Origin of the sequence: Methylomonas stagni, from assembly GCF_050154735.1 — a bacterium.
Lineage (GTDB): Bacteria > Pseudomonadota > Gammaproteobacteria > Methylococcales > Methylomonadaceae > Methylomonas > Methylomonas koyamae_A.
The window spans coordinates 1,432,577-1,488,792 of the sequence record NZ_CP189557.1 but is presented as its reverse complement, the minus strand read 5'-3'; the positions used below and the strand labels follow the sequence as shown (position 1 = coordinate 1,488,792).

Below are 56,216 nucleotides of genomic sequence, written 5' to 3'. Positions count from 1 at the left end.
TTCAGGTTTTGAATATTAAAGGGCGCGTAACCGTTCGGCAAATTGGGGTCGGTAAATTGACCGCTTAAGTCGTCCGCCGCCGGCGTGCCTTTGAAAACGTCGATACGACCGGATTTAAAATTGGCGGCATACAGGTAGCTGTTTCCGGACAAGGCCGCTTCCGCCACGCCTTTGTAAAGATTTTGCGAAGAGCCGGTGACCAGCGTTTCGGCCGAGGTGCCCAATGCGCCTCGCCAGCCCGATACCGTACCGTCTTCGTTAACGAAAATAAATCGGTTGCCGTTGAACGCGGCAAGGTTATCGTTGAATACCTGGCCGGTGACATTGCCCGCGCCTGGAATCGACACGGTTAAGCCGATTTTGGCGGTGGCGTTGGTATCCGGATTCACACTGTATAGCGTGGATAGTCCGGTACCGTTATCGGAAATCCAAAACGGGCCGGTAGGGGCATAAGAAATGCCCCACGCATTGACTAAGCCGGCGTCGGTCAGTTGCGCGGGATTCGCCGCTTGATCGTCAGTGACTAAATCGACGCGCGAGAATGAGGTTGCCGCCGCCGTTGACAGCGGACCGAAGCTCAGCGCGGCGGATAACGGTAAAGTCCAAAGTGTTCTGCGAGAAAAATAAGAAAGCTTGGATAAGGTACTCATAGCGATTTTCTCCAAAAATAACGTTAAAGACCTGCGATTGGATGACGGTATAGACGTGCGCGCAGCCGTTGCCCGGTCATTGATGCGATGGCAACACCGAAGGCCTAGGGGAGTTACATTGCTAGGGTAGACGCGAACGAACGGGTGGCAACCGTTAATACGATTAGTCGGCCAAAAGTTCAATTGCTCCCAAAAATCTTTCTTGATAGGGCGTACGAGCAGTTGTAAACGGTCGGCGACGACATGCGTCAACCCGCATACACCTCGTCCTGCTCGATCAAAAACAGTACCCAGGAAAACTGGCCGGTGCTGATCTTGCTGCCGCAATAACCGCATTCGCCGCTTTGGCCCATGTTGTCGGCCGGGGCCCCGCAACTGGGGCATTGGTTTAGCGCGTAGGGCTGGTCGCGGCGTTCGGCGGCGGTACGGCGGACGAAGGTCCAGTATTCGGAATAGCGCCGCAACTTGGATTTGGAGCCTCCGACCAGTTTGCCGTTGCCGTCTTCGGTGTAATCGTTGCAGGCGGCGAAGATGCGTACGGTGACGGCTTCGTAAAACAGGTCGCTATCGATTTTCGCCAAAACGACTTGCTCGATCCGCAGATTGTCCAACCGGTTGAACCAGCCGCGCGCGACGTACATTTTTTGCCAAAAGGCGTTGGTTTCGTAGAGTCGGTCCGACAGCAAATGCCGGGCCGCTTGCCAGTCGCGCCGGCTCCAGCAAGCATAAATAGTCAAGAAATACGGGCGCACCACGTCGTTCTGAAACGGCGTCCAGAACGGCGTCCAATCGGCGAGGCCGTATCGTTGCTGCCAAGCATTGATCTGTTCGATCAGATCGCTTTGTTTGATCGTGACGGCTTGCGTGCCTTGCTCATCGGCGTAGGCCGCCAAGCCTTCGTCCGCCGGCACCGCGTGGGTACCGACCACGACGCGCTTGCCCAGACACCATTGCTCGCCGCCTTTTTGTACGGTCGCGCCGCAATAGCCGCACACGCCGGTATCGGTAAAATGCGCGGGTCCGCCGCATTGTGGGCAGCTCAGGGTCTGCATTTTTTCAGGTTCCGCCGACAGCAAGCCCTTGCGGCGGTATAGCCGCCAACGCTCGACGACGGCGTAGCGCGAATGCGCGTCTTGCAGGTCCAAGCTGTAGTTGGCGTCGATCTCGATGTCGATACTGTCGCCGTCGGCGCCGGTCGTGTCGACGGCGAGCCAGCGCATGCCGTTGACGACGATTTCGCTGACGGTCCAGGGCTGGGCTTTGCTGAAATGGCCTTGTAGCTCGGCGCTCAAAAATGGCGACAAGTACTCGAATTCCGGCTTGGTCGAGTATTCGTAAAATTTGCAATACAGGGAATGCACGAATTCCAGAAACACGATCGCCGAAAAGTGGCGGTCCAGCCGCTTCAGCGCGGCGATTTGCTCGGCAATGCCGTTTTGTCGGCGGACGCGGACTTCCGGCGGCGGAGTGGCGGGGATGGCGCGGGTTTGCGATTGTTGGTGGATGATGTAAATGACGATCGCGGCGATAATTAAAAATAGGACCAACGCTTCCAGCGTCGACATCGGATGAGCGGCCGACGATCCGCCGCTGTGGGTGCTCCAACCGGAACTCGAATGCGAGCCGCCGCTAAAACTGTGCGAACTCGATGAGCTGTGCGAACTGCTGGAATGCCCGCCGCCCGGCCGGGCCGGCAGCGCTTGGGAAACGGTCAAGCCGACCAACGCCAGTATCGCGAGCCACTTTTTCATAAATCGACGTCCAGCCGGTCCGGCAATTCGTTGAGGTCGCCGGCGCGCACCGGCAGGTAGCGGGCGCAGGCGTCGGCGGCGTTAGCCAAGGCCGCCAGCAAAGCCTGCTCGGGCCGGCCGGTGGCGAAGACCGCATCGAACTCGGCTTGCAGCGTCCGCCAAACCGGTTGCGGAATCGCCTGCTCCAGTCCCCGATCCGCCAACAGAAACACTCGCCGCTCCAACAGCGAGCAATACGCTAGCAAGCCGGTCTTGCCGCTCGTATGCTGAATGCCGGCTTTTTGAAAGATCGCCCGAGCCAGGATTTCCACCGCCTTGTCCAGACGGGCCCGGCGTACGCTAAAGCGCTTGATGATCGGCAACGTGGCGACGGCGTAAGCAAAAGCGAAAGCCAGCAGCGGGGCGTAGTAGATTAGCCAGTTTTCGAACTCGACCGGCGCGTACATCAGCAGCGTAAAACACAGCCAGGCCGCAGCCAATCCCCAGACCAACGGCACCGAGCCGTATTCGGCCGAGCGCGCCCGGAACACCACCACGACTTCGGCTTGCGAACCGCGTTCGATATGCTTGATCGCCTCCCATAACCGGGCCTGATAGTCTGCCGCCAAATATCGTTTCATCGCTTTTTCACCGCCGTGCTCTATAGTTGGTTTCCAAGTTTTATTCTCAGGGGACAATCATGGGACTTTTCGACGGTTTGCAACGCCAACTGCGCTCGGTTATCGAATGGCAACAGCCGGCGCCGAACGCCTTGTTCGAACAATGGACCGACAACGGCGACGAAATCAAAAACGCTTCGACCTTGATCGTCGGCCCCGGCCAGGGTTGCATCTTCGTCTATCGCGGCAAAGTGCAGGCGGTGTTCGACACCGAAGGCTCCTACAACCTGCAGACCGACAACATCCCGTTTTGGACCACGATTGCCAGCTTCATGCAGTTTTTCGAAAGCCAGTACAAGGTCGGCATTTATTTCTACCGCAAGACCGTGATTTTAGATCAGAAGTGGGGTACCACTTCGATGATCAAATATCTGGACCCAACCTATAAATTTCCGGTCGGTCTGCGCGCCTACGGCAATTATAGTTACCGTCTCGCCGAGCCCGCCGAGTTTTTCGTCAACGTGGTCGGAGAGCAAAAGGCCTTTACCACCGATCAATTGCGTACCGTGATCGTCGCGCGGCTCGGCCAGCCGCTGGCCGATTTTCTGGCCACCAGCCGCTTCGGTTATCTGGATATCGATACCAATCGCGAAGAAATCGCCGCCGGCGTGCTGCAAAAGTTGCTGCCGATGTTCGCGGAACTGGGCTTCGCGATCACCGACTTCAGAATCGAAGGCACCGACTTCGACGAAGACACCCTGAAACGCATCAACCGCATCGCCGACATGACCGCCGAAGCCCAGGCCGCCAAGGAAGTCGGTCTGGATTATGCCCGTATCCAGCAATTGGAGGCGATGCGCGAAGCCGCCCGCAACGAAGGCGGCGGTGCCGGGATGGGCATGGGCTTGGGCGCCGGCATCAGTTTCGGTCAGAACATCGCGCAAGCGATGAACAATCCCGCGGCCGGCGGAGCCGCGCCCGCGCCGGTCGCCGCCGATCCGATGGAAAAACTCGCGCAACTGAAAAAAATGTTCGAAGCCGAGTTAATCACCGCCGAGGAGTACGCGGAAAAGAAGAAGAGTATTTTGGACGGGATGTAACGGCGCGTTGTTTAAGCTCGAGTAGATGATTGCGGGGCGGGCAGTCGGGACGGAACCGAGCGCGATACTGCACGAATTGCACGCAAGAAGCCGTAAATCACGCTAACACGGCCGCTCGAGTGCCGGCGTTTACGCCAATGCCAGGTAGATATCCGTGATCTGTTCATGCTCCGGCGTTTCCGGCACGCGCTTGATATAGTGAAAAAACAGCGGGAAGTCCCGCAACTCCTCGCCGCTGTCGGGCAGCCAGTCGCGGAACAGGTAATACACGCTATCGCTGATTCGGTCGGTCGAACCGGTATGGCGCACCACGGCATAGCGGCCCGCCGCGATGCGTTTATTGACCACGCCTTGCGGGTTTTCCGGCACGGCTTGCTCGACCTCGCCGCAGACATCGAAGCGAAACTCGTCCGGCGGTGTCACGGCCGGGTCGTCGTAGGCGATACCGAAGGTCCGACTCGTCGCAATCGGCGACAGGCCGCTCCGCTTGCGCCAATCGATGAAGGTTCGAACCGTGTCCATTACCAAGCCGGGCGCACCGCGGTGTTCCAGCACGGCGATCAAAGTTTCGGAAAATTCGATGATGTTGACTTGCATAAAGCGACTCCTGATACGTTGGGGTAAGCGCATGCGCTGGTTCCACGGCTGCCATGCGGGTTGGGTTCTGAATTGAGTCGGCGTTTGTCCGAAGCATTTTTTGAAGGCGCGAGAGAACGATTCCGCGTTACCGAATCCGGTTTCCAACGCAATATCGGTAATCGGCCGCCGTTCCTGAAACACCAGTTGATACGAGGCCTTGCGCAAGCGTAATAGCTGCACGTAGCGGGTCGTGCTCAGCCCGGTATAGGCGGAAAACTGCCGTTGAAAATGGAAGCGGGAAAAATGTGCCTGCCGGCTCAGTTCGTCAACCGACAGCGGCTCGAACAAGTGCCGGTCGATATACTCGAAAACCCGATCGAAGCGCGCCGCATAGGCCGCGTTCGCTACTGTGTCTGTCACGGTCATACCTCCTGATTCGGGGCTTACTGTAACAAGCGCCGAAACTCGCCGCCTGACCGAACGTGCTCAGATCGCGGCGTGTTGGGCCGGTACTAATATCGTTGATGTTTCCGATGGACCCGGGATTGACGGATCGCGCATTCAAAGGCCGTATCGCCGAGAGCGGAAAAGCATGGCGCTGTCCTCCAATGGATATTACGCGGGTTCTCAAGCCGAGTTTGGAGATAAGTAATGGCTAGAATAATAAGCCCGATGTATAAACGAGTTTTTTAAAATGGTATAGGGTAGGCTTAAGTTAATCTTAAAGGCCGATCAAATTATTTGTTAGACTTTTCTTCGGTGGCTGTTATAGACTGCGCTCGCCCGGCCCGGAATTCAATGTTAATTGGCCGGCCTGAAAATATGTTTTATTCTGGTCGCGGGCATCTTCTATTAACCGTGTTGAAAAGGAGTTTTTATGTCACACCGTCAAAATCCGATTAAACTGCTATCAATCGGAGTTTGCATTGCAAACTTTGCTGGTTTTAATACCGCCGAAGCAGCATTATTTACCGAAACCGGTTCAATTGCGTCGGTTGGAGGTATTAATGAAATTATTTATGCTCCAAATTATAATTTTCTGATTACTCGCAACTCAGGCAGCGCTGTTAAAGCTTTTGATTTATCCGATAACAGCCGGAAAACTTGGTTAAGCCAATCCTCGATTACCGATTTGGATTTGAGTCCTAGCGGCCGATTCGTATATGCGGCGGATTACGGCGGCGAAAATATCGGCTACGGTACGCCGGCATCTCAACACTATGTTTATCGCTTCGATTTAGGGACCAAAACCGTACAAGCCAAAACGACCGATCAAGTGGCCGGCCATATCGAAGCCATATCCGACAATCAATTTGTATTAAGTTCTCTCGATCAGTGGATTACGCTAACAGCCAATACTTGGGGCAGCGCTAGCAATACTCAAACGAATGCGGTCTCCGGTTGGACGTTTTATCGTGGAGATATCGAATATGACGCCAATAGCCATAGAATCTTGTATGGAGACTCAGGCTCAAGCTCGCAAGAGGTTGGAGCAGTGACATTGACCAGCGCCGGTTTTAAAGTGGTGGATAGCTCTGGTCTATACGGCTCCGCGCAAAATCACGGCGGTAGCGTTGTATTATCGACGGACGGTAGTTCGCTGTATTATGGGGATTTGCAAGTCGATGCGCTTGATGTGTCGCATAACCAACGGGTGTTTCCGGAAATTATTTATGCGGCGACCAGCCATTTCGCTTTCGGCGCCAATCATTTTTACGATGCGGTGACTGGGGCGGAATTAGGTTCGCTGGGCTTTTCGACGTCGGTTTTCGGTTTGAATCCGAATGGCGACGACTTTTGGGCTTTCGACAGTTCAAGTAATGCCTTGCGGCATTTCGATATAGCGGCAGTTCCGCTGCCGGGCGGGTTTGTGTTGTTCAATTCCGCCCTATTAGGGCTGGCTTGGCTCAATCGTCGAAATAGTCGAGCAAGTCTGTAGTCTAAAACTATCGTTTTCCTGTCAGCGGAACAGGGCGATTTTCTTGTTCCGCGCTTTGGAATAGATTGAATCCTCGTTAAAGGCTTGAGAAAAATTAGAACAAACGAGGTGCCGTCTAAATCGCAGGCGCTTTTTTGAAAAAATAATCCAGTATGCCAGGCAGCGACCGGTTTTATTGTCGGTAGAAAGAGTTGACTGGACTAATTCATATTGAGCAAGAGCTGGGTATCGCTTAGCTTTACCCAGCCTCTGTTTCGTTAGCGGTTAACGGTTACCGCCTGTGTTACTGGTTACATTTTTGACGATTCCGTTATCATCAAACTGGATGCCCAAGGTCGTCATTTTTACGCCGACCGCGGATTCTCCGGTTAAGTTGGCAAACGGTACAAAAGCTTTTGCGCCAATATCGGTTTGGCTATAATTGTAATTCCAGGTTTCGGTGCCATGCATTCTCATAATATTGGTTGTTTCGCCAAACAACGCTTTGACTTCCGCCTTGGTGGTTTTTCCAATTTTTATCTGATCCACTAGGTTTTGATCCGTTGCTTTAACATTGCCAGAGTGTTTAGAGCAGGCAGTTAGGGTTGTTGCGATGATGATTGCGGAAAAAATGACTGGTAATTTGCTTTTCATTGGAATCCATATCCTGATTTAATATTAAAATTTTCATAAAAATACCGGTTTCATTGCCGCTATATTGAAACGGATTAGGGTTAAAGCCTATCAGCCTGATAGTCATGATCCGCCGGCGGCAATTGAATTCACAATCAACCATAACTGACTAAGTTGATTGAATAGCGCTAGGAGCCTGTCGGACTTAACTTACCAGCACTTCTGTTGTCATCCAACTCAGCGAAGACGGCGGTCGAAGGAAGGATTTGCCACTGGTTAGGCGAGCGTTTTGGCGTTGGATTCCGATAACGCCAATCGAGCCTTTTGCTGACCAATCGTTTCGACCATTAGACGACCCTCGCCAAGATATGCATCCGTTTCAAGTTGAAGGCCATGGTCACCAGTTTCCACTCACCGGTGACCGCATCCAGACCGCGTAAGGAGAATTGGCGAAAGCCGAGTACCTGTTTGATGATCCCGAACACGGGTTCCACCGTGCATTTGCGCTTGGCATAACGGGCTTTGCCTTCGCGGGTTTTCAAGTACCAAGCCATCTTTTCCAGCGGATCGTCGCCAGTCGGTTCCGGCGCATCCGGGGCTAAACGTTCCGCCAACGGCCGATGATGACTGTCACGGCCCATGGCGATTAAAGGTTCGATCCGGTTTCGTTCGCAAGCCTGGACGTTGGCGGCACTGAAGTAGCCGGTGTCCGCCAGTAGGGCTTCGGCTTGGCCCAAGGCGTCGGGCAGTTTTTTCAGTTCGGCCAGCATCGGCTCAACTTGTTGTTTGTCGTTGGTCTGCTGCGTGACCGTGGTGGCCACGATCAGCATCGTATCGACATCGACGGCGGCCTGACTGTTGTAGCCTTGCACAAAGCCTTCGTGACTCGGCAGGATGCGCGATTCCTCGTCGGTCAGGTTGATTTGATCGTCGGGCTTGGGGCCGGCTACCGGCGCCTTGGGTTCCGGGCCTCGCGGCTTTTGGCCAGCTTGCCGCTGGGCTTCCCGGCGGGACACCTTGTCCTCGTATGCCTGTTCGGCTTGCGCGTCGCGCGGTTTGGCCCGCTCGGCGATCTTGGCTTTCGCTTCACGCAAGGCTTTCAGCCGGTCTTCCCGCCGCGCCAATTCGTCCGGCAGATCAAGGCCGTCCCGGTCGTCCACCGCGTCGGTTTCGTCGGCCTTTTGCAGTAAGGCCTGAACTTCGTCTCGTAGCTGTGCTTCGAGCTTTTCGATATGGCTGTGGGACAAGGCCTTGTGCTTGGAGGCATTCGCTTTGAGCTTGGTGCCGTCCAACGCGATTTGCCCCAGCTTCACCAACTTCATCGCTTGCGCCAGACTCAGCACTTGGACGAACAGGTCTTCCAACTCGACCAGGAACGTCTTGCGGAAGTGAGCCAGGGTATCGTGATCGGGATGGGTATCACCAGACAAGAAACGAAACGCCACCGAATCGTAGGTGGCCCGTTCGATCTTCCGGCTGGAAAACACGCCGGTGGCGTACCCATAGACCAGCAGTGCCAATAATATCGCCGGATGGTGCGCCGCCGAACCCCGACCTTGATAGCGGCTCGTCAACCGGCTTAAATCCAACTGCTCGATGACTTCGACGACAAAACGCGCCAAGTGATCCTCCGGCAACCATTCGTCCACCGAGGGGGTAATAGATAGACTTGATGGCGGTTGACAGGAATGAATCGACTCATCAAGGGCTCTCCCGGTTGCTGGTTCTTTCTATACCACCTATTTTATCTAACCAAGTTACCGAATGGACTATTGGCTTTTAAGTCCGACAGGCTCCTAGATAGAAATTAACAAGGACAATTCAGGTTAACTCTCAGCCTAAGTCATCCTCTATGCGGTGCGATTGAGCGAGATTTTTGATCTCGCGGGTACGCGAGGCGAATTATCCCATAAGTTATCCTGGACAGACAGGGTACGCCAAAAAACCAACTTATCGCGCGGCCCGATTGCCAATCGACAGCCGAATTTGCGCTTGTCTACGCCCGGCGTTCGTGTTTGGGAACTCGCTTATCGAAAGCGGCGGAATCGAAAGTCAGGAACCGCCGCTATCAAACATCCCGGCGGCATGATTTCCAGGGTCGGCATTTAAATCCACTGGGTGGCTGTTTACCGGATTCCGGTGGCGGCAATCCAGCTTTTACCGCATCACCGCTTCGCGTTCGCCCAACTACGGATGACTGTCTGGTCCGGTTTTTAGGAATCGGGCCGGTTCCGGTCGGAACCCGATAGGTCAAGGGCGGGAAGGGGCTATTCGACCGCTCGCCGTTGAACCGCTGCCTAAATGAAAAAGCCCCGAACGCCGGGTGGCGCTCGGGGCTCCTCTTAACGGTTCGTGGCCGGTTACCCGGCCGATCGGGCCGCTTATTTCAGGATTTCAGCGGCCGCCGTTTTCAACTTGGCGGTGTCGGCCTGCATCGGCTTCATCATGTCGTTTTTCGAGGCTTTCGCCCCGGCGACCAACTCGTCGGCCGTTTTGAACTTGCCTTTCAAGGTTTCGAAGCTGGGCGCTACCGAACCGTTGTGGCAACCCTTGCAAGTATCGGCGTCGCCGGCGTGCGACAACGACGGCAGCCAAGCGAGAAACAGCGATGCGATAGTGGTGAATAGAGCTTTCTTCATAACTCGGACTCCTCGGTTTTATAGTAATTATTGAGTTGAGAATCGGCGTTCGTTCCGATCGAATTTTCTCGACGGTCGGACACCGAGCGCAGTCGGATTTTCTCCGATTGCCAAAAAATTTCTATCACACGACCCATCGCAATGCAAATCGCGGCGGCATAAAAGCGCGAGCGGACCGGAACCAGACCGGTGCGGCGCTTTGTTTAACGATGCGGATTCCAGCCTTTGGCCAAGCGTCGAGCTTGGATTTCCAGGGCAATGGCGGTAACAGACCTGAACCACGAGGGTATTAAACCATCGGCCCGATCAGCCAGCCGGCGAACCCGGCCCTTCAATGCCGTTCGCTGTCGAAGGGCGCGTCAGCCTGGGTTTAGGCGAGCCCAGTCCGAACGAAATGCCGGCGATACACGGGGCCGGGTTAACCACTCGATCCTATTCTACCGGCGCGCCCGGTAGAGAGAGTCGCCAACCCCAGCGCCGCTAATCCTGTACAGAATGCCGCTGAAACGCTCGGCTTGAACGGGCGTCCGCCGGAGCGCGCCGCGTGGACGCGAATGCCATCGGCAAATCCGGCCTGAGCACCGGCGATACTCGACGCAGAGTCTTTTTTTCCGACGGCGAGCCGGCGATATGCGACGCCGAGTCTTTTTTGCCCGGTGTCGAGCTGGCGATATGCGACGCCGAGTATTTTTTGCCCGGCGGCGAGCCGACGATATGCGACGCCGAGTCTTTTTTGCCCGGCGTCGAGCCGGCGATATGCGACGCCGAGTATTTTTTGCTCGGCGTCGAGCCGGCGATACTCGACGTCGAGTCTATTTTGCCCGACGTCGACCCGGCGATATGCGACGCCGAGTCTTTTTGCCCGGCGCAGAGCCGGCTATATGCGGCGTCGAGTCTTTTTTGCCCGGCGTCGAGCCGGCGATATGCGACGCCGAGTCTTTTTGCTCGGCGCCGAGCCGGCGATATGCGGCGTCGAGTATTTTTCGCTCGGCCGAACCCCAGCTATACCCGATGCTGAGGCTTTCGTCGGAATTCGGCGTAGGTTTCATTCAACGTTGTTAGATGACTCAACAAGCATCGTGTTTCGGGATGGATGGCCGGACCCGTTAGAGCTAGGAGCGAATCCGGACGCCGGACGGACTTAAGCCATACCGCCATGGCACTGGGTGCTCGCTTTCCGGCGGGCATGGCGGTCTTGAAACAAATCCGGGACGATGGCGCCGGATCGCGCTTTCGCTAAATCGATGTAGGCCGCCTTTCGAACCCCGCCTCGGAAGCGCCAGCTTCCCAAATTCTCGCCAGTCTTTGATCGCGTCGACCAATCCCTCCGCGCCCGTATAATGCCGCGAACCGGAATAACGCCAATGCTCCGGCAAATCCACATAGCCGCGTTTGACCGGGTCAAGGTGGATGTAAACCGGCTTCCGCCGCATCGCCGCCTCGGATTCGATCCGCCGCATCGCCGCCTCGGATTCGATCCGCCGCGGATGACTACCTTCCTCCCAAACCCGATATTCGCTCTCGATCTTATGCGGCCGCTTCAACAACGCCAAGAATTCCAGCACCCGCGCCGAACCGCTTTATTGCAAATGACCGACGATTTGCTTGGCGGTATAAGCCTTAAACCGCCGCATGTCCCGGCTCAAATCCGCCGATGCGGCAATCAAATGTACGTGATTTTCCAGGATCACGTAACCGTAAAGATGAAACCCGCTGCCGCGCCGTAAAAACCGTCGGGAATCCAGCATGATATGCAAGCTTTTCCGAGGACGAATAGGTTTGCTCAGGCTTCCTCGAGACCGAAAGTCTGAACCAAAATTTGCCGTTCTTCTTGGTTCAGGTCCAGCAAAACGCTACGGTCCTGAGCGCCGGATTTCAGAAAGTCGATGCCGGTGCGCAACAGGCGTAGCGGCAATTTCAGAGCTTCGCTGTTTGTGCCGGAGGCTTCCCAAGCCGAATACCATTGTTCCAGATTCTCGGAGCTAGGTGTTTCGTCGGGATCGCGGTGGATACTACCCAAATGGCGTATTAGGGCTTCGCCGAGGTAATTCGAGGCGTGGTGTTGTTCGAAAACTTGCGCCAATTCGGCGATGTGTTGTTTGCGGGCTGCTGTTGAGAAGCTGCTTGTATAGACAAAAGCGACCATGGCTGTAAATTGCGCTTCTTCCGGTTGAATGTCTGCTGTTAATTTACCTAAACCGTCGGCAAGTCTCACTATCCCTTTCATCCAACGGCCTGACATGAAATGCATTAATGCCAGCGTGAATTGAGTATCTACTGTTAATTCTTCAGGTAGATTTTGGATAGATAAAACCATATTAAAATCGCGGACAGCGCCTTCAAGCTTATTCTCCACGGAATAGAGTAGGCCTCGGCCAAAAAAACCATTCGCCATTGCCACTGGCGATTGCTCAGGAGTTTCGATCCCTAATGTGTAAGCAGAAATCGCCCCACTAAAGTCGCCCAGTTGCCATAGCGTAAAACCTCGGTTGTAATACGCACTTGCTATCAAATCAGGCGAAATGTCATGCAATTCGACAACACTATCGAAATCTCTCAAGGCCTCTTCGATTTCGCCCAATTCACCTCTTATTCTGCCGCGCTGAATAAGCGCTTTTGCAGTTTGTTCCGGCGCCACATCGAAGAATTCGATTACCCTACTATAGTCATCAAGCGCTTTTGTAGTCTCACCTGATTCTTTGTAAACCGTTCCTCGAAGGTTAACAATTGTTAAAAATAGCTTATTTGGCGTTTTTGACCATTCAAGCATACTATCTACCATTCGAATGCCCGCTTCGATTTGGCCGAATTTAAAATTTTCTCTGGCTGCGATGGCAAATGCTATTTCAACGAGCCGCTGAGGATATTTGTCGGTTTCCCGGCATATTTCTTCTAAGATGTTCATTCCTAGCTCGTGATTTCCCTTGGCTAACTCTCCGCAAGCAAGCGCCAACTCTTCTGAAACATCTACTGAATCCTCAATTAATGACATCCATTCTTCGCGTTGCTCGTCGTTTAATTCGTTCCGGAAATCCTCCACTAACAATTGAGCCCGCAAATTCCCCAAAACCGAATTTCTATCGATTGCCGCCTGCAAATAATTACGCGCCAAACTGCCTTCGCCACAGGCCGACAAACGTTCGTCGAGTTGCACGCCGTCGTACCAAACTCGTAAAAAATCCACCAGTAGCCGCAACGGACCAGGTGACTGGTTTTCCTTGATTTCCACGCATATCCGCATCAAAGGCTCGGCGATTTCGTACAGCGACTCGCGGCCGCGCTGGGCCGATTGCACGTAGCCCTTTGCACGCAAATCCTTAAGCTGGCTGGAGATGGTTTGCTGGCTGGCGAACAGGTGGCGGGCCATGTCCTTGACCGGCGTTGGCCGCTCCCGGCTGCATAATAATTCGACGATCTTGCGTTGTTGCGGCGGCAGCCAGCGGATGCGTTCCTGATAATAGGGCGTCATTTCATCGACCATTTTCGCGAAGGGTTCGACCAAAGCATTGATGTTATCGCCGGTAATGAACTGCGACAGCACCAGATAAACCCGGTGGTTGCCGCCGGACAAATGATGCAGAGCTCGAACCCGCGAACGGCCGGTGGGGCTGCGTAAAAAGGCGGCGGCTTTGTCCAGGCGGTTGAGTGCGGCGATTTTGCTCAGCAATTCGGCGGCTTCTTCCACCGACAACATCGCCAACATTTCGGTCTGAAAAAAGCCGAAGAAGGTGCTGTTACGCTTGGACACATCGTCTACCAAACGTTGGGCGGTGGCGACGATAGTCATCACGGGATGTTCCTGAATGAAGGCGCGCAAGCGTTGTTGGCCGGCTTTGCCCAGGCCTTCGAACAAGGCGTCCAGATTTTCCAATGCAACCAGCAGCGTTTTGCCTCTCAGTTTTTCCAACAATAACCCGGCCAGCAAGCGTTCGGCGGCCTCGGCCTCCAAATCGTAAATGGGTTCCAAATCGTTTGCGCGGTAGTCGTCGGGGTAGCGCTTAGTCAGCGCCAAATAAATGCGGCGCAACAGTTCGAGCAGCGTGGTACTGGTTTCGTCCTCGTTCAACCAAGCAATCCGCAGCGACTCTTGCAAGCTGTCGTCCAGGCCGACGCGGTGAACCAGTAACGTCAAAAAATGGCTTTTTCCGGTGCCGCGCGGGCCAACGAACAGCAAATGATGTTTATGGCCGCTGTCGGCGCTTTCCCTAACCCGTTCCACCGCGTCAGCCAGCAGCGCATGGCGCTGGACGAAGATGGCTTCCAAATCTTCCGGCGCGGTCCGGCTCGGCGTGAATACCGACAAAAAGGCTGATTCGCTCATCTTTCGCCTCCTAAAGTCCGCGCGACAAGCGCCACCAGCGTTTCAACAACGGGAAACGAAACTGGTAGCCTTGTTCGTCTTTGGCGAGGTAGTGGTCTTGTTCGACCGCTTTCAGCAGTTTCAGCAATGCTTCCCTGTCCACGGCCAAGCCTTGGCTTTTCAGCTCATGGAGTATGGTGTTGACCGCCGTTGTGTCGTCGCGCACCGCGATGCTATCCAACAGTGCTAAAACGGCTGCTTCGAAACCGGCCCCGTAATAAGTCGAGATTCGGTCGCGGTAATGCGTCAGCTCCCAGGGATCGTTGCTATCCAACATTTGTTTGCTGACTTGCTTGTCGATTACCTCGGCGGTCGCTTCTTGTCCGGATAATTTCACCGCCTTGACGATGTGGTGGATGTAAAACGGAAACCCGTCGGCTCGTTCAGCGACGGTTTGGGCGGACATGGCCGCATCGGACGTGGCGATGTTTTCGCCCGCGATCAATTTTTCTGCCAATTCCCGCGCGAAATTGGGTTCCAAAACCGGCAATTCGAAGGCATATAAATCGTTCAACGGCGAATTGGCATAGCCTTGTTGTCTCAGGCTGTCGATGACGTGGTGAAAGCCGATCGATCCGGTCAAGATCATGCGCAAGCCCTGGCCGCCTAATTCCTGGCGTAGTGCCCTCAAGGTATCCAATACTTCCATCGCGGCGGCTTGGCCCTCGCGAGCGGCGATGCTTTGCAACATCAGCGGCACTTCGTCCCAAAGCAACAAAGGCCGCTCGTTTTGCTGGTGTTGGGATTCGACCAAATCTTCGATCGATTTGCTCAGCAACGTCTTCCAAGGCGTTTGGTCGTTAAAAGCGGGCAACTTGAGCACACCTTTGATTTCCGTGCCGCCGATGGCTTTTAAAAAATCCTTTGCCCGACGCGCGGTTTGTTGCCGTGCAGATAGGTAAGCATCGACTTCCCGATAAACGGCTTGGGCGAAATCCATGGCGCTATGGCATTGCTCCAAATCCTGGAAAATCGGTACCCAACCGGCATTAGGCGATGCGCAAAGTTTTTTGATGACGGTGGTTTTACCGATGCGGCGTTCGGCGTTGATGCGTATCGATTGCTGCTCCAAGGTTTCCCACAGCTGTTCGATGACGCGATCGCGGCCTATGATTTCGTTTAAATCGATCTGGCCGCCGGGATTGGCTTTCATAAGCGCCTCGTTGATAGATGTATTTGATACGTTAAAAATAACGTGCGTTAATTTTAACGTATTTTTAGCGCTATAGCCAAACACATAGACTGGGCAAAACAAAGAGACCCCTATCCATCCAAACTCCCAAGCGGAGATTGGAGAAATCCGTTCGTTTGCGATATCGGCACAGGGAGAGTTTGGGATGACTCCACTCTAACCTTAACAATCCAGAGGGATCACCCCCGAACCCATCTGAATAATCCGATTCAAGCGCTCGCAAACCTGAGCGAACAAATCGCCGGGCAAGGATTTGAGCGGATGCGGTTTGACCTGGCACAAGCGCCAGTTGAACGATTTGGGTTGGTGGCACGGTACATAGCTGGTTTGTTCGGCTTTGCGGCCAACGGCTTTATCGACTGCCACCGCAAACGGATTGTCGGCGTTGTAGGCAGCGGTGGTCATCGGCAGGCCGATCACCAGCTAGGTTTTTTCGTTGAAGATGCGCGGAGAGAGCACCAAAAACGGATGGATGTCGCGCATTTCCTGGCCGACCTGCGGATTGCAATCGATCCAGATGATGTCTTGCCGTTCCGGCACCCAGGCCGTTGTTTGCTGTCGGCTTACCAACGTTCGGCACCGATTTCTTCCGCGACCGCCATCGCTTCGCCACCGTGCCGCTCGGGATCGAAGCGAGCCAAGCGCTGCTCCAACGTCAAGGCTTCATTGGCTATCGGCGTGATAATCACCCTGTCGTCTTCAACGGAAATTCGCACTCGTTGATGGTTATGCAAATGGGCGGCTTTGGCAATGGCCGCGGGTAGGCGCACGCCCAGGTTATTACCCCATTGTTTGATATCGAGTATGGCTTCGGTCATGATGCTTCCCTTGAATGTTTAAACGTGAGTATAAACATCGTTTTATATTTGGGTCAGTTTTGTGAATTTCTCTGGTTCCCAAGCCGGAGCTTGGGAGCCAGACCGACCGGCTGGTCGTTAGCTCAATCCAACTCATCATCCATCCCCAACGCCCGCATCTCCAAGCCTTCGATTTCTTGTAACGATTTACCGGCGATGCCTTGCAAGTCGCCGTACATGCCGACCGTGGCGTTCATCACCCGCTCGATTTGCGCCTCGCGTTTGGCCCATTGTTTGGTGATGGCTTTGCGTTCCTTGTCCAGGTCTTCCTGCATGGTGGAGAAGGCTTCGACGATGGCTTCCACCCGGTGACGGAAGCGCGGGCCGGTCAGGTATTGGTAGACCATCTCGGTTTTTCCGTGTTGGCCTTCGGCGGCGAGGCGGGCCATGCCCACTTCCAGCAGGGTGTGGCGTAGCACGGTGGCGACCGGCAGGGCGGCGCGTGGGGCGGTGACCCAGATGCCGTCGATCACTTCGAAGCTGTCCACACCTTTGGGCAGAGCCTGGCTGACCAGCACGGCGATGTCGGCCTTGGCGTTGCGCTGGTCTTCGCGCAGTTTCACCAACCAGCCGTCGCTCCAGTTTTTGGTACGCTTGGCTTCCCAGAGGATGCTGCCTGCTGACTGACCGGAGCCACCGACCACGCGTTGCAGCAGGTCGCCGCCGAATTCGCCCTTGGCGACCGGTTCGATGTTGTCGAACGGAAACTTGGCGCGCAACAGGTTTTCCAGCTCCAGTTCCTGTACTTCACCTTGCAATTGCTGTGAGCCTTGTTCGGCTTTTTGTTTCAGCTCTTCGATTTTTTGCTGCATGGAAGCGATGGTCTGGTCTTTTTCCATTACCCGCAGTTTCAGGCCTTCCTCGGCTTCGCGTTTGGCCTGGTTGCGCACTTCGGCCAGATTGGTTTGTACGCGTTTTTCGATGGTCAGTTCCAGCTCGCGCTTGGCGTCGTCCAGTTCGCGTTGTTTCTTGATCAGCTCGGCTTGGGCTTGTTGGGCTTCGGCGAGTTTGGCGTCGCGGACTTTCAATACTTCGTTCAGTTCGGCCAGCTCCCGGCTTTTGTGCTCCAGTTCGGCGGCGGCAGCCTGTTTGGCTTTGCGGGTTTCCTCCTCGATTACGCGCTGACGCTCGGCTTGCAATTGTTTGGCGACTTGCTGCGCGACTTGATCGTCCAGGCCGCGCTTGGCTTCGGCCAGTTGTTTCTCCTGGTCCTTGATGCCTTGTTCGCGCAGGGCGATGGCTTGGTCTTTTTGCTGTAACTGCTGCTCGAACTGTTTGCGGGTGGCGGCGAGCAGCGGCGCGGCCAGCGATTCGGTCAACGGTACTTGCGTGCTGCAATTGGGGCAGGTGATGGTGGCTTCGGTCATGTGGGTTGGAAAGTCGGCGGATTTGGGAGCGGCATGATACCGGCACGGATTGGTTTCGTCTAACGGGAACACTACTTAGGTGTGCCGGTCCAGCTCGGCCAGGTCCAGTGCGGTATTCACGTTGGCGAAGATGCCAGGCCGATCCGAGAAATCTACTAGGACTGGGTTGTGCTCGGCAAACCACAGTTGCAATTTGCGTTCGCCGCGGTCCAGATAGGCTTGCAGATCGGCGGCAAGGTGGGTGCGCAACGCGGCGACGGTCGGATGCCAGCGTTCGCCGTCGTGGGCGGCGGCAATCGCTGGCTCGTCGCTTAACGCGGTTAGCAGTCGCTGTAAATCGGCGGTTTCGATCAACGGCGTATCGCAGGGTAAGATCAGCAGAATCTCGCTATCGCAGGCTCGCATGCCGGCCAGAATACCGGCCAGCGGGCCGTCGAAGTCGGTGTTGGCGTCGGCAATTACCGGATAGCCGAGTTGACGGTAGGCGTCGCGATTGCGGTTGGCGCTGATCCAGGTAGCGCCCACCAAGGGTTGCAACGCGGCTAAACCGTAAGCGGCCAGCGGCAAGCCTCGGAAGGGCAGCAAGCCTTTGTCGCGGCCGTCCATGCGTCTGGCGCGGCCGCCCGCCAGGACCAAGCCGGCGACTGTGTTTTGCCCGTTCATGATGATAAACTTTGCCGATGTTGAAGAGAGCCGTCATTGTCGCAAGCCTGCCGCTGTTTGCAAGCTGCGCGGGGCTGCCGCCGAATACCGAGTTGGTGCCGTATTACCAAGTCGAAACCGTCAAGCCCTACGATGAGGTGCTGGCCGAACTGGAGGTGGCGATAGCCGAACACAATTTCCGCATCACAGGTCACAGCCGGGTCGGCAAGGTGATTCGCGATCGCGGCGCGATCGGCTTTCCCGAGTACGACACGGTCCAGTTTTGCAATCTGACGCTGGCGAAGGTGGTGTTGGAGATTACGCCGCACGCGATTGGTTTCATGCCGTGCAACGTGGTGACCTACCAGTTCGAAGGCAAGACCCGGATCAAAACCCATTTACTGCCCGAGGACACCGATAATTCGGCCTTGAACGCGTTTGCCAAGGAAATGAATCCGCAATTGCGGCAAATCGTCGATTTCGCCGCCCAACCCTGATTTCACTTAACCCCATCCGAAATACACCATGAAAAAAACCTTGTTTTCGACCGTTGTCATGTTCGCGTTGCTAACCGGCTGCGCCGCTCAGCAGGAAAATACCCAGGCCGAGGCGCCGGCCGCCGAAACACAACTGACCAGGGTCAACGACTTTCCGACCCGCGACCGGGTGGAGTACGTGTTGGAATGCATGGCCAAGCGCGGCGGCAGCGGTAGTTACATCACCCAATACGCCTGCGGCTGCAAGGTGGATAAGATCGCCGAGAAACTGACTTTTGCCGAATACGAGGCGGCGCGCACCTATACGCAAATGCAGAAAGCTCCCGGCGAATCCGGCGCGGCCTTCCGCGATGCCAAACAGAGCAAGGACTTGCGCGCCAAATTGAAGGAAGCCGATGCCGAGGCCGAAAAAGCCTGCTTCGTGAAATAAGCTGTTGTCGCCAACCGATACGTGGACGGGCTTGCGTTCAGCGGCGGTTCCGCGTTCCGCTCGGTGGTCGCGTCGCCGGCAAAAGGGCTATCGGCCGGTTTGCCGGCGTCGCTGAATTGAATACCGGAAACCCGGACAGTCCGCCCTCATCACTTATTGACCTGGCCCCTTGAATATCGTTCGCCCGACCGTCGAAGCACCCACCAGCCTAGGCTTCGACGAGCTCAGCCCAAATGAAATACCTGTGATCAATAGGGCCGGGTTAATAGTTCCGTCTTGTTCCGATGATGCGGTGTTTGATCGCCGGTCACCGCTGACGGCGCGCTATTGCGGATCGCTTTTTGTCGTGGATGGTGTCGATTTCTCCGTCTCAAACGCCGTTGAAGGCCAAAATGCTTAAATTACTGGGCTGGCTGTTGTTGGCCGCGCCGCTGGCATTGAAAGGGCTGTACGTCGATCGCTTTATTTACGACTACACCGGCACCCGCTGGCTGGGTCTGGGGCAGGTGATTGCCAACGACGCGGTACTGTTTTTCGCGATCTTGTTATTGGGATATGTGTCGCTGTCGCCACGCTTGCCGCGTCCGGCGGTAGCGCTGTTACGCCTGACGGCCTTGGCGATATGGGCGGTGTATTGGATCGATTACGCGATCATCGTTAATTTCAATACCCATCTAGCGCTCGGCGATGCTATTAAATACACCGATTATTCGCTGAAATACATTCGGCAAATTTACGGCTTGAGCGATGCCGGGCTGGCCTTGCTGGGCGCGGCGCTGGCGATATTGCCGGCTTACTGGGTTCTGGCGCGGTTTCCGGCCGTCGCGACCCGCCGGAAGTGGCCGCTGGCACTGATTTGCAGTCTGCCGCTGGCTACCGCCTTCGCGGAAAACGAGCGCTACGCCCACGCCTGGATTTACAAAAACGTCATTGACTACAACCTGACGATCCTGTCGGAAGCCTCGCCTTACAGTCCGGCTTTCCGGCATGCGCTGCGGTATCGCGAAACCTTGAGTTGTCAAACGGCGGTGCCGGTCGCGCCCAACGTCATTGTCCTGATGGTCGAGTCGCTGTCGGCCTACCAGAGTCGATTCTTTTCCGGTATCGAGGACTGGACGCCGAATTTGGACGCGATTGCCGCCGAACAACGGGCCTACACCCAGTTTTACGCCAACGGCTTTATTACCGAGGACGGCGAAATTGCGTTATTGACCGGGATTTTGCCGCTGTATCCGCCGTCCAGCTACAGCGACGACGGCGGCACGTCATTCCATAGTTTTTACGATTTGCCGGCCTTGCCGCGTGTGTTAAAACCGCTCGGTTACCGTAGCGAGTTCCTGACCACCGCCGATCTGGAGTTCGGCAATACCGGCGATTGGGCGCGGCGCGCCGGTTTCGATGGTGTCGAAGGCCACGATCATCCGGAATACGACCGCTGGGAGCGCTTTCATTTTCAGGCCGCGCCGGACGAAGCCTTGTATCGGCGCCTGCTGGAGCGCGTTGGCGCGCAACGCGGACCGTATTTACTGTTCGCCAAGACCGTCAGCAGTCACCATCCCTACATCAATCCCGAGACCAAGGAAAAATCCGAGTCGGCGGCGATTCGTTATACCGACCAACAATTGGGCCGGTTTTACCGGCAATTGCGGGCCTCGGGATTTTTCGACAACGGGGTGTTGGTCATTGTCGGCGATCATCATTCGATGACGCCGCTGAAAAAAGCCGAGGGCGAGCGCTTCGGGCCGTTCAAGGCCTCGGCCAGAGTGCCGTTGGTACTGGCCGGCCGCGGCATCCCGCCCGGTGTGGAAGCTCGGCCGTTTCAGCAAATCGACGTGTATCACAGCCTGCGCGGCCTGATCGAAGGCCGGCAATGCCACGGCGATTGGATCGGCGATTTGCTGGCCGGCGCCCCGCCGCGTTTCATTTTGCATCGGCGCGGCGACAATCGCGATATGGTCAGTTTGTTTAGCGAGGACGCCGATTATCTGATCAAGCTGGATGGCGATGCGACCCGCTTAGCCGGCAAGGCGCCGGCCGATCCGAATTTGGCGCGCGAGTGGCTGGACAAGGTCAATTCGGCACGGATTGCCCGAGCGGACTGGGCGGCGCGGCAATCCGCCGAAAGGTCAAATTGATGCGCGCTTGCTTGGCTAGACGGGTTTTCGGCAATTCGTGACGCCAATGGTGTTGTAGGCTGCCGGCCATGATCAGCAAGTCGCCGTGCGCCAAATCGATGTCCAGGGTTTCGCGGCCGCGCTTGTGCCTAAAACGTAGTAGCCGGCTGTCGCCGAAACTCAGCGAAGCGATCAGCGGATTGCGGCCCAATTCGGGTTCGTCGTCGGCGTGGAGGCCCATCGAGTCGCGGCCGTCGCGGTACAGATTGGCCAACACGCTATTGAAGGGATGGTCGCAAGCCGTCTCCAGCTCGCCGCGCAGGGCTTGCAAGTGGGCGGTCCACGGCAGAGGAGGGTGATCGACGCCGGAATAGCGGTAATGGGCGTCGGCGTCGCCGTACCAGGCCATCAAGCGCGGCACGGTCACCCAGCGGCCGAACAGGTGGATTTGTTCGGATTGCCAGGCCAGTTCGGTTAACAAGCGCGCGAAATGATCGTCGGCCACCGACGGCTGATAAAAACCGCGTAGCCAATACAGTTCGCCGTCGAACGGCGCCAGGTTGTCGGCGGTATGGGTCAATGGACCAGCAGGACCAACATTTGCGCCGCGACGATGCGCAGGATCATGACGAGCGGATACACGCTGGCGTAGGCCACCGACACAGCCGGCGACGGGCTGAAGCTGTTGGCGAAGGCCAGCGCCGGCGGATCGGTCATGCTGCCGGCCAGCAAACCGCATAGCGACAGAAAGTTCATCCTGTAAACCAGCCGGGCAATGCCGGCGACGATTAACAGCGGCAATAAGGTAATCGCCGCCGCGCAGGCCATCCAGTAAACGCCGTCGCCGTGCACCAGCGTGGCGACGAATTGGTCGCCGGAGTTCAGGCCGACGCAGGCCAGGAACAGTACGATGCCGATGTCCTTCAAAATGATGTTCGAGCTTTTCGGCAAGTGCCAGGTGACCGTGCCCCAATTGCCGATGCGGCTCAACACGATGGCGACCAACAGCGGGCCGCCGGCCATGCCGAGTTTGATCGCCGACGGTACGCCGGGCACGTACAACGGAATGCTGCCCAGCAAAATACCCAGAGTCAGGCCGATAAAGATTGGGATGATTTGCGGGTGGTCCAGCGTCTCCAGCGAGTTGCCCAAGGCCGCCGCGATGTTCGTCAGCGCCTGTTTACTGCCAACCACGTGCAACTCGTCGCCGTATTGCACCTGCACGTTGCTGGCCGGCGAGAATTCCACGTCTGGGCGATGTACCCTGGAGATCGTCACGCCGTAGAGCAGGCAAAGCTCGCCTATGGTAACGCCGATCGCCGAGCGGTCGGTCACGACCATGCGCTTGCTGTCCAGATGGCTGGGGATTTGTTTCAGGTCGACGTCGGATTCCGGTCCGATTAGCATTTTGAGCTGTTCCAACGGCTCGCGCGGACCGACCAGGCGCAGGATGTCGCCGACCGCCAGTTGGCTTTGGCGCTTGGCCAACTGGACTTGGCCTTCGTGCAGAATCCGGGTGGTCACCACGTTATGCTCGTGAATAAACGGAATCTCTTCCAGCGTCTTGCCGTGCAAGTTCAGGTTTTCGACGCGCAAGTCCTTCCAGATCGGCACATCGTTTTTTTGTTGGCTTTCGGCGTACTGTTGGGTTTCGGCGTCGATGTCCACCTGGCAGAGTTTTCGATAGATCAGCATGGTCAGGATGATGCCGATGATGCCGAACGGGTAGGCCACCGCGTAACCCAGGCCGGGCATTTTCAAGGTTTCCGGGTTGATGCCCGGCGTGCCGCCGAGCACTTGCTGAGCCGCCGCCAGCGACGGCGTATTGGTGGTGGCGCCGGAAAACAGGCCGACCGCGACCGGCATCGGAATCTCGCCGAAGTGCGCGATCGCCACCACCAACAGCGCGCCCAAGCCGACGATGGCGGCGGCCAGCCCGTTCAACCGCAAGCCGTAACGCATGAACGAGTTGGCAAAGCCGGGCCCGACTTGCAGGCCGATCGCATACACGAACAAAACCAGGCCGAAATCGCGTAAAAAGTGCATCACTTCCGGATTGATCGTTAATCGGTAATGACCGAACAGCAAGCCGGAGAACAGCACGCCGGCGATACCGAGCTGAATGCCCGCCAACGACAGCCGGCCGAGTATCAACCCGCTGGCGACGACCAGCGCGATGATCAGCAGCGTATGCGGCACCGAATCTTGTTCGATCAGAGTCAGCAGCCAGTTCATCGGCGCTCTGCTCCAATCTGGATTCGGCCGGTTTGTCGGGCAAATCGATACCTGTTACCTAAGCGGCGCGGCCGCGCCATGCGGGCGGGTTTGCCTAGCCGGCCGAGGCTGACTATGATGGTCGCGCGCAGGGTAGCGGCAACGTCAAAAACCAATCGGGATGCCATCATTTAATTCGCGAGTCCATTATCCAAACCGGGAGAAGTCTATGAAGCGATCTTACAATATCAAAATTCAATGGCTGGCGTTATTCGCCTTGTTCGCGGGCGCCGCGCAGGCCGCCGATGTCGGGGCAGGCAAGGCAAAGTCGGCCGCCTGCCAAGCCTGTCACGGTCCGGTTGGCGTGAGTAGCGGGCCGCTGTGGCCGAGCTTGGCCGGTCTGAATGCCGGTTACATTGAAGGTCAGCTGGTCAAGTTTCGCTCCGGCATGCGCGATGACCCGGTCATGCGGCCGATTGCCGAGGAACTTAGCGATGCCGATATGCAAAATTTGGCCGCCTATTTTTCCAGCTTGCAAGGCAAATCGGCCGGCGGCGATCCGGCATTGGCCAAACTTGGCAAGGATAAGGCCGGCATGTGCCTGGGTTGTCACGGCAATAACGCTCAAGGCGTCGGCATGGCGCCGAAACTGGCCGGCCAGCTACCCAAATACCTAGTCAAACAATTGACCGATTTCAAGAAAGGCGCCCGTAAAGCACCGCAAATGAATGCGATGGCTCAGTCGCTTTCAGACGACGACATCAAAGCGCTGGCGGCCTATTTGGCGTCCTTGTAAGCTAGGTCCGCGCGGGGTGGCAAAGACTTGCCGGCCGGCGGCAAACCGACTTGCCACCGGCCGGTTTTTTGTTGCAAATCGGCGAATTCATTCGATTTCGAGGCTTCTTCCTCGACATTTCTTAACCAGCTTTTACTCATCTTTACCAAAACTGTCGTCCAGAACGGCGGATTTAGGCCGATAGTTTGCACTAGCTCTAGTGCGGCGCGGCCAGACAGGCCGATTTCCGCGTTAATCGGCGGCAACCTTGGCAGGTTGCCCGGTCACTACCTAGTAAAGATGAGGATACAGCGATGAGTAGCATCAGCAGCATTAACGGTTCCGGCGCGGGAGCGATGTACGGCGGCATGAAAGCCTTGCAAAAACCCGATACCGCCAAAATGGCCGAGGACTTGTTTTCCAAGCTGGACACCAAGGGCCAGGGCTATATCGAAAAGAGCGATTTACAAGCAGCGTTGAGCAATGTGTCCGGTTCGGATTCGAGCTCGAATAGCAGCGCCGACGACCTGTTTGCTAAGTTGGATGGCGATGGCGACGGCAAGGTAACCCAATCGGAAATGCAGGCAACCCTGGAAAAATTGGCATCGGAGTTAGACGGCCCGTTTCCGAGGATGCGGATGCAAGGGCAGGGCGACATGCCGCCGCCACCGCCGGGCGGCGAGGACGATTCAGGTTTGACCAAGGATCAATTATCCAGTATGTCGGAGAAATTGAGTGCCACCGACAGCGAAGGTTCGCAAACGCTAAGCGATATCGCCGCCAACTTTGACGCCGCCGACAGCAACGGCGACGGCAAGGTCAGCGCCAGCGAGGCCAAAGCTTACGAAGACGCCAAAAACACATCGGGGTCGGATAGCGCTTCGGCCGATTCGGCCACGACAACAGCGTCCGCCGGCACTTCCAGCCTCGACCAACAATTCATGAAACAAATGATGCAACTGATTCATGCCTATGGCGGCGGAGGCGATAGAGACCGCAATGGCGCCGGGATTTCGACGACCGCTTGAGGCATCCGCCCATGCAGGCGGCAAGCGGCTTGGTCGGCACGCGCCGGTCTTTACGCCGCGTTGCCGCCAATCGCACGGTTGATGGGCACGCAGACTGTTCGGTCGTGCTCCCGACCGAGGCCGGTTTGGTCGGTGGGTCAAGTGTGGGGGCTTGCCGGGCTTGGGGCGCCGAGCGGAAATTCCAGGATGATTTTCAAGCCGCCGCGTGGCCGGTTGACCGCATGGATGCTGCCGCGGTGGGCCGCCACGGCCCGTAATGCAATCGTCAAACCCAGGCCGGTACTGCCTGCCTTGTTGTGATTGCGGCTACGGAAAAATGGCTGAAATATCATTTCCAGTTCGGCTTCCGGCACGCCGGGGCCGTCGTCTTCGACCGAGACGGTGGCGAGCTTGCCGTCCGAGTTGAGCGCGATCGCGACCGCGCCGTCGGTACGACAATGCTGAACCGCGTTGCGGATGACGTTCTCGAAGGCGCGGTGCAGCAACTCGGCGTCGCCGCGCAACAGGATTTCGCCGCCCGCCCGGTAGACTAGGCGGATGCGGCCGGCCGCTTCCAGTTCGGCGTCGGCGACGATGTCGCCTAGCAATTCGTCGAGGTCGACGGTTTCGGTCGGTTTCGCCGACACGCCGCTTTCCAAGCGCGATAGCATCAATAGTTCGCCGATCAAATCGCTCATGCGCTGCGATTCGCGTTCGATGCGCTCCAATGTGGCCGGCAATTTGGCGGGCATTTGCTGTACCAGACCGATCGCGGCCTGGATGCGGGCCAGCGGCGAGCGTAGCTCATGGGAGACGTCGTGCAACAAGCGCTGTTGAGCGTGGACCAAGTCGCCGATTTGTCCGGCCATGTGATCGAAGTCGCGGCCCAGATCGGATAATTCGTCGTGGCGATGTCCCATGCGATCGGCGATGCGGGTGTCCAGCTTGCCTTGGGCCAGCGCGGCGAACGCCGCGCGCAGGGTGCGGATCGGTTTGGCGAAGTACCAAGCCAACAGGCTGCTGAACAGCAGACCGGCCAGGGTGCCGGCGGCGATAGGCAACACCGGGGGCGGGGGCTCGCGAGACGGCGGTCCGCCGTCGCCGAATTCCGGCGGCGGACCGCCTCGATGTAGTAGACCGTCGCGCGGCGGCGGGCCTGAATCGGCGAAGTCGGGTTTTGGTCCGCGACCGTTATGACGATCGAAGTCGGGAGGGCGCGGCGGCGGATCGTCGAAAAAATGCGGTTCGCCGGCGCGTAGCAACGGTTTCAGGACGTCTGCCAGACCGAATTCGCGCGCCGGAATAAACAGCAGATATTGCCGACCATCCCCGGCGGAAATTTCTCGCAACGCGTCGGGATAAGTGCCTTTGTCGTGCAATTCGCGCGCTTGCTTCAAGACCTCCGGTGACAGCTCGCGATTCAACACGTCGCGGCCGTCGTTATCCACCGCGAAAATTGCCGGAAATCGGGTTTGGCTCAAGGCGCCGAGAAACTCGCGTAACGCGTCGGAGCCGCCGTGAGTCAGAATCCGCGCGGCGACTTCGATCAACGCCGCGCGGCGGACGTCGATCGTTTGGTTGCGCGCTTGATTCTCGGCCGCGTGTTGGGCGTTATGGCGCAACCAGACCACGCTGCCGACACCGAAGCCGGCGGTCAGCAAGGCCAGCCAGAAGGCGAAAAAAACTTCCAGAACAAACGGTCCATCGGGTCAGGCTTTAATCATTTGATAGCCCTGGCCGCGCACGGTCTGGATATAGGAGCGGCCGTCCTGTTGGGTGCCGAGTTTCTGGCGAATACTGCTCATGTGTACGTCGATGCTGCGGTCGAAGCGCGCCAGCGGCCGGCCCAGGGCTTTCTCCGACAACTCGTTTTTACTGACGATATGGCCGACGTGGCTGGCCAGGGTTTCCAGCAAATTGAACTCAGTGCTGGTCAGTTCCAAGTCGCGCTCGAACCACAGCGCTTTGCGTTTCTCGCTCCAGATCTTCAGCGGTCCGGCAACGATAGGGCCGGATGAGGTCGCGATATCGCGCTGAACCCGCCGCAAAATCGCACGTATCCGCGCCACCAATTCGCGGGGCGTACACGGTTTGGGGACGTAGTCGTCGGCACCGGACTCCAGGCCGATGATTCGGTCGACGTCGTCGCCCTTGGCGGTAAACATCAGAATCGGCAAACGGCTTTCGGCGCGAATTTTTGCGAGGACTTCGGTGCCTTTGATGTCGGGGAGCATGATGTCCAAGATCGCTAGTTGATACCCGCCGGACAGGGCTTTTGCCAGGCCGGTGGCGCCGTCGTTGGCAATGTCCACGCCAAACCCTTCCTGTTGCAGGTATTCGCCGAACAGCGCGGCCAGTTCGGTGTCGTCGTCGATAATCAGTACAGTGTTCATAACGGGGAATCTCTAAGCTAGACCGGTTCATGATAACGGCCGGCGTCGGCGCGCGCCAGCGTCGGATCGCCGCATTTACCTGAATTTACATCGCTCTAACGCCACTTAACTTAGCGATTGGCATACTGGATTCCGACGCCGCCCGCTAGGCGATGTCGAATTCTTAATCGACTTCGAGGAAACTCTATGAACAAACCATTTTCTTATTTAGCACTGATGTTGGCGCTACCGATCGCCGCCCAGGCTCAACCGACGTTCGGCTCCGCGCCGCGCGACTGGGCGGTCATGTACGCCAATAACGATGTTGATCCTGAATTGGAGGGGCCCGCGCACGGTGGGCGGCCGCCGCATCATCAGGCTAAACATCCCGGTGGTGAGTTGCCGCCTTATTTGGCCAAGTTGGAGCTGTCCGAGCAGCAGAAAACCGCGATTAAGGCGCTGATCAAGACTACGCTCGGCGAACCCGGCGCCAAGCGCGACGAATTTCGGGACGCGGTGCGCGAACAGCATAAACTGTCGTTTTCCAGCGAATTTTCCGAGGACGCCGCCGCGAAGTTAATCGACAATCAATTGGCCGAACAACGTCGTGCCATGCTGCAAAAAGCCAAATTGGATAACGGTATTTTCAAGCTGTTGACCAGCGAACAACAGCAAGCGATGTTGGCCGACATGGCCAAGCGCGATCATTGAACAGATCTGCTGATCGCTCATAGCCCAACCCTCTGGATTGGCGCTACGGCGATCGAATTCGATTGACCGTCCGCCGCATCGGGATTTTCCTCAATGCACCAAAATAGAAAATTATTAATGACCAAACTGGCATAATTTCGTAAAATTGGCCTGTTTTTATCTCTCTGGAACGGGATGAGTCGCAAGACTTATCCCGTTTTCTACATCTAAGGTGGCCAATCTTGAATAAACCTGCATTACTGGTATTGGAAGACGGGACGGTGTTTCACGGGGCGTCGATCGGCGCCGACGGTTGTTCCGTGGGGGAAGTGGTATTTAACACGGCACTGACCGGTTATCAGGAAATACTCAGCGATCCGTCCTACGCCAAACAGATCGTCACTTTGACCTATCCGCATATCGGTAACGTCGGCACCAACGCCGAAGACGACGAATCGGCCAAGGTCTACGCCAGCGGTCTGGTCGTGCGTGATTTGCCGCAATTGGCCAGCAACTGGCGTATCGAAAAAACCTTGCCGCAATACTTGCGCGAACAAAACGTTGTCGCGATCGCCGACATCGATACCCGGCAATTGACCCGTCTGCTGCGCGATAAAGGCGCGCAACGCGGCTGCATCATGGCCGGCGATGCCGTCGACGTCGAGGTTGCCAAGGCCGCCATCGACGGTTTTCCAGGCTTGCAGGGTATGGATCTGGCTAAGGAAGTCACGACCGCGCGAGCCTACGAATGGACCGAGACGGTCTGGAAATTGGGCGAAGGCCACGCGCAAGCGTCGAATTTAACCAAGCACGTGGTGGCTTACGATTTCGGCGTCAAACGCAACATTCTCCGCTTGTTGGCCAGTCGCGGATGCCGGGTCACCGTCGTTCCGGCCCAAACGCCGGCCGAGCAGGTGTTGGCGATGAATCCCGACGGCGTGTTCTTGTCGAACGGCCCTGGCGATCCGGAGCCGTGCGATTACGCAATCGCCGCGATCCGAGCCATCATCGAGAAAAAATTGCCGGTGTTCGGCATCTGCCTGGGACACCAATTGCTGGCTTTGGCCAGCGGCGCTAAAACCGAGAAGATGAAATTTGGTCATCACGGCGCCAACCATCCGGTGCAGGAGTTGGCGAGCGGTCGGGTCATGATCAGCAGTCAAAACCACGGTTTCGCGGTCAGCGCCGACAGCCTGCCGGCTAACTTAAAGCCTACCTATGTGTCGTTGTTCGACGGCAGTTTGCAAGGCATTGCCCGTACCGACGTGCCGGCCTTCAGTTTTCAAGGTCATCCGGAAGCCAGCCCCGGCCCGCACGATGTCGAGTCCTTGTTCGACGTTTTTCTGGAAATGATGAACCAGCCTCGTTCCGCTTAAAGATTTCCCTAGAGTGATATGCCAAAAAGAACCGACATAAAATCGATTTTGTTACTGGGCGCCGGACCGATCGTGATCGGTCAGGCTTGCGAGTTCGACTACTCCGGCACCCAGGCCTGCAAAGCCTTGCGCGAAGAAGGCTACCGGGTAATCCTGGTCAACTCCAATCCGGCGACGATCATGACCGATCCGGACATGGCCGACGCGATTTACATCGAGCCTATCGACTGGCAAACCGTCGAGAAAATCATCGAAAAAGAGCGTCCCGACGCGGTGCTGCCGACGATGGGCGGCCAAACCGCGCTGAATTGCGCGTTGGCCTTGGATAAGCATGGCGTTCTGGCCAAATACGGCGTCGAAATGATCGGCGCCACCAAGGAAGCCATCAACAAGGCCGAGGATCGCGATCTGTTCAACCAGGCGATGCGCAAGATCGGCCTGGAAGTAGCGCGCTCGCAAGTCGCTCATAGCATGGAGGAAGCTTTCGCGGCTCAGGAAAAAGTCGGCTATCCGACCATCATCCGGCCGTCGTTTACGATGGGCGGTAGCGGTGGCGGTATTGCCTACAATCGCGAGGAATTCATTGAGATTTGCGAGCGCGGCTTGTATTTGTCGCCGACCAATGAACTATTGATCGAAGAATCGGTTTTGGGCTGGAAAGAGTTCGAGATGGAGGTGGTCCGCGATTCCAAGGATAACTGCATCATCATTTGCTCTATCGAGAATTTCGACCCGATGGGCGTGCATACCGGCGATTCGATTACCGTCGCGCCTGCGCAAACCCTGACCGACAAGGAATATCAGATTCTGCGTAACGCTTCGCTGGCGGTATTGCGGGAGATCGGGGTCGATACCGGCGGTTCCAACGTGCAGTTCGCGATCAACCCCGACAATGGTCGTTTGATTGTCATCGAGATGAATCCGCGCGTGTCGCGCTCGTCGGCATTGGCTTCCAAAGCCACCGGCTTTCCGATTGCCAAGGTTGCCGCCAAATTGGCGGTCGGTTTTACGTTGGACGAACTCAAAAACGAGATCACCGGCGGTAAGACGCCGGCGTCGTTCGAGCCGACTATCGACTACGTCGTCACGAAAGTACCGCGCTTTGCGTTCGAAAAGTTTCCGCAAGCCAACGATCGGTTGACCACTCAGATGAAATCGGTCGGCGAGGTGATGGCGATAGGCCGCACCTTTCAGGAATCGCTGCAAAAAGCCTTGCGCGGCTTGGAAGTCGGAGTTGACGGTCTCGACGAAATTGCCGATCTTGGCGACGCTAACAGCGAAGACATCATCCTGCGGGAATTGCGCTATCCCGGCCCGCAACGCTTATGGTATTTGGCCGACGCTTTTCGGAGCGGTTTGAGCTTCCAAGAAATTCATCAAGCATCGAAAATCGACCCTTGGTTCCTGGCGCAAGTCGAGGATTTGATCAATACCGAAAAAACCTTGGCCACCAAAACCCTGGCGACTTTGGAGCCCGGCGAATTGCTACGGCTCAAACGCAAGGGGTTTTCCGACAAACGATTGGCGAAGCTGCTGGAAACCAAGGAATCGGAAGTGCGCAACGTGCGTCACAAGAAAGGGGTGCGTCCGGTCTACAAGCGCATCGATTCCTGCGCGGCTGAATTTGCATCGGATACCGCCTACCTGTATTCGACTTACGAACAAGAGTGCGAGGCGAATCCATCCTCTCGGGAAAAAATCGTTATTTTGGGCGGCGGTCCTAACCGGATCGGGCAGGGTATTGAATTCGACTATTGTTGTGTACATGCGGCGCTGGCCCTGCGGGAAGACGGTTACGAAACCATCATGATCAACTGCAATCCGGAGACGGTATCCACCGACTTCGATACGTCGGATCGCTTGTATTTCGAGCCGCTAACGCTGGAGGACGTGCTGGAAATCATCGATCTGGAAAAGCCCAAGGGCGTCATCGTCCAGTACGGCGGACAAACGCCGCTGAAACTGGCGCGAGCGTTGGAAGCGGCCGGCGCGCCGATTATCGGTACTTCGCCTGATTCAATTGACTTGGCCGAAGATCGCGAACGCTTCCAGAAGTTGCTGGAACGCTTGAATTTGCTGCAGCCGCCCAATGCTACCGCCCGTTCGGTCGAACAGGCCGTCGCGTCGGCGAAGGAAATCGGCTACCCGTTGGTGGTAAGGCCGTCCTACGTATTGGGCGGTCGGGCGATGGAAATCGTGTTCAACGAGGAAGGCCTGCGCCGTTACATGAAGGAAGCGGTTAGCGTTTCCAACGATTCGCCAGTGTTGCTGGATAGATTTTTGGACGATGCCGTGGAAATGGATGTCGACGCGATTTACGACGGCGAAACCGTTCTGATCGGCGGCTTGATGGAGCATATCGAGCAAGCGGGCGTGCATTCCGGCGATTCGGCCTGTTCTTTGCCGCCTTACGATTTGCCGCTGCATATCCAGGATCAGTTGCGGGCGCAGGTTGCGAAAATGGCCGAAGCGTTAGGCGTTCGCGGCTTGATGAATACCCAGTTTGCGATTCAAGGCGAGACAATCTTTGTGCTGGAGGTCAATCCGCGAGCTTCGCGGACCGCGCCGTTCGTGTCCAAGGCGACCGGCTATCCATTGGCGAAAATCGCCGCGCGCTGCATGGCCGGTAAATCCTTGAAAGAGCAAGGGGTTACCGAAGAGCGTATTCCCGAATATTTCTCGGTCAAGGAAGCCGTGTTTCCTTTCATTAAATTCCCCGGCGTCGACCCGTTGTTGGGGCCGGAGATGAAATCTACCGGCGAGGTAATGGGCGTCGGCAAGACCTTTGGAGAAGCCTTCGCCAAGTCGCAAAGGGCTTCAGGCGTGGATTTGAGCCATAGTGGTAAGGTGCTGATCAGTATCCGCGACGCCGACAAGGCAAAATTGCCGGAATTGGCGCGCATGTTGATCGCCAAGAACTACGAGATCGTCGCGACGCGCGGTACCGCGCGGGTTCTGAGGGAAGCCGGCATCGCCTGCCAGGAAGTGTTCAAGGTGAACGAAGGCCGGCCGCATACCGTGGATATGATTAAAAACGGAGAAATCCAATTAGTCGTCAATACCACCGAAGGGGTCAAGGCGGTGGCGGATTCGTTCACGATGCGGCGTGAGGCCTTGCAGCGCAGGGTCACCTATTACACGACGATGGCCGGCGCTCGCGCCGCGTGCTACGCCTTGGGCGAACTCGAAGCCGGCGATGTTAATTGCCTGCGGGATTTACATCAAACCTTTAACGGATGAATTGAAGAGGGGAAGAGGAAATGCAGAAATTTCCGTTGACCGTGGTCGGCGCCAATAAATTGCGCGCCGAACTGGAAGAGTTGAAAACCGTGGTTCGACCGCGCATTATTCAGGCGATCGCCGAAGCGCGCGAGCACGGCGATTTGAAGGAGAACGCCGAATATCATGCCGCGCGCGAACAGCAAAGTTTTGCCGAGGGTCGAATCGCCGAGATCGAAGGCAAGTTGTCGAATGCCAATATTATCGATGTGACCAAAACCGATGCCAACGGTAAGGTGGTGTTCGGCGCTACCGTCGAAATCGAGGATACCGGTTCCGGTAAGGTGGTTGTCTATCAAATCGTTGGCGAGGACGAAGCCAATATTAAGGAAGGGAGAATTTCGGTCGGCTCGCCGATAGCCAGAGCTTTGATCGGCAAGGAAGTCGAGGATGTAGTAGTCGTCAAGGCGCCGGGCGGCGATATCGAGTACGAAATTATTTCAGTAAAATATATTTAGCCGGCGTTCGCCGTTGAGAGGGGGCTGGCTTTCTCAACGGCTGCTAGGCCGGGGTTACTTCTTAGGATTGGGCCTGAACAACACCGCGATTTGGCCTATCGATTGCACCAGTTCGGCACCGGTTTCCCCACAGATTTGTTCGCTGATCGCGGCGCGATCGTGTCTTTCGGCGCGGATTTTGACTTTAATCAGTTCGTGGGCGAGTAGCGCTTGATCGACTTCTTTCACTACGGCGGGCGTCAAGCCGGCTTGTCCGACCATCACTACCGGGTTGAGGGCGTGCGCCTGGGCTTTCAGTTGTTTTTTTGGATCGGATTCACTCTGTTTCCTTCTGTGGTATTTCCGCAAATTTTACATGAATCGGGCATATGGCACGCAGCAAAAGTAGTCAACAATGGATGCAGGAACATTTTCAAGACGAGTATGTCAAGAAGGCCCAAGCTTTGGGATATCGTTCCCGTGCCGTCTTCAAACTGGTTGAAATTCAAGAAAAGGACAAGATTTTACGGCCGGGAATGAATGTCGTCGATTTGGGCGCCGCTCCCGGCGGCTGGTCGGAGTACGCTCGCAAGATGCTCGCGAAAAGCGACAAGGTGGTCGCGCTGGATTTACTGGCCATCGAGCCGATTGCCGGCGTTGACTTTATCGAAGGCGATTTTCGCGAGGACGAGGTGTTGCAACAACTTTATCAAGTGCTCGATGGTCGACCGGTACACTTGTTATTGTCGGACATGGCCCCCAATATGAGTGGTAGCCGGGAGACCGACCAACCGCGGGCCATCTACTTAGGCGAGCTGGCATTGGATGCCGCCGAGCAGTTTCTAATCCAAGGCGGGACCTTTTTAATAAAAATGTTTCAAGGCGCTGGTTTCGACGAGTACTATAATCAGGTGCGGCTACGCTTCAACAGCGTGGCAATCCGTAAGCCGAAAGCGTCGCGACCCAGGAGTAACGAGGTCTATATCCTGGCGAAAGGATTTAAAAAATAAGGAAAGTCCCCGCTGATCGAGCTATGATGGGCGGCGAGCTACGAGTATACCTGATACAATTACTCGGTTTATAAACGTTTGGAGCCATTCCTGGCCGGAGCGCGTACTTTGAGCGATATGATTAAAAATTTGGTTTTGTGGGTGGTTATCGCCGTTGTATTGATGGCCGTATTCAACAATTTCGGCGCGCGCTCGGCGCGTAGCGATTCGAACTTGTCGTATTCGCAGCTGATTGATGCGGTAAAAGCCGGACAAGTCCAGCAAGTAGTGATAGCCGACAACACGGTTAAGGGACGGATGCAGACCGGCGATAAGTTCAAGACTTATATGCCCAACGATCCGCATTTGATCGATGATCTGTTGGGCAACGGCGTCGAAATCAATGTGCAGCCCCCCGAAGAACCTTCGATGCTAATGCAGGTGTTCGTGTCTTTTGGACCCATCCTGCTGTTGATTGCGGTTTGGGTGTTCTTCATGCGTCAAATGCAAGGCGGCGGAGTCGGTGGTCGCGGCGGTGCTATGGGCTTTGGTAAGAGCAAGGCCCGCATGCTGGATCAAGACCAGAACAAAGTGACCTTCGCCGACGTTGCCGGGTGCGACGAGGCCAAGGAAGAAGTTCAGGAAATGGTCGACTTCTTGAAAGATCCCGCCAAATATCAACGTCTCGGCGGTAAAGTACCGCGCGGCGCATTGATGGTCGGACCTCCGGGTACCGGTAAGACCTTGCTGGCTCGTGCGATTGCCGGCGAAGCCAAAGTGCCGTTCTTCACGATTTCCGGTTCGGATTTCGTTGAGATGTTTGTCGGTGTCGGTGCTTCTCGGGTCAGGGATATGTTCGATCAAGCCAAGAAACATGCGCCTTGCATCATTTTCATTGATGAGATCGATGCGGTTGGTCGTTCCCGCGGTGCCGGTTTGGGTGGCGGTAACGACGAGCGCGAACAAACCTTGAACCAGTTGCTGGTCGAAATGGACGGTTTCGAGGGGCACGAGGGTATTATTGTCATCGCGGCCACCAACCGTGCAGACGTCCTCGATAAAGCATTGTTGCGTCCCGGTCGTTTCGACCGTCAAGTGGTCGTCGGTTTGCCCGATGTCAAAGGCCGCGAACAGATACTGAACGTGCATTTGAAGAAAGTGCCGGCCGCCGAAGATGTCAAGATCAAATACATCGCGCAAGGCACGCCAGGGTTTTCCGGGGCTGATTTGGCTAACTTGGTCAACGAAGCGGCTTTGTTCGCGGCGCGTTTGAACAAGCGTCTGGTCAGCATGATGGACTTGGAAAAAGCCAAGGACAAATTGATCATGGGCGCCGAGCGGCGCTCGATGGTAATGGACGAGAAAGAAAAGAAAATGACTGCCTACCACGAAGCCGGTCATGCGATTGTCGGCCGCTTGGTTCCGGAGCACGACCCGGTGTACAAAGTCAGTATCATGCCGCGCGGACGCGCATTGGGCGTGACGATGTTCTTGCCGGAGCGCGACCAATACAGCGCCAGCAAATGCAAGTTGGACAGCATGATCTCCAGTTTATATGGCGGTCGGATTGCCGAAGAACTGATTTTTGGCTGGGAACAGGTGTCGACCGGTGCGTCCAACGACATCGAGAGAGCGACCGAGTTGGCCCGCAATATGGTTACCAAATGGGGCTTGTCGCAGCGCTTGGGGCCGTTAGCATACAGTGAGGAAGAAGGCGAGATTTTTCTGGGTCGTTCGGTGACTCAACATAAGTCCGTCGCGGAAGAAACCTCCCATACGATAGACGAGGAAATTCGCTCCATCATCGACCGCAATTACGAGCGTGCCGAGAAGATCTTGAAGGATAATATGGATATCCTGCACGCGATGGCCGACGCGTTGATGAAATACGAAACGATCGACAAATATCAAATCGACGACTTGATGGAAAGACGGCCGGTACGGGAGCCAAAGGGTTGGGATGATACTCCGTCCTCCAACACCGACGCGCAAACCGGCCCTTGGGATCAAAAAACGCCCGATTCTTCGATCGGCGGCGCCGCAGAACAAGGCTAAGTAATTTTCGGCAAAACCAAGAGAGGCTTCGGCCTCTCTTTTTTTGGTCATATCAAGGTAGAACTAGCACTATGGCAAAAAAATATTTCGGAACCGATGGCATCAGGGGCAAGGTGGGCGAGCCGCCGATTACCGCGGATTTTTTACTCAAGTTAGGTTGGGCCGCCGGTAAGGTGTTTGCCAAGGAGAGCAACGGATTCGTATTGGTAGGTAAAGATACCCGGATCTCGGGTTATATGTTCGAATCGGCGCTGGAAGCCGGTTTGTCCGCCGCAGGCGTCGATACTCGCTTATTAGGGCCCATGCCGACGCCGGGAATCGCTTACCTGACTCGAACCTTTCGTGCCAGCGCCGGCATCGTTATTAGCGCCTCACACAATCCCTACTACGATAATGGCATTAAGTTCTTCTCGGTTGACGGTACCAAGTTGCCGGACGATGTAGAACAGCAGATTGAGCAATATCTCGACATGCCGATGACAACCGTGGAGTCGTCTAGATTAGGTAAGGCCAAGCGGGTTAACGACGCGGCCGGCCGGTATATCGAGTTTTGCAAGGCCTCGGTGCCGGCTCATCTGGACTTCAAGGGCATTCGTATTGTGATCGACTGCGCGAACGGCGCCACCTATCACATCGCGCCGCATGTTTTCAGCGAGTTGGGTGCGGAAGTCGTAACGATCGCCGCCGAGCCGGACGGCTTGAACATCAACGACGAATGCGGCGCCACCAAGCCGGAACTTTTGGCAGCCAAAGTCATGGAGTTTCGCGCCGATGTCGGAATTGCCTTGGACGGCGACGGCGATCGCATCATCATGGTCGACCACAAGGGCGAAATCGTCGATGGCGACGAATTAATTTATATCATCGCCCGTTCCCGTCAGGCTGAAGGTAAATTGGTCGGTCCAGTGGTAGGTACCCTGATGTCCAATCTTGGCATGGAGCACGCGCTAAAATCCGTGGGCGTGCCGCTGCTCCGCGCCAAAGTCGGCGACCGCTACGTCATGGAAATGCTGACCGAAAATAAGGGTATGCTGGGGGAGAAGGTTCCGGCCACATCATTTGTCTGGATAAGACCACGACCGGCGACGGTATCGTCTCGGCGTTGCAAGTACTGGCGGAAATGCAGAAGTCGGGCCAGAACTTGCATGAACTCAAATCCGGCATGAAAAAGTACCCGCAGGTTTTGATTAACGTCAAAACCGATAAAAAAGTCAAGATCGATGAAATTGCCAGCCTGAAACAGGCCGTCGAAAACGTGGAAAAGAAGCTCGGGGAAAAAGGCCGGGTATTGCTGCGATCTTCGGGAACGGAGCCGCTAATTCGTGTGATGGTCGAAGGCGTGGATGAAGACGACGTCAATAAATATGCCAATCAACTGGCGAACGATGTCAAGAAAGCTATCCCGGCTTGAACAAAAACACGTTAGCCGATATGATATGCGGTCTTATTTAGCTCGGAGGAAGTAATGCGTCGGTCTTTGATTATGGGAAATTGGAAAATGAACGGCACTAGGGAAGACGGCCAAAAACTCGCGAAAGCCTTGGCCGACGGTTTGGGCGATGTCGCGCAGGAAGTCGCGGTCTGCGTCCCGTTCGTTTACTTATCCGATATCCGCGCAACTTTGGCAGGTTCACCCATCGCTCTGGGTGCCCAAAACGTTGCCGACCAAGCCTCCGGCGCCTACACCGGCGAAGTATCGGCGGCGATGCTGGCCGAATGCGGCGTTAAATACGCGCTGGTTGGCCACTCCGAACGGCGTAGTTATTACGGCGACAGCAACGAGTCGGTTGCCAAGCGTTTTTGTCAGGCGCTGAGCCAAAACGTTCTACCGGTACTCTGCGTTGGCGAAACGCTGGAAGAGCGCGAGCAAGACAGAACCTTCCAAGTCGTCGACGAGCAGCTTGATGCCGTCATCGCCGCCGCCGGCATCGAAGCATTCGAGCGAGCCGTTATCGCATATGAGCCGGTTTGGGCCATCGGTACCGGTAAAGTCGCTAGCGACGAGCAAGCGCAGGAAGTTCACCAATATATTCGGAAACGGATTGCCGATAGAAGCCCGGCCATTGCCGAGAAAGTGCAAATTCTGTACGGCGGCAGTGTTAAGCCGGACAACGCGAAAGGCTTATTTGCAATGCCCGACATCGACGGCGGTTTGGTGGGCGGCGCATCGCTGGATGCCAAAGGCTTCCTGCAAATCTGCCATTCGGTCTAGTCCAACCCTTTAAAGGTTTTTATGTTGTACCAAATTATAATAATTATTCATATATTTCTGGGAATAGGCATCGTCGGTTTGGTGCTGATGCAGCACGGTAAAGGTGCCGATGCCGGTGCCGCCTTCGGTAGCGGTGCATCGGGCTCTGTCTTCGGTGCTCAAGGCTCCGCATCGTTTTTATCCAGGACCACCGCGATATTCGCGACCTTGTTTTTCATGACCAGTTTGGGTTTGGCCGCGTTAAGCGGTTATCAAGGCAAAAAAACCGACGTGATGGACGTAGCGCCTGTCGTAGCGCCGGTTAAATCGGACGTGCCTCTGTCGCAAGTCGCCCCTGGCTCCGATAGTGCTCCTGTCGTCGATGGCAAATTGCCGGAAGCGCCGGCAATCAAAGAGGTTGAGAAGCCGGCCGGAGCCGCTCAATAAAAGGCTTGGCACTTAAAGTTATGCCGACGTGGTGAAATTGGTAGACACGCCATCTTGAGGGGGTGGTGACGCAAGTCGTGCCGGTTCAAGTCCGGCCGTCGGTACCATTTGAGAATGCACGGAAGTGCAAAGAAGTACAAAAACCCGCGAATCTTCTGGGCTCGCGGGTTTTTTATTGTGCAAAGAAGTGCAACGAAATGCAGGGACATGCGCTTAAAAGTGTGTCCTTCATTGTGTCCTTTCATATAATGCCGTTCAGAAGGACACACTCGAGGACACAATATGGCCTTAAACCTCAATAAAGATACGGTCTACAGAACGGCCAAGCCGAAAGATAAGGAGTACTTCATCAACGATGGCGGTGGCCTCAATCTCGTGGTTGGAAAAAACGGTACAAAGATATGGAAGTTCATTTTCACCTTCGACGGAAAACGGAAAAAACTGTCGTTTGGTGTTTATCCGGACACGACCCTAGAGGCAGCTAGGCGTAAAGCGGAAGATGCCAGACAAAGCATTGCCAACAGGGTCGATCCCAGCGAAGCCAGGAAGGAAATACAAGCGGCAAGGCGGGCCACAAAACTTAACGACGAACGGATTAGCGCCGGCCTTCCGATAATTGATAGCTTCGCCGATATTACCCGGCAATGGCTTCTGTCTACCGCCCATTTGACCAGCGAGACCACGCACACAAAAAAACCAGTCGAATCGAACGCTTGGCGTTTCCAATCTTGGGCGACATTCCGCTAAAGGAAGTCAAATCCGGCGATATTCTGGCGGTTTTAAAGCCGCTAATAGACAAACACCAACTTGAAACAGCCCACCGGTTACACGCGGAAATTGGCTCGATATTCGCTTATGGAATCGTTCACGGATTTACCGACTACGACCCATCGCAACCGGTTGCCAAGCAGATACCGGCGCAAAAAGTTAAGCATCGAGCGGCGATAATAGAGCCAAAATCGGTGGGGCAATTGCTTAGAGACATTTATAACTACCAAGGCACATTCGTTGTGCAGTCGGCCTTCAGATTGTCGCCGTTGCTGTTCCAGCGCCCAGGGGAAATCAGGCAAATGCTTTGGGAAGACGTAGACCTCGAATCACGCGAATGGCGCCCGTACATCTCCAAAACCGACTTTGACCATATCGTGCCGCTATCCAGGCAGGCCATTAATCTCTTGGAAGGAATCAGACCCTTAACGGGAAGCGGAAAATACGTGTTTCCGTCTAGTCGCGGCGACGGCCGGCCAATGTCAGATAACACTATTCGAACCGCGCTCAAGTCTCTCGGCTACGATTCAGAGGTGATGACCGCTCACGGATTCAGAACTACGGCGTCGACATTGCTGAACGAGCAAGGCTGGAGTCCGGATGCGATCGAGCGACAGTTGGCACACTCACCGCGCGATCAAGTCCGTGCCGCCTACAACCGCGCGCAATATCTGGACGAACGTCGGCGGATGATGCAGGCCTGGGCCGATTACCTGGACGCCCTAAAAAACGGCGCGCAGGTGATTCAGTTCCCGCGCCAGGCTTAAAGCCAGATTGGCGATCAGCCGGGCGGCATGCCTTGCAACAGCGCAGCGCGTTCGGCCTTGGTGAGAGTATTCAACAAGTTGGCCGCCAATTGCAGCGTGGACTGAGCCGGCGGGTTGAGGTAGTGCTTAAAGCCTAATGTGGCGACGAACGTCGCGCCACATTCCTTGACATTGAGGCACTGGCAATACAAATCGGCGACGGTTTTTTCGTCGTTCAGATTATTGCGGGACGTGATGCGGGCTTTTGATTGGCAGTTTGGGCAATAAACAGTCATGGCGGCCTGGATTCCTGGAACGATGCCGACATTATGCCGCGCCGGCGCAATAGTTTTGCGGTTGTCGAAAATTTGATTATCATCCAATCAACCGGATAGCCCGACGGGGCGAAAAGCGGGTGTCGCTAGCCTGTTTCCGGTCATCCTTTCTTAGCGGCTTTCACTTTTAGCGGAGTGGGCAAATGAAACCCAATAAACTAGATACAAGCTGGTTTGATCTAAATAATTACGACGCCCTTAAAACCATGCAAATCGGTGGTTGGATTGAAGTCATAGAAACCAGAATAATGGCGAGCAATCCACATTATGACTTTTTCACTAAAGACTTTGTTAAACAGGTCAAATCTGGTAATCCGATAATTGATAGTTCAAATTATCAGGCATATTTACAAGAGGAGCTTGCGAAAAGCCGGGCCTTTCAAAAACCGTATTCAACCGCTTCAGTAAACAGTATTTCGACTTACAATTTATGGCATTTAACCAGGGAATTACATCACCCAAACCCAAACGAAGAACATATCTCACAACTTAGCTATCTGTGTCAGCTAAAGTCCAAGATGGGCCGTACACACGACAAGATGAACCTTACGCTGAATCCTTATGAAATCAACATCCATGAGGCCTATTATCCAGATCAGCCAGTCGGTGAGGCATATGTAAAGATAAACCTTATGGCAACTGACGATCAGATAAAGAAGGACTTTAGTCATTGGCTAAAATACTATCGTTCTCGAGCTGGTTCGTCAGTCATTCAGTCAAAGAACCAGAAGGCAAAGAAAGTTGAAAAAGTATTTGATAGCGTAGATTTCAAGAAATGGATTGAATATCAAGTTATTCCATATGCCGACTTAATTATTGTTTCACAATTTGAAGAAAATGAGTTAACAGTTCAAGATATTGGAGACTTATTATTTCCTTATTCGCATTTTGACAGGTCTGGAAAAATAAAAGGTAAAAGCGGAACTAAGAAAAAATTTGAAGAAATGAAAAAAGAAAAATGGCATGAAACGCTTAAATCTCAACTTTTAAAAGAAAAAATAGTCGAAAGGCGAATTACTGATAATTGTTGAAAACACAAGATTTTCGACTTGTCAAGATGTAACCTTTAGATGAATTTTGCTTCTAGCCGGTGCGTCCCTCAGTGCATAGCATTTATATGCACTATTCAGCAATTGAGGGCATCACATGGCAGAAACAGAACCGCTTTTAAATTCTCAGAACCAGGCTTTTTACCGCATAGACCATATCTGTGGTAATCCAAAAAAGTCCCCGCCAGTAGCGCCCATCATTCCCATTGGCAAACGTACATTTCTAAAGCGCGTTGCTGAAGGCAAGTATCCAAAACCCGTAAAGGCCGGCCGCTGTTCACTCTGGCGCAAAAGCGACATCGACAAACTGATCGACGAAATCAGCGGTGAGGTGACGGCATGACCGACCTAAACCTGAAACTCAAAATCGCTGGCGATTCCGCCCAGGCCGAACAAAGCGCCGGACGGGTCGATAAAGCCTTGCGCGGCTTGGAATCGACCGGGTCCAGAATCAACAACGTGCTGAGCGGGCTGGGCGTGGGGATTTCCGTCGCCGGCCTGGCCTCGTTCGTCAAGGAAGGCATCAACGCTGCCGACGCGCTGAATGACATGGCCGATCGTTCGGGCATCGCGGTCGAGAAATTGGCTGGGTTGGAATACGCGGTCAAGATCGGCGATACCACGCTGGAAGCGTTTGTTGCGTCTTCTAACAAGCTGTCGATCAACATCGCCAAGAACGCCGACGACTTCGCTAAGCTGGGCGTGACGGCAAAAGACCCGGTCGAGGCGTTTAAGCAGTTTTCCGACGTTTTCAGCAAAATCGAGGACCCGCAACAACGCGCCGCCCTCGGCGCGGCGGCGCTAGGCAAATCCTACGCTGAAATGGCACCGTTGCTGATGATGGGCGCTAACGGTGTGCAAGCATTGATCGACAAGGGACGACAGCATAACCCGATTACCGCCGAACAAGCGCAAAATGCCGGCCGGCTTAACGATAGGCTCACGGAACTTGGCAGCCGATCGCAGTATGCGGCACTGGTTTTATCGGGGCCCGTGGTAAATTCGTTGAATGAGTTCGGTGATGCACTGGATTTCGCGATAGAAAAATCCAGTGGCTTCCATCCATTGGACTTCCTCACAGACTATGCGAACGGGGATAGCGCCGCCGCGAAGCTGGGTCGGCTAAATCTACAGATCGGCGAAATCACCCAAAGCATTATCGACTTGAAAGCCGCCGGCGTGCGCGGTGGACGTGGGTTCGTGGCCAGCAACCTCGGCGAGATGGAAGCCGAACTGGACAAGCTGCAAAAAATGCGCGAGGCGCTGCAACCGAAGCCCGAGCCCAGTTCGGCTGTCGTGGCATTCGACGCGGCGTTGGCTCAGAGGTTTATCGACAACTTTCACGATGAAGAGACGGCAGCCAGTTCAGCGGAATCCGCCGTCAAAGCCTTGGACAACGCCTACCAATCCGCCGCGCAAACCTTGCGCCAGCAGATCGCCCTGCACGGCGACACCAGCGCCGCCGCGCAAATGGAGTTCGAGGTGCAATACGGTGCGCTGTCCAAACTTGACGACGCCCGCAAACTGATTTTGCTGAATCTGGCCGCCGAAAAAGACGCGGTGATGGCCAACATCGAGGCTTACAAAGAATACGATGGCATCATCGAACAAGGCCTGGCGCTGGCCGGCAAGCAGCGCGCCGCGCAGTCCGATCAATACGCCCGCTTGTTCGACCGCTTCAACCCCGGTTACAGCACGCTGACCCAAGGCATCGCCGACGTGGACCAGGCCAAGGCCCTGGGCCTGATAGACGCCGGCCGGGCTAAGGCGGAATACGACAAGTTGGGCAAGGCTTACAACGACGGCTTTATCGATCCGGCGCTGTCCGGTACCGACCAACTCAGCCAGTTCGGCGTGCAGGCCGCGCATAACATCGAGTCGTCTTTTGCGTTATTCATCCGAAATACCGGCAATGGCTTTGATGATTTGGAAGCGAGTTTTGCCGACACCGTTGCCACGATGGCGTCCAACTGGGCAGCGTCCGGCCTTGGCGATTTATTGCTCGGCAAGAACTTCGGCACCGATAAAGCTAGCGGCGACGGCTTGATCCAAGCCGGATTTTCGGCGGTCGGCAGTTTGTTTGGTTTCGCCGACGGCGGCGTTATGACCGGTTCCGGGCCAGTACCCCTACGCAAATATGTCGGGGGCGGCGTGGCCAGATCGCCGCAATTGGCGATGTTCGGCGAAGGCGATATGGATGAGGCCTTCGTACCGCTGCCGGATGGCAGATCAATACCGGTGACGATGAGCGGCAGCGGCGGCAGCCCGCTAACAGTCATCGTCAACAACAATACCGATGCCGGCGTGCAAGTGTCGGAGCGCCAAACCGGCAACGGCCGCGAGCTGGAAATCCTGGTCGATAAACGCATCGACCAGAAATTGTCCGACGCCAAGCGGCAAGGCGGGTTGTTTGCATGATCTTCTTGACTCGAAAAACCAGCAGCGCTATTCTGAACCCGCTTTCGAAAAAACGAAAGTCGGGATTGGAACCCCGTTTAGATATGGCGAAAAATCGCCGCGCCTTCATGCGGCTTTTTTATGTCCCCCGTTTAGCACGGCCTTATTCCGTGCCTATTCTGTTATGGCGGGATTGTTTGGGCAGCCCTTGCGGCTGGCCGCACCATATCGCGGTAGTTCCAACCCACTCAATCCCGTCGCCCAAAGTTTGGAACCTTTTGGCGGCGGTTGTTTCCTGCTAGATATGGAGTCACCGTTATGACCACCCAAGCCACGGGCCAATTGCGCCCAGAATCCACCCAACAACCCGAAGCCGTAAACGATTTCTTCCGGCAAATGGCCGATCTGGAAACCGAACGCCAAGCCGCCACTAAGGCCGGACTTCCGGCACTTGAGCGCCTGGCCGGAGTTGCCGAGCGCGATACCGGCCAAGCCGAAACTGTCCGCCTGTTCCTGTTGAGTTTTTATAACGGTTACCGTTTTCCGTTTAATCTGACCAGGCTGCGCGGTCTCGATAAACCCTTATTCAACGATGCCGTAGCCGTTCTAACACTCGACGCCAGAGTGACCGCGCAGGAAATCCATCACTACCTTGAAAATGGCAGCGAGATGTTTGAGCGCTGGGCGCAATTGCAAGGAGTTGAGTCATGAGAGAACAACACGCCAGTCAAACCATTTCCGCCAGGTCGATTACGTTGGCGGCTCGCGTTAAGTTGCCTTCCGGCCTAAAGCCAAGAAAATCCGGATGGGGAGAACCTCGCAAAATTCAGCTATCGACTGCCGAGGTCAGAGCATTACGCAGCAAATATTTTGCTGGCCCGATTGATCAGTTTTTGTCTATCAAGCAAAACCTATGCGAAACCAGCAACATCGAGGATGTCATCGCATCACTAAGAGGCGTTAAAAAGGCGATTGTCGATTATGCCAATACCTCGATACGTGATGTTTTGACCACCAAACTTGGCACCGTGTTTGTGCGTTCGCCGGGTGATTTTGGCGAAAGTTTCAATCTCAAGCCCAATATGAAGCGCTTGGAAAGCGCGATGGATGGTTCGATTTTTAACTTGGCTAGTATCGAAGCGGATTTTCACCAAAATGATGGGTATGTTGAGACGATAAGAATCGTGATGTTTTTGCAAATAATTTGGCGTCTTATAGATTTTGTCGACCGTGAAATTCGAGAGTTTGAGGCTAAGGAGGAAGCCGGTTTACGTGCCACCGAATTTACGAGCCGGAAACCTCAGACGGTTGATTTAATTGTGTCGAGATTAGCGCCTGATAAGAAAAAGCCGGGTAAGTCAAAAAAGTTATTAGAAATGGAGGTCGCGATGAATAAAACAAACAATATCAAAATTGTTGTCGATCGGCTTCAAGCCGCTTGGCCGGAGCTAAACCGTAAGTTTTCAGCCAGGCATGTTCTGGCGGATAACCTATTCTCGGCCGCCAATCGATTCGACGAAGTTGCTGGCGAGGTATGGGAAAACACTTCCGGCATCGAATTGCCGGCGATTGATTATCGCCCCACATGCACCGCGCCGTCGTTCAATGAAATCAAACGTTGCTTTGGTGAATTGGCCAAGCACATGGACACCTTGGGCAAACCGCCGGCGTGTTACGCCCGGTTCAATCGCCAGTGGCTTTTGGATCTGTGCAAGCATTCGGCGAACCTGCTCGGCGCCGTCGATTGGTTGGTCACCGAATCCGCCAAAGATGACGCGGACGGCGACACGCCCGCGCCTTCGACCACGCCGGACTTCAGCCATCGGCTTTCGCCTGTTGGTCTTGAAACTGGCACGCTGGGTTTGCTGGATACCGTGAACATGGCCGCCGACAAGCTTTTGGCGATTGCCACCATGCTGTCAGACCACTTCGCGATCGACGATGACGAAAACCGGCCGAGTGACGAAACGGTGTTTTTTGCGCTGCAATCAATCAAACACGAGGCGCAAGACATTAAGGCCGTTGTGGACGGGTTTCATCGAGAACGGCAAAACCAACACGCATAAAAAAACCGGCGACCCGCCAAGATACGCCGGTTTCTTGCAAAGTTTCCTCAAGCACGGGCATTTTAACCCGTGGGAATTGCTTTGCAAGGCCGGCAAGGATGCACTATGACCGATTATCACAACATCATCGACCAGTTCCGCGCCGACATGGCTGCGGCCGGAATGGTCGTCAAAGAACCGATCGTCGCCGACAGCGTGTTGCACCGGGTGTACGTCGACGGCGACAAGTCCGGCACCCAGAACGGCGCGTATATTCTGCACGCCAATCAACACCCGGCCGGTTATTTCGAACACTTTCCACAGGGATTGAAAGTCACTTGGCGTTTGGATGGCGCCGGCGACAAGCCGTTGTCGCTGGCCATGCGCCGCCAGATCGAGGAAGAACGCAAGCGGCGCCAAGTTGAGAGGAAGGAACGCCAAAACGAGACCGCCGAGAAAGCTCGCTGGATCTGGCAAAACGCCAAACCGGTGTTCGACGAGGCCAAACATCCCTACTTGCGGCGGAAGTCGGTCAAAGCTTACGGACTGCGCACCAGCCGCGGCGCTTTGGTCGTGCCGTTTTTCGACGATACCCGCCAGCTCGTAAATCTGCAATTTATCGACGTCGACGGCAACAAGCGGTTTATGGCCGGCGGGCGGAAAAAAGGTTGTTTCTCGCTGATCGGCGAACCGGCCGGCGCCGAGCGCGTACTGATTTGCGAAGGCTGGGCCACCGGCGCCAGTTTGCATGAAGCCTTGGGCGCATTGGTGATGGTCGCGGGCGATGCCGGCAACCTGGAACCGGTGGCAATCGCCGCCAGGCGCTGGCATCCGAACGCGGAAATTATTGTCGCCGGCGACAACGACGAAAGCGGCGTCGGCCAGACTGCCGCGAAAAAGGCAGCCTTAGCGGTACGCGGAAAGTATTTGATCCCCGAGCAAACCGGCGCCGACTGGAACGACGTGATCGCGGCGGGAGGCTCTCTCTGATGGACGCCGCCGCGCCAAGCCATGACTTAGCCGCTAACCCGCCAGAACAGAGCGAAATGCCGGCTGTCGAGCCATCTGCACCCCCGATAACGGGGGTGCAGGCGTCCCCATCGGCCGCGTTGCCGACCCAAACCGCGCCGAATTTGGCGGCCGCCGTCGATCCCCTCGTTAACGATCCGGATCTGATCGATACGCTGCCGGACCACACGTTCTTGGAACAGGACGAAATAGCCACGCTAAAGGCAATGAATGCCACGTATTGCCACGCCACGGTCGGCGGAAAACATGCCATCGTCGGCCAGCGGCCGTGCCAAGTGCAGGGTAGTGTTCTGACCTTCGAGGCGCCGGGCGAATTCAAAAACGGTTTTTGCACTCGAGGCTGATCGGCCGGCGCGATTCGGCAGGCCGAGGTCGGCCTAAAAATCAGGGTCAGGCTTGGTTGGAATGGCCGGGAAAGAACTTTAAGCCTGGCGGTACCGGGTTTTTTCCAGACCCTAAAAAATGCCCGGCCGACACGCTGAACTTTTATCGGGGTTTGCAGGCGGAGCCGATGGCCGGCGATGTGAAACCCTACTTGGACCATTTGCGCTACGTGATTTGCGCCGGCCACGAGCCGTCGTTTCGCTATCTGGTGGGTTGGATGGCGCACCTGTTCCAAAAGCCGGACGTCAAGCCCAGCGTGGCGATCGTGTTGAAGTCGGTGGAAGGCACCGGCAAAGGCACGATGGCCGAACCCTTGCTGCGCATCTTGGGTTCGCACGGCAACAAGACCAACGGCGCTTATGCCATTGCCGGTCGCTTCAACGGCTTGGTAGCCAATCGGCTGTTGATCTTCGCCGACGAAGTGGACTTGACCGACAAGCACGTCGCCGACCGCTTGAAAGGCATCATTTCGGAAACCACGGTCAACATGGAACGCAAAGGCCTGGAGATCGAGCCGCTGCCGAACTATTGCCGGCTGATCTTCGCCAGCAATCACGCCAGGGTATTGAGTGCCGGCATCCGCGAACGCCGCTATCTGGTATTGGAGCCGTCCGACGGCTTTGCCCAAGACCCCGGTTATTTCCGCCGGTTGTGGCATTGGATAGACCACGACGGGCCGGCCAAACTGCTGAACTATCTGTTGATTGTGAACATTGCCGACTTCGACCCGTACCGCTGCCCGCAAACGCCAGGATTGATTGCCGAGAAGCTGGGCAACCTGAGCGGCGTGAACCAGTTTTTCTACCATCAGATCGCCAAGGATGAACCGTTTGGCGGCCGGGCGCGGATTTTGGCCGCCGAGCTGGTGGATGACTTTGTGAATTGGAGCGCCGAGGAGGGTGACAAAGTCTCCAAGGCGGCATCGGCCAATTTGACCGGCCGTACGATGGCGAAGCTGGGCATTGAAGTTAAAGGGCGCTCGGATCGTGGTGTCGGCAAATTCTACGAGTTGCCGGAGCGGGAGGTTTTGGTACAGCGATTTGCTTTATTGCTGGATGTTCCGGTCGAGGAGCTGGAGCCATGAACTTTCGCCTAATCGCTTTTTTGCTGTACCAACTGTACCACCAAGGAAAATCATCTTATTTTCAATTGGTTAAGTGGTATAGCAATTATTTATCTATCTGTACCATAACTAAACCAACTATACCGAAATCGACGATAAAAGCGGGAAACGGGATTAGTGGTTCAATTGCTGTACCACCTATTTTTTTAACTGTACCCCACCTGAAAGCCGCGCCATTCGTGGGCTTGAGTGGGGGTGGTACAGTTGGTATGGCAAAAATCGCGTTTTTTTTGTTTTTTATTTTCGTGGCGATATGTCGCGCCAATCCGTCTTTTTGGCGAGCGAGGGCGGCGCCGTGAAGACGGCAAACTGATCGACCGTTAATCCCGTTGGACTGGCCAGGGCTTGAGGAGACAACCAACCACTGACGAGGATTTAGACATGACTGAGTTACACCCCTTGGCGGAACTCCGCCGGCAAGGCTTGGATGCCGACATATTTAAAGGCCGCTTGCGCGTGTATCCGCGCCGACGGATGACTAAGGCGCTGTGCCAATACGTGACTGAACATTTACCGGCTATTGTCGACGGCTTGATTGCCGAGCAGGCAGCCAGGGCCGGCGACTACGAATTTCTATGGGATCTGCCGATCAAGGTCGGCGTTGAGAATTTTGGCTTCGAAGTGGATATGCGCGAGGTGATACCGCGCCACGTCAACGGCCAATTGTTCGCCGGCGTGCCGGCACCTTCGGTTTAGTAAACCTTAATACGCGGAGTAACTATGAAAACAATTCGACTATTTGGTGATATTCAAAGGCATAAGGCGGAATGGCGATTAGACGTTAAAACCGTTTCCGAAGCACTGCGCGCTATTGATGTGCAGAGAGACGGTTTTCTGGCCGAATGCGATGCCGGACGGTATGTCGCTCTGTTGATCGATTTGGACGATAACCAGATGTCCAGGGCGGTTACGACGGAGACCGCATACCATCCGTGGGCGCATGAAGAACTGTGGATCTTGCCGACCGTCGGCGGCGAGCTGCCGGTTCCGGTCATAGCGGCGGCTTTCGTCGCGATTACCGGAGTTACGGTCGCTAACTTCACGCTGATCGCGACCTTGGTTAACACCGCGTTGTCTATGGCGTTTTCGGCCGTTGCCAATGTGATCACCGCTAAAAAACAGAACGTCACCGCATCTCAACAAGAGCGTCCGGAAGCCAAGCCATCGTTTATCGCCGACGGCGTCGTTAATTTGACCGCTGCCGGCCACGCGCATCCGATTTTGTTCGGAGAAGTGCGCGATTGCGGCTGCATGATTCTATCGTCCGATTATTGGGTAGAGGATATCCCCGTTTAAATTTTGCGATACGACAGTTTGGGCTTGAGGAGAAACCGCCGGCCGCCATGATGCGCGGTCGGCATCTATAACCGATTTGGAGAACGAACATGGCTTTAACCGCATTACCCGTCAATTCCCCGCTGACCCAGCTGCGCGCGCAAGGCTTGGGAGCCGAACTCGATCGCGCCCGGTTGGTGGTGTATCCCAGGCCCAAGATTACCAACACCCTTCGGGCGTTTGTCGTCACTAACCTGGAGTCCATCGTCAACGAACTGAACCTGGAGGGCTATTACACCAAGAACCCCGATCCGCTGGGTTATGAGGCCAGAACCATCGGCGACGGACGCCGTCACCAGGGCATGTTGATCTGGTCGCTGGACAGCACGATGCGTACCGCGTTGGGCGCAAAACCGGTCGATGCTTCGATAGACAGCGTGCCGGATTCGATGAATGGCTACTTGTCGTTTTGAAGTATGCAGGCTGGGGCTTGAGGAGGCTGGGCCGGCCAGTTGAAAACCGGTTTTATTCAACAGACGATAGGAAACCATCATGAATACCTTGAACGACATGCAAAAACAATATCTCAGAGAGACAGCCACGAAACTGAGCGGCGCCATTGGAAAAATCAAGTTCACCAAAGCCATGTCTCACGATGAAACCGCTGCGATCCGCAAGGAACTGGATGCGGTGCAAGGCGAGCTTGCGTCGTTTGCCGACATCAATCCGGAGGTCAAACAGATCGAGCTGTTTAAAAAGACAGCGGATTTGTCTGAAGCGGCGCTGGAAATGCTGGTTGGCGGCGGCCACTTGGAATAAACCTGACCGCGCCGCGCGGCCTGGATCGCGCGGCGCTTTACTCACCGATTTGGAGTACCGACATGACTGAATTATCGATGGCCGAACAAAGCTATTTGGCCTTGAAATCCGATTTACAGACCGCCCGGGAGGACGAAGCCCACAAGCGCCGCGAGATCGCAACACTCACACAGCGTAAACAAGCGTTGGATGCGGAACTGGCCGGCTTAAACCAGCGCTTGGCTGAAGCTGGCTTTGCCATGGCCAACGGCGACATGACCAGCGACGACTATATCGCGCTGAAGCGCTCAATTGCCGAACAATCGCTAGACCGCGAATCGCTCGCTGAAGTGATTGACATGCAAAGCGACGCCTTGCAAAGGCTGGTCGACCATTCGCGCTATGTCGCCGACCAGTTGGGGCGGCAATTGACCGCGACCGCCGGCGAGATAAAACAGCGGATGTTGGGGGCTTGTGTGGAGGCCGGCTCTCAACATTTGCAAGCGTTTGCCCTGGCGGTGGCCGCGCACCACTTCAACCAGCACCCGTTCTCGAGCCAGGAAAAAACCGAGCAAGCCCAGTTGGCTTATCGGATCATCGGCGAAGAACTGTGCAAAGCCGTGTTTGCCGACAAGACCGAAGCCTGGCTGGTGATGGTCGAGCCGTCGCGCGCGAAAAGCGCGATCGAGGCGATGATCGGCCAAGCGGCTTGATAACGGTGGCAGGTCGGCATTTGCCGGCCTGCGCTTTCAATTCAGGTGAGCATAAGCCCACCTTTCATTCGAACAGGACGCAGATGACAGTTAAAGCAGATAGCGACGGCACCTGGCGCGTGCAGATCGACCGGAAAGGCATGCCGCGTAGTCGGCGGGGCGGATTTGCCTGCCGAGCGGACGCGGAGCTGTTCGAGCGCAATTATCTGGCCGAACATCGCGAGAGCCACGATCAGGCGATGGACGACCGCACCTTGGTGGAGTTGATCAACGCTTGGCACGTGTACCACGGCATTAACTTGGCGGACGGCGAACGCCGGCATCGGGCTTTATTGCAAATGGCCGCCGATCTGCAAAATCCGATCGCCAGCCAATTGACTGCGGAACAGTTTGTGTTGTACCGCTATAACCTGATGTACAACGACCGATCGGTTTGCGCCAAGACCATGAATAACCGGCACGGCTACTTGGCGGCGGTGTTCAACCGCTTGCGCAAGCTGAAGGTGATTAAGTACCAGTCGCCGGTTTGCGAGGTCGATTTTTTGAAGATCCAGGAACGCCAGCTGAGTTACTTCAGCCGGGACCAGATCGATATTTTGCTGGAAACCATTCAGCAGAATTCGAAGAATCTCGATACCTGGTGGGTCACTCAAATCTGTTTGCGGACCGGCGCCCGCTGGAGCGAGGCCGAGAAGTTGAAACGCAAGCAGTTGCACAACGGACGGATTACCTTCGAGTTCACCAAATCCAAGAAGACTCGAACCGTGCCTCTGGAGCCGGCGTTCTTTCATGCGCTCGATCAGTACGCCGGCTATAAGCATCCGGATGATCGCTTGTTCCGCAATTGCATCGGCGCCTTCCGGCGAGCGGCCAAGCGTAGCGAGCTGGCATTCCCACGCGGACAGGCCACCCATATATTGCGGCATTCATTTGCCAGCCATTTCGTGATGAACGGCGGCAACGTCTTGAGCCTGCAAAAAATCCTTGGCCATGCCGACATCAGCATGACGATGCGCTACGCCCACTTGGCGCCGGATCATCTGAAGGATGCGGTGTTGCTCAACCCTATGTCCAGTTCATCCACCAACCACCCAGCTCGAGGGCTTTCCCAAGTGGCGTAACGTCTCGACGTCCTGAGTTCGCGACCTGGATCTGATGGCGGCTTGCTCGGTACCGGTATAGTCTTCGCAAAGCCGCCGCACTACCCAAAATTCACTCCTCCTCACCTGCGCGGTTTTTGCACAAAAAATTGCACGCGAATTTCGTTTTGAAGGGCTTAAACCGGGATAAATTGCCGGAAAGTTAGGAAAATCGCGGCATTCAGGCACCAAAGCGGACCAGCTTTACCCGATTTGCAAAATTCACAAAGTGCCGATCATTTACGGTTTGCGCCATTTCAACAGGCCAAACGGCACGCCAAAAAACCCGGCAATTTTTCTTATATCATTGATATTTATGGCTTTAAGTGCCGAAATGTTTTTTTCGTGGATTTGCGTCGATTCGCCACCAAAAGGCTGTAAGCCGCGTGGCGTCTGGAAATGGCAAGCATTTCAATGGCGCAAATTGGCAGATTTCAGGAATTCGAGAGATCAAGGTTTCTGGATCGGGAAGGCGATAAATCAGGGCAAATTTCGCTATCAGCAAATGGTCTGGATTTGACCTCTTTTGGTCTAAAACTACCGTATAAGATTTCGGATTGTGTCCTTGAGTGTGTCCTTACGGAGGTTGTTTAAAAAAAATACAAAATAAATCATATATTTACGACTTATTCGGGTCCGGCCGTCGTACCAAATTAGGGTTTGAAGAAGCCCAAAGAAGTACAGAAACCCGCAAGCCGCCTAGCTTAGCGGGTTTTTTATTGTTCAACGAAATACAGCGACATACACTCAAAAATGTGTCATCAAGTGTGCATTCTGAAAATGGCGGATCAGAATGGCAGGTAGTGGCTGAGAAACTCAATAAAGACGCGGTCTACAGGATGGCCACGCCGAAGGAAAAGGACTATTTCATCAATGATGGCGGTAGCCTGTTTCTTTTGGTTAAAACCAGGGGTGCCAAGCGGCGGCATTTTGTATTTTCGTTCGATGGCAAGCGGAACCGCGTGTCTCTGGATATCTGCGTGGCGTCACTCTGGAAGCTGCCAGACGCAAGTTCGAAGAGGCTGGAACGCATAATTGCCGGCGGCATCAAGCCGACAGGTTTATGAGACGAGGCGAACGCCGTCATGCAAATGGCAAAGTAAAACGGCGGCCACGCAAACAAGGACTACCCATTCTCGACAGCTTTGCCGACATCACCCTCCATTAGTTGGCGTCCAGCCAACCACTAGCACCATTCGTGTCGCGCTAAAATCGCTCAATTACGATTCTGACGTAATGGCTGCCCACGGATTTAGGATCACAGTATCGACGTTATTTAACGAACTAGGTGGCTCCGAATGCGATCGCGCGAATAGGCTCATTCTCCGCGTGATCAAGTCAAAGTCACCTATATATAACCGGGCGTAATATTTGGGAGAACGCCGGGAATGATGCGAGCCTGGGCGGACTTTTTGGGCTCATTACGCAATCAGTAGGACGACGGTTATCCCGTTTCCGCACCAAGCTTATTCATATGCTACGGTCAGTGATAGTCGTTTGGTTGGATGATTGGGCGATGGCCGGAACCATGCTCGATGAAGTGGTGGGCGTGCGGCCGGATTTTATCGAACACCAACTCGCCACACGGTCCGCGATTCAAGCGGCTGCGCCTACAACCGGATGGTTCATTTGCCGGAACTGCACAAGATGATGCAGCAATGGGCGGATTATTTGGAGATCTTGAGAGACAGCACCCTTTCAGCGCTTATTTCGCAGCACGCGCGGCGTCCCTTAGATTGATCTATGGATTAAAGTGACATCTGGATGTAAAAATAATTGTATTGTGTTGCGCGACACAATACAAGTTGCTAGCATGTATACTTCCAAACTAAACGTCTAGCCAGGCAGAGTTATTCATGTCGAAATCCACTCGTATGCAGCACCCCGGCATTCGCATCAAATCGGAAGTCATTCCACCCAAAATGTCGGTTACCAAAGCAGCCCAGATAATTGGGGTCGGGCGTCCAGCCTTATCAAACCTCCTAAACGGGAAGGCGGCATTGTCTCCGGATATGGCTGCTCGGTTGTCAAAAGCGTTTAATTTCCCATTGACTGCGCTCATGGATATGCAAGCTGCGTACGATTCGGTGCAAGCAACGCAAGCAGCAATCCCAGTCAATACCAAAAAACATATACCGCCATTTTTGGCAATCAAAGCTAACGAAATAGTTGACTGGGGGCTGCTGGCATACTTCCTCGGAGTCGATTAGCCGTTTTTTTACGGACATTAGTAAATTCAACAGGACATCAACTGGTCAAAGTTGACTTTCCTGGAAACGATGATTCTGAGAGACCTGGATGGGATGGATATATTGAGGCTAGTGCAGGCTCGCCCTGGATTCCCTTTGGAAAATCAGGTTGGGAATTCGGCACAAACAATGATCCGAAAAAAGCAAACAAAGATTTCGACAAAAGCGTGGACGCTTACAACGACAATGATGAACGCACTGAAATAACATTTGTGTTTGTTACTCCTCGTCGCTGGCCTGCAAAGGACGCTTGGATTAAAGAAAAAACCGCGCTTAATTTATGGAAGGAAGTTCGTGTTTATGACGCAAGCGATCTTGAACAATGGTTGGATCAATCCTTACCTGGACAAGCCTGGTTTGCTAATGAAACGAAAAAAACATACCAGTTCGCTCACTCGATCAGTGCTGGTATGACTGGTCAAATGTCTGCGAACCACCAATTAGCCCCACACTCTTTGGCCCTGCAATAGAAGCAACCAAGCGTAAGACAAAGTCATTGCTGTCGAAACCAGCTGAGAGGCCGATTCAGATTGCCGCAGATTCAATTGACGAAGCATTGGCATATCTATCGCAGTTGCTAAGTGAGCATGGCGACGAAGCACTTGCTTCCTATCGTGATCGTGTTTTGGTATTTGATAAGGCGGGCTGTTTCCCAAAACTGGCAATGGGAGCCGAATCGTTTATTGCTGTGGCCTATAAGCAAGAAGTGATTCGCGAGTTTGCCGCCTATTCAAAAACACTACATACATTCGCTATTTTTCCACGCAACTTGATCTCAGAACCCGATATTGTTCTGGAACCTGTGAACTCTCTAGTCTTCAGCAAAGCGCTCGAAGAAATGGGAATGGACAAAGACAATGTCGCGCGGTATGCCATTGAGTCTGGTAGGTCACTGACAGTTTTGCGACGCCGTTTATCAGAAAATACAGCCGTTAGAACTCCCGAGTGGGCTGAAAAACCAGAGACTGCAAAGCAGTTAATCCCGTTTATGTTGGTTGGCACGTGG

58 protein-coding genes, 1 tRNA gene and 3 pseudogenes (2 of these 62 running past the window's edge) are annotated in these 56,216 nt (G+C 55.1%); 42 read left to right on the top strand and 20 right to left on the bottom strand.

Annotated features, from left to right (window positions below; genetic code table 11):
• The 3 genes from ACP4CD_RS07020 to ACP4CD_RS07010 form a co-directional block, all read right to left on the bottom strand.
• Window positions 1-650: the 5' portion of a TIGR03118 family protein gene (locus tag ACP4CD_RS07020; protein ID WP_426994067.1), read on the bottom strand. Its footprint begins 493 nt before the window's first position; only the first 650 of its 1,143 coding nucleotides appear in the window; the start codon lies at window positions 648-650; its stop codon lies beyond the left edge, outside the window.
• A gap of 248 nt (window positions 651-898) precedes the next feature.
• Window positions 899-2,401, bottom strand: coding sequence for a TIM44-like domain-containing protein (locus tag ACP4CD_RS07015; RefSeq protein ID WP_426994066.1), 1,503 nt, complete (start codon window positions 2,399-2,401; stop codon window positions 899-901).
• Entirely contained in the window at window positions 2,398-3,021 is a 624-nt protein-coding gene (locus ACP4CD_RS07010) for a TPM domain-containing protein (RefSeq protein ID WP_426994065.1), read from the bottom strand. The genes ACP4CD_RS07015 and ACP4CD_RS07010 overlap by 4 nt, the downstream gene beginning before the upstream one ends.
• Before the next feature lie 59 nt (window positions 3,022-3,080).
• Between ACP4CD_RS07010 and ACP4CD_RS07005 the strand changes: the two genes are divergently transcribed.
• Window positions 3,081-4,100, top strand: coding sequence for an SPFH domain-containing protein (locus ACP4CD_RS07005; RefSeq protein WP_071159476.1), 1,020 nt, complete (start codon window positions 3,081-3,083; stop codon window positions 4,098-4,100).
• A 129-nt stretch (window positions 4,101-4,229) separates the two neighbouring features.
• Here the strand turns inward: ACP4CD_RS07005 and ACP4CD_RS07000 are convergent, their stop codons facing one another.
• Window positions 4,230-5,099, bottom strand: coding sequence for an AraC family transcriptional regulator (locus ACP4CD_RS07000; protein WP_426994064.1), 870 nt, complete (start codon window positions 5,097-5,099; stop codon window positions 4,230-4,232).
• A gap of 457 nt (window positions 5,100-5,556) precedes the next feature.
• Here ACP4CD_RS07000 and ACP4CD_RS06995 point away from each other — a divergent pair, with 457 nt between their 5' ends.
• On the top strand, window positions 5,557-6,618 hold the full coding sequence (locus ACP4CD_RS06995) for a hypothetical protein (RefSeq protein ID WP_426994063.1): 1,062 nt from the start codon (window positions 5,557-5,559) through the stop codon (window positions 6,616-6,618).
• A 264-nt stretch (window positions 6,619-6,882) separates the two neighbouring features.
• Here the strand turns inward: ACP4CD_RS06995 and bamE are convergent, their stop codons facing one another.
• From bamE to ACP4CD_RS06980, 3 genes and pseudogenes are all read right to left on the bottom strand, one after another.
• Window positions 6,883-7,251: an outer membrane protein assembly factor BamE domain-containing protein gene (bamE, locus tag ACP4CD_RS06990; protein WP_426994062.1), complete on the bottom strand. Its 369-nt coding sequence runs from the start codon at window positions 7,249-7,251 to the stop codon at window positions 6,883-6,885.
• Window positions 7,252-7,577: 326 nt separating this feature from the next.
• Window positions 7,578-8,932 (bottom strand): annotated as a pseudogene (locus ACP4CD_RS06985) (IS1182 family transposase).
• A gap of 679 nt (window positions 8,933-9,611) precedes the next feature.
• Complete coding sequence (locus tag ACP4CD_RS06980; RefSeq protein ID WP_426994061.1) at window positions 9,612-9,869, bottom strand: hypothetical protein; 258 nt, start codon at window positions 9,867-9,869, stop codon at window positions 9,612-9,614.
• A 544-nt stretch (window positions 9,870-10,413) separates the two neighbouring features.
• Here ACP4CD_RS06980 and ACP4CD_RS06975 point away from each other — a divergent pair.
• Complete coding sequence (locus tag ACP4CD_RS06975) at window positions 10,414-10,887, top strand: hypothetical protein (RefSeq protein ID WP_426994060.1); 474 nt, start codon at window positions 10,414-10,416, stop codon at window positions 10,885-10,887.
• Between the two features lie 562 nt (window positions 10,888-11,449).
• Here ACP4CD_RS06975 and ACP4CD_RS06970 read toward each other — a convergent pair.
• Together ACP4CD_RS06970 and ACP4CD_RS06965 are read right to left on the bottom strand one after the other, a co-directional pair.
• The gene (locus tag ACP4CD_RS06970; RefSeq protein ID WP_426994059.1) at window positions 11,450-11,617 is read right to left on the bottom strand and encodes a hypothetical protein; all 168 of its coding nucleotides are present in this window, start codon (window positions 11,615-11,617) and stop codon (window positions 11,450-11,452) included.
• A 35-nt stretch (window positions 11,618-11,652) separates the two neighbouring features.
• Window positions 11,653-13,818, bottom strand: coding sequence for an ArsR family transcriptional regulator (locus ACP4CD_RS06965; RefSeq protein ID WP_426994058.1), 2,166 nt, complete (start codon window positions 13,816-13,818; stop codon window positions 11,653-11,655).
• Between the two features lie 186 nt (window positions 13,819-14,004).
• Between ACP4CD_RS06965 and ACP4CD_RS06960 the strand changes: the two genes are divergently transcribed.
• Entirely contained in the window at window positions 14,005-14,181 is a 177-nt protein-coding gene (locus ACP4CD_RS06960) for a hypothetical protein (protein WP_426994057.1), read from the top strand.
• Window positions 14,182-14,200: 19 nt separating this feature from the next.
• Here the strand turns inward: ACP4CD_RS06960 and ACP4CD_RS06955 are convergent, their stop codons facing one another.
• The 5 genes and pseudogenes from ACP4CD_RS06955 to mobA form a co-directional block, all read right to left on the bottom strand.
• Window positions 14,201-15,382, bottom strand: coding sequence for a hypothetical protein (locus ACP4CD_RS06955; protein ID WP_426994056.1), 1,182 nt, complete (start codon window positions 15,380-15,382; stop codon window positions 14,201-14,203).
• Window positions 15,383-15,583: 201 nt separating this feature from the next.
• A pseudogene (locus tag ACP4CD_RS06950) lies at window positions 15,584-15,961 on the bottom strand (type II toxin-antitoxin system PemK/MazF family toxin).
• 23 nt (window positions 15,962-15,984) lie between these two features.
• A complete protein-coding gene (locus ACP4CD_RS06945; RefSeq protein WP_426994055.1) occupies window positions 15,985-16,239 on the bottom strand; it encodes an AbrB/MazE/SpoVT family DNA-binding domain-containing protein in 255 nt (84 codons plus the stop codon).
• 122 nt (window positions 16,240-16,361) lie between these two features.
• Window positions 16,362-17,645 carry a DUF2130 domain-containing protein gene (locus ACP4CD_RS06940; protein ID WP_426994054.1) on the bottom strand — a complete coding sequence of 428 codons (1,284 nt, stop codon included), beginning with the start codon at window positions 17,643-17,645 and terminating at the stop codon, window positions 16,362-16,364.
• Between the two features lie 75 nt (window positions 17,646-17,720).
• Window positions 17,721-18,308 (bottom strand): molybdenum cofactor guanylyltransferase MobA, encoded by a 588-nt coding sequence (gene mobA / locus ACP4CD_RS06935; protein WP_071159459.1) that lies wholly within the window; start codon window positions 18,306-18,308, stop codon window positions 17,721-17,723.
• 17 nt (window positions 18,309-18,325) lie between these two features.
• Here mobA and ACP4CD_RS06930 point away from each other — a divergent pair, with 17 nt between their 5' ends.
• The 4 genes from ACP4CD_RS06930 to ACP4CD_RS06915 all read left to right on the top strand — a co-directional run bounded on the left by ACP4CD_RS06930 (window position 18,326) and on the right by ACP4CD_RS06915 (window position 21,349).
• Window positions 18,326-18,784: a DUF302 domain-containing protein gene (locus tag ACP4CD_RS06930; protein WP_071159457.1), complete on the top strand. Its 459-nt coding sequence runs from the start codon at window positions 18,326-18,328 to the stop codon at window positions 18,782-18,784.
• A 28-nt stretch (window positions 18,785-18,812) separates the two neighbouring features.
• Window positions 18,813-19,214 (top strand): hypothetical protein, encoded by a 402-nt coding sequence (locus ACP4CD_RS06925; protein WP_071159455.1) that lies wholly within the window; start codon window positions 18,813-18,815, stop codon window positions 19,212-19,214.
• Window positions 19,215-19,383: 169 nt separating this feature from the next.
• A complete protein-coding gene (locus ACP4CD_RS06920; RefSeq protein ID WP_426994053.1) occupies window positions 19,384-19,614 on the top strand; it encodes a hypothetical protein in 231 nt (76 codons plus the stop codon).
• Window positions 19,607-21,349 (top strand): LTA synthase family protein, encoded by a 1,743-nt coding sequence (locus ACP4CD_RS06915; RefSeq protein WP_426994052.1) that lies wholly within the window; start codon window positions 19,607-19,609, stop codon window positions 21,347-21,349. The genes ACP4CD_RS06920 and ACP4CD_RS06915 overlap by 8 nt, the downstream gene beginning before the upstream one ends.
• Here ACP4CD_RS06915 and ACP4CD_RS06910 read toward each other — a convergent pair.
• Window positions 21,285-21,908, bottom strand: coding sequence for an alpha-ketoglutarate-dependent dioxygenase AlkB family protein (locus tag ACP4CD_RS06910; protein WP_426994051.1), 624 nt, complete (start codon window positions 21,906-21,908; stop codon window positions 21,285-21,287). The genes ACP4CD_RS06915 and ACP4CD_RS06910 overlap by 65 nt on opposite strands.
• Window positions 21,905-23,563, bottom strand: a complete 1,659-nt coding sequence (locus ACP4CD_RS06905) for a putative transporter (RefSeq protein ID WP_071159449.1) — start codon at window positions 23,561-23,563, stop codon at window positions 21,905-21,907. Before ACP4CD_RS06905 ends, ACP4CD_RS06910 begins: the two co-directional genes overlap by 4 nt.
• 208 nt (window positions 23,564-23,771) lie before the next feature.
• Here ACP4CD_RS06905 and ACP4CD_RS06900 point away from each other — a divergent pair, with 208 nt between their 5' ends.
• Both ACP4CD_RS06900 and ACP4CD_RS06895 read left to right on the top strand, forming a co-directional pair.
• Window positions 23,772-24,338, top strand: a complete 567-nt coding sequence (locus ACP4CD_RS06900; protein WP_426994050.1) for a c-type cytochrome — start codon at window positions 23,772-23,774, stop codon at window positions 24,336-24,338.
• A gap of 293 nt (window positions 24,339-24,631) precedes the next feature.
• Window positions 24,632-25,345 (top strand): EF-hand domain-containing protein, encoded by a 714-nt coding sequence (locus ACP4CD_RS06895; RefSeq protein WP_217631699.1) that lies wholly within the window; start codon window positions 24,632-24,634, stop codon window positions 25,343-25,345.
• Between the two features lie 137 nt (window positions 25,346-25,482).
• Here the strand turns inward: ACP4CD_RS06895 and ACP4CD_RS06890 are convergent, their stop codons facing one another.
• The gene (locus tag ACP4CD_RS06890) at window positions 25,483-26,985 is read right to left on the bottom strand and encodes a sensor histidine kinase (protein WP_426994049.1); all 1,503 of its coding nucleotides are present in this window, start codon (window positions 26,983-26,985) and stop codon (window positions 25,483-25,485) included.
• 48 nt (window positions 26,986-27,033) lie between these two features.
• Complete coding sequence (locus tag ACP4CD_RS06885; protein WP_426994048.1) at window positions 27,034-27,717, bottom strand: response regulator; 684 nt, start codon at window positions 27,715-27,717, stop codon at window positions 27,034-27,036.
• A gap of 186 nt (window positions 27,718-27,903) precedes the next feature.
• Between ACP4CD_RS06885 and ACP4CD_RS06880 the strand changes: the two genes are divergently transcribed.
• From ACP4CD_RS06880 to greA, 4 genes are all read left to right on the top strand, one after another.
• Window positions 27,904-28,407 (top strand): Spy/CpxP family protein refolding chaperone, encoded by a 504-nt coding sequence (locus ACP4CD_RS06880; RefSeq protein ID WP_426994047.1) that lies wholly within the window; start codon window positions 27,904-27,906, stop codon window positions 28,405-28,407.
• A gap of 221 nt (window positions 28,408-28,628) precedes the next feature.
• Window positions 28,629-29,762 (top strand): glutamine-hydrolyzing carbamoyl-phosphate synthase small subunit, encoded by a 1,134-nt coding sequence (gene carA / locus ACP4CD_RS06875; RefSeq protein WP_071159439.1) that lies wholly within the window; start codon window positions 28,629-28,631, stop codon window positions 29,760-29,762.
• An 18-nt stretch (window positions 29,763-29,780) separates the two neighbouring features.
• Window positions 29,781-33,002 (top strand): carbamoyl-phosphate synthase large subunit, encoded by a 3,222-nt coding sequence (gene carB, locus ACP4CD_RS06870; protein WP_064025417.1) that lies wholly within the window; start codon window positions 29,781-29,783, stop codon window positions 33,000-33,002.
• Window positions 33,003-33,022: 20 nt separating this feature from the next.
• Window positions 33,023-33,499: a transcription elongation factor GreA gene (greA, locus tag ACP4CD_RS06865; protein WP_064025414.1), complete on the top strand. Its 477-nt coding sequence runs from the start codon at window positions 33,023-33,025 to the stop codon at window positions 33,497-33,499.
• Between the two features lie 54 nt (window positions 33,500-33,553).
• Here the strand turns inward: greA and yhbY are convergent, their stop codons facing one another.
• Entirely contained in the window at window positions 33,554-33,847 is a 294-nt protein-coding gene (yhbY, locus tag ACP4CD_RS06860; protein WP_426994046.1) for a ribosome assembly RNA-binding protein YhbY, read from the bottom strand.
• A 20-nt stretch (window positions 33,848-33,867) separates the two neighbouring features.
• On the opposite strand from yhbY, the gene rlmE reads away from it, so the two are divergent.
• From rlmE to ACP4CD_RS06820, 8 genes and pseudogenes are all read left to right on the top strand, one after another.
• Entirely contained in the window at window positions 33,868-34,488 is a 621-nt protein-coding gene (gene rlmE, locus ACP4CD_RS06855) for a 23S rRNA (uridine(2552)-2'-O)-methyltransferase RlmE (protein WP_168030459.1), read from the top strand.
• A gap of 117 nt (window positions 34,489-34,605) precedes the next feature.
• A complete protein-coding gene (gene ftsH, locus ACP4CD_RS06850; protein ID WP_175463748.1) occupies window positions 34,606-36,522 on the top strand; it encodes an ATP-dependent zinc metalloprotease FtsH in 1,917 nt (638 codons plus the stop codon).
• Between the two features lie 71 nt (window positions 36,523-36,593).
• Window positions 36,594-37,933, top strand: a pseudogene (glmM, locus tag ACP4CD_RS06845) (phosphoglucosamine mutase).
• A gap of 54 nt (window positions 37,934-37,987) precedes the next feature.
• Window positions 37,988-38,734: a triose-phosphate isomerase gene (gene tpiA / locus ACP4CD_RS06840; protein WP_071159433.1), complete on the top strand. Its 747-nt coding sequence runs from the start codon at window positions 37,988-37,990 to the stop codon at window positions 38,732-38,734.
• Window positions 38,735-38,755: 21 nt separating this feature from the next.
• Window positions 38,756-39,160, top strand: coding sequence for a preprotein translocase subunit SecG (secG, locus tag ACP4CD_RS06835; protein ID WP_426994045.1), 405 nt, complete (start codon window positions 38,756-38,758; stop codon window positions 39,158-39,160).
• 22 nt (window positions 39,161-39,182) lie between these two features.
• A tRNA-Leu gene (locus ACP4CD_RS06830) sits at window positions 39,183-39,267 on the top strand.
• A gap of 175 nt (window positions 39,268-39,442) precedes the next feature.
• Window positions 39,443-39,907 carry an Arm DNA-binding domain-containing protein gene (locus tag ACP4CD_RS06825; protein ID WP_426994044.1) on the top strand — a complete coding sequence of 155 codons (465 nt, stop codon included), beginning with the start codon at window positions 39,443-39,445 and terminating at the stop codon, window positions 39,905-39,907.
• Window positions 39,889-40,695: a tyrosine-type recombinase/integrase gene (locus tag ACP4CD_RS06820; protein WP_426994043.1), complete on the top strand. Its 807-nt coding sequence runs from the start codon at window positions 39,889-39,891 to the stop codon at window positions 40,693-40,695. The genes ACP4CD_RS06825 and ACP4CD_RS06820 overlap by 19 nt, the downstream gene beginning before the upstream one ends.
• A 14-nt stretch (window positions 40,696-40,709) precedes the next feature.
• Here the strand turns inward: ACP4CD_RS06820 and ACP4CD_RS06815 are convergent, their stop codons facing one another.
• Window positions 40,710-40,970: an ogr/Delta-like zinc finger family protein gene (locus tag ACP4CD_RS06815; protein WP_426994042.1), complete on the bottom strand. Its 261-nt coding sequence runs from the start codon at window positions 40,968-40,970 to the stop codon at window positions 40,710-40,712.
• A gap of 182 nt (window positions 40,971-41,152) precedes the next feature.
• Between ACP4CD_RS06815 and ACP4CD_RS06810 the strand changes: the two genes are divergently transcribed.
• From ACP4CD_RS06810 to ACP4CD_RS06715, 20 genes are all read left to right on the top strand, one after another.
• Entirely contained in the window at window positions 41,153-42,040 is an 888-nt protein-coding gene (locus ACP4CD_RS06810) for a DUF6387 family protein (protein ID WP_426994041.1), read from the top strand.
• Window positions 42,041-42,155: 115 nt separating this feature from the next.
• The gene (locus tag ACP4CD_RS06805; protein ID WP_426994040.1) at window positions 42,156-42,401 is read left to right on the top strand and encodes a helix-turn-helix transcriptional regulator; all 246 of its coding nucleotides are present in this window, start codon (window positions 42,156-42,158) and stop codon (window positions 42,399-42,401) included.
• Window positions 42,398-44,476 (top strand): hypothetical protein, encoded by a 2,079-nt coding sequence (locus ACP4CD_RS06800; RefSeq protein ID WP_426994039.1) that lies wholly within the window; start codon window positions 42,398-42,400, stop codon window positions 44,474-44,476. Before ACP4CD_RS06805 ends, ACP4CD_RS06800 begins: the two co-directional genes overlap by 4 nt.
• Before the next feature lie 375 nt (window positions 44,477-44,851).
• Entirely contained in the window at window positions 44,852-45,166 is a 315-nt protein-coding gene (locus ACP4CD_RS06795) for a DUF7673 family protein (protein WP_426994038.1), read from the top strand.
• The gene (locus ACP4CD_RS06790; RefSeq protein ID WP_426994037.1) at window positions 45,163-46,521 is read left to right on the top strand and encodes a hypothetical protein; all 1,359 of its coding nucleotides are present in this window, start codon (window positions 45,163-45,165) and stop codon (window positions 46,519-46,521) included. The genes ACP4CD_RS06795 and ACP4CD_RS06790 overlap by 4 nt, the downstream gene beginning before the upstream one ends.
• Window positions 46,522-46,626: 105 nt before the next feature.
• On the top strand, window positions 46,627-47,490 hold the full coding sequence (locus ACP4CD_RS06785; RefSeq protein WP_426994036.1) for a toprim domain-containing protein: 864 nt from the start codon (window positions 46,627-46,629) through the stop codon (window positions 47,488-47,490).
• Window positions 47,491-47,585: 95 nt separating this feature from the next.
• The gene (locus ACP4CD_RS06780; RefSeq protein WP_426994035.1) at window positions 47,586-47,873 is read left to right on the top strand and encodes a hypothetical protein; all 288 of its coding nucleotides are present in this window, start codon (window positions 47,586-47,588) and stop codon (window positions 47,871-47,873) included.
• A complete protein-coding gene (locus ACP4CD_RS06775) occupies window positions 47,858-48,997 on the top strand; it encodes a primase-helicase family protein (protein ID WP_426994034.1) in 1,140 nt (379 codons plus the stop codon). Before ACP4CD_RS06780 ends, ACP4CD_RS06775 begins: the two co-directional genes overlap by 16 nt.
• Window positions 48,994-49,335, top strand: a complete 342-nt coding sequence (locus ACP4CD_RS06770; RefSeq protein ID WP_426994033.1) for a hypothetical protein — start codon at window positions 48,994-48,996, stop codon at window positions 49,333-49,335. The genes ACP4CD_RS06775 and ACP4CD_RS06770 overlap by 4 nt, the downstream gene beginning before the upstream one ends.
• Before the next feature lie 82 nt (window positions 49,336-49,417).
• Entirely contained in the window at window positions 49,418-49,732 is a 315-nt protein-coding gene (locus tag ACP4CD_RS06765) for a hypothetical protein (protein WP_426994032.1), read from the top strand.
• A 24-nt stretch (window positions 49,733-49,756) separates the two neighbouring features.
• On the top strand, window positions 49,757-50,332 hold the full coding sequence (locus tag ACP4CD_RS06760) for a hypothetical protein (RefSeq protein WP_426994031.1): 576 nt from the start codon (window positions 49,757-49,759) through the stop codon (window positions 50,330-50,332).
• An 89-nt stretch (window positions 50,333-50,421) separates the two neighbouring features.
• Entirely contained in the window at window positions 50,422-50,784 is a 363-nt protein-coding gene (locus ACP4CD_RS06755; protein ID WP_426994030.1) for a hypothetical protein, read from the top strand.
• 79 nt (window positions 50,785-50,863) lie between these two features.
• The gene (locus tag ACP4CD_RS06750; RefSeq protein WP_426994029.1) at window positions 50,864-51,130 is read left to right on the top strand and encodes a hypothetical protein; all 267 of its coding nucleotides are present in this window, start codon (window positions 50,864-50,866) and stop codon (window positions 51,128-51,130) included.
• Between the two features lie 62 nt (window positions 51,131-51,192).
• Complete coding sequence (locus tag ACP4CD_RS06745; protein WP_426994028.1) at window positions 51,193-51,822, top strand: hypothetical protein; 630 nt, start codon at window positions 51,193-51,195, stop codon at window positions 51,820-51,822.
• An 83-nt stretch (window positions 51,823-51,905) separates the two neighbouring features.
• Window positions 51,906-52,943 carry a phage integrase gene (locus tag ACP4CD_RS06740; protein ID WP_426994027.1) on the top strand — a complete coding sequence of 346 codons (1,038 nt, stop codon included), beginning with the start codon at window positions 51,906-51,908 and terminating at the stop codon, window positions 52,941-52,943.
• A gap of 247 nt (window positions 52,944-53,190) precedes the next feature.
• Window positions 53,191-53,481 (top strand): hypothetical protein, encoded by a 291-nt coding sequence (locus ACP4CD_RS06735; protein ID WP_426994026.1) that lies wholly within the window; start codon window positions 53,191-53,193, stop codon window positions 53,479-53,481.
• A gap of 199 nt (window positions 53,482-53,680) precedes the next feature.
• Window positions 53,681-54,028 carry an Arm DNA-binding domain-containing protein gene (locus ACP4CD_RS06730; protein WP_426994025.1) on the top strand — a complete coding sequence of 116 codons (348 nt, stop codon included), beginning with the start codon at window positions 53,681-53,683 and terminating at the stop codon, window positions 54,026-54,028.
• Between the two features lie 789 nt (window positions 54,029-54,817).
• The gene (locus ACP4CD_RS06725) at window positions 54,818-55,171 is read left to right on the top strand and encodes a HigA family addiction module antitoxin (protein ID WP_426994024.1); all 354 of its coding nucleotides are present in this window, start codon (window positions 54,818-54,820) and stop codon (window positions 55,169-55,171) included.
• A 206-nt stretch (window positions 55,172-55,377) separates the two neighbouring features.
• Complete coding sequence (locus tag ACP4CD_RS06720; protein WP_426994023.1) at window positions 55,378-55,680, top strand: hypothetical protein; 303 nt, start codon at window positions 55,378-55,380, stop codon at window positions 55,678-55,680.
• Between the two features lie 26 nt (window positions 55,681-55,706).
• Window positions 55,707-56,216, top strand: partial view of a hypothetical protein gene (locus tag ACP4CD_RS06715; RefSeq protein ID WP_426994022.1) — the 5' portion only. The gene runs 2,721 nt beyond the window's last position; 510 of the gene's 3,231 nt are visible here — the first part of the coding sequence; its start codon is at window positions 55,707-55,709; its stop codon lies off the right edge, out of view.

What these genes read in the sequence shown, in the direction of transcription:
- ACP4CD_RS07015 (WP_426994066.1), bottom strand. Translation starts at nt 2,401, where the DNA reads ATGAAAAAGTGGCTCGCGATACTGGCGTTGGTCGGCTTGACCGTTTCC.
- ACP4CD_RS07010 (WP_426994065.1), bottom strand. Translation starts at nt 3,021, where the DNA reads ATGAAACGATATTTGGCGGCAGACTATCAGGCCCGGTTATGGGAGGCG.
- ACP4CD_RS07005 (WP_071159476.1), top strand. Translation starts at nt 3,081, where the DNA reads ATGGGACTTTTCGACGGTTTGCAACGCCAACTGCGCTCGGTTATCGAA.
- ACP4CD_RS06995 (WP_426994063.1), top strand. Translation starts at nt 5,557, where the DNA reads ATGTCACACCGTCAAAATCCGATTAAACTGCTATCAATCGGAGTTTGC.
- bamE (WP_426994062.1), bottom strand. Translation starts at nt 7,251, where the DNA reads ATGAAAAGCAAATTACCAGTCATTTTTTCCGCAATCATCATCGCAACA.
- ACP4CD_RS06980 (WP_426994061.1), bottom strand. Translation starts at nt 9,869, where the DNA reads ATGAAGAAAGCTCTATTCACCACTATCGCATCGCTGTTTCTCGCTTGG.
- ACP4CD_RS06970 (WP_426994059.1), bottom strand. Translation starts at nt 11,617, where the DNA reads ATGCTGGATTCCCGACGGTTTTTACGGCGCGGCAGCGGGTTTCATCTT.
- ACP4CD_RS06960 (WP_426994057.1), top strand. Translation starts at nt 14,005, where the DNA reads ATGGCTTTTTCCGGTGCCGCGCGGGCCAACGAACAGCAAATGATGTTT.
- ACP4CD_RS06955 (WP_426994056.1), bottom strand. Translation starts at nt 15,382, where the DNA reads ATGAAAGCCAATCCCGGCGGCCAGATCGATTTAAACGAAATCATAGGC.
- ACP4CD_RS06945 (WP_426994055.1), bottom strand. Translation starts at nt 16,239, where the DNA reads ATGACCGAAGCCATACTCGATATCAAACAATGGGGTAATAACCTGGGC.
- ACP4CD_RS06940 (WP_426994054.1), bottom strand. Translation starts at nt 17,645, where the DNA reads ATGACCGAAGCCACCATCACCTGCCCCAATTGCAGCACGCAAGTACCG.
- mobA (WP_071159459.1), bottom strand. Translation starts at nt 18,308, where the DNA reads ATGAACGGGCAAAACACAGTCGCCGGCTTGGTCCTGGCGGGCGGCCGC.
- ACP4CD_RS06930 (WP_071159457.1), top strand. Translation starts at nt 18,326, where the DNA reads ATGTTGAAGAGAGCCGTCATTGTCGCAAGCCTGCCGCTGTTTGCAAGC.
- ACP4CD_RS06925 (WP_071159455.1), top strand. Translation starts at nt 18,813, where the DNA reads ATGAAAAAAACCTTGTTTTCGACCGTTGTCATGTTCGCGTTGCTAACC.
- ACP4CD_RS06915 (WP_426994052.1), top strand. Translation starts at nt 19,607, where the DNA reads ATGCTTAAATTACTGGGCTGGCTGTTGTTGGCCGCGCCGCTGGCATTG.
- ACP4CD_RS06905 (WP_071159449.1), bottom strand. Translation starts at nt 23,563, where the DNA reads ATGAACTGGCTGCTGACTCTGATCGAACAAGATTCGGTGCCGCATACG.
- ACP4CD_RS06900 (WP_426994050.1), top strand. Translation starts at nt 23,772, where the DNA reads ATGAAGCGATCTTACAATATCAAAATTCAATGGCTGGCGTTATTCGCC.
- ACP4CD_RS06895 (WP_217631699.1), top strand. Translation starts at nt 24,632, where the DNA reads ATGAGTAGCATCAGCAGCATTAACGGTTCCGGCGCGGGAGCGATGTAC.
- ACP4CD_RS06885 (WP_426994048.1), bottom strand. Translation starts at nt 27,717, where the DNA reads ATGAACACTGTACTGATTATCGACGACGACACCGAACTGGCCGCGCTG.
- ACP4CD_RS06880 (WP_426994047.1), top strand. Translation starts at nt 27,904, where the DNA reads ATGAACAAACCATTTTCTTATTTAGCACTGATGTTGGCGCTACCGATC.
- carB (WP_064025417.1), top strand. Translation starts at nt 29,781, where the DNA reads ATGCCAAAAAGAACCGACATAAAATCGATTTTGTTACTGGGCGCCGGA.
- greA (WP_064025414.1), top strand. Translation starts at nt 33,023, where the DNA reads ATGCAGAAATTTCCGTTGACCGTGGTCGGCGCCAATAAATTGCGCGCC.
- rlmE (WP_168030459.1), top strand. Translation starts at nt 33,868, where the DNA reads ATGGCACGCAGCAAAAGTAGTCAACAATGGATGCAGGAACATTTTCAA.
- ftsH (WP_175463748.1), top strand. Translation starts at nt 34,606, where the DNA reads ATGATTAAAAATTTGGTTTTGTGGGTGGTTATCGCCGTTGTATTGATG.
- tpiA (WP_071159433.1), top strand. Translation starts at nt 37,988, where the DNA reads ATGCGTCGGTCTTTGATTATGGGAAATTGGAAAATGAACGGCACTAGG.
- secG (WP_426994045.1), top strand. Translation starts at nt 38,756, where the DNA reads ATGTTGTACCAAATTATAATAATTATTCATATATTTCTGGGAATAGGC.
- ACP4CD_RS06825 (WP_426994044.1), top strand. Translation starts at nt 39,443, where the DNA reads ATGGCCTTAAACCTCAATAAAGATACGGTCTACAGAACGGCCAAGCCG.
- ACP4CD_RS06815 (WP_426994042.1), bottom strand. Translation starts at nt 40,970, where the DNA reads ATGACTGTTTATTGCCCAAACTGCCAATCAAAAGCCCGCATCACGTCC.
- ACP4CD_RS06810 (WP_426994041.1), top strand. Translation starts at nt 41,153, where the DNA reads ATGAAACCCAATAAACTAGATACAAGCTGGTTTGATCTAAATAATTAC.
- ACP4CD_RS06805 (WP_426994040.1), top strand. Translation starts at nt 42,156, where the DNA reads ATGGCAGAAACAGAACCGCTTTTAAATTCTCAGAACCAGGCTTTTTAC.
- ACP4CD_RS06800 (WP_426994039.1), top strand. Translation starts at nt 42,398, where the DNA reads ATGACCGACCTAAACCTGAAACTCAAAATCGCTGGCGATTCCGCCCAG.
- ACP4CD_RS06795 (WP_426994038.1), top strand. Translation starts at nt 44,852, where the DNA reads ATGGCCGATCTGGAAACCGAACGCCAAGCCGCCACTAAGGCCGGACTT.
- ACP4CD_RS06790 (WP_426994037.1), top strand. Translation starts at nt 45,163, where the DNA reads ATGAGAGAACAACACGCCAGTCAAACCATTTCCGCCAGGTCGATTACG.
- ACP4CD_RS06785 (WP_426994036.1), top strand. Translation starts at nt 46,627, where the DNA reads ATGACCGATTATCACAACATCATCGACCAGTTCCGCGCCGACATGGCT.
- ACP4CD_RS06770 (WP_426994033.1), top strand. Translation starts at nt 48,994, where the DNA reads ATGAACTTTCGCCTAATCGCTTTTTTGCTGTACCAACTGTACCACCAA.
- ACP4CD_RS06765 (WP_426994032.1), top strand. Translation starts at nt 49,418, where the DNA reads ATGACTGAGTTACACCCCTTGGCGGAACTCCGCCGGCAAGGCTTGGAT.
- ACP4CD_RS06760 (WP_426994031.1), top strand. Translation starts at nt 49,757, where the DNA reads ATGAAAACAATTCGACTATTTGGTGATATTCAAAGGCATAAGGCGGAA.
- ACP4CD_RS06755 (WP_426994030.1), top strand. Translation starts at nt 50,422, where the DNA reads ATGGCTTTAACCGCATTACCCGTCAATTCCCCGCTGACCCAGCTGCGC.
- ACP4CD_RS06750 (WP_426994029.1), top strand. Translation starts at nt 50,864, where the DNA reads ATGAATACCTTGAACGACATGCAAAAACAATATCTCAGAGAGACAGCC.
- ACP4CD_RS06745 (WP_426994028.1), top strand. Translation starts at nt 51,193, where the DNA reads ATGACTGAATTATCGATGGCCGAACAAAGCTATTTGGCCTTGAAATCC.
- ACP4CD_RS06740 (WP_426994027.1), top strand. Translation starts at nt 51,906, where the DNA reads ATGACAGTTAAAGCAGATAGCGACGGCACCTGGCGCGTGCAGATCGAC.
- ACP4CD_RS06725 (WP_426994024.1), top strand. Translation starts at nt 54,818, where the DNA reads ATGTCGAAATCCACTCGTATGCAGCACCCCGGCATTCGCATCAAATCG.